At 67.0% G+C, this 56,876-nt stretch carries 49 protein-coding genes (1 of these 49 running past the window's edge); 19 read left to right on the top strand and 30 right to left on the bottom strand.

From position 1 onward, the window contains the following. Positions 1-629 carry the 3' portion of an acyl-CoA dehydrogenase family protein gene (locus AC1DQR_RS31160; protein ID WP_477134397.1) on the top strand. It extends 607 nt beyond the left edge of the window, so the window shows 629 of its 1,236 coding nt (coding positions 608-1,236); its start codon lies off the left edge, out of view; it ends in the stop codon at positions 627-629. Positions 630-635: 6 nt separating this feature from the next. Here the strand turns inward: AC1DQR_RS31160 and AC1DQR_RS31155 are convergent, their stop codons facing one another. The 6 genes from AC1DQR_RS31155 to AC1DQR_RS31130 form a co-directional block, all read right to left on the bottom strand. After that, positions 636-1,034, bottom strand: a complete 399-nt coding sequence (locus AC1DQR_RS31155) for a DUF7696 family protein (protein ID WP_416051440.1) — start codon at positions 1,032-1,034, stop codon at positions 636-638. 27 nt (positions 1,035-1,061) lie between these two features. Continuing rightward, positions 1,062-1,772, bottom strand: coding sequence for a helix-turn-helix transcriptional regulator (locus AC1DQR_RS31150; RefSeq protein WP_416051439.1), 711 nt, complete (start codon positions 1,770-1,772; stop codon positions 1,062-1,064). Positions 1,773-2,208: 436 nt separating this feature from the next. Next, on the bottom strand, positions 2,209-3,786 hold the full coding sequence (locus AC1DQR_RS31145) for a fatty acid--CoA ligase (protein ID WP_416053352.1): 1,578 nt from the start codon (positions 3,784-3,786) through the stop codon (positions 2,209-2,211). 64 nt (positions 3,787-3,850) lie between these two features. Continuing rightward, positions 3,851-4,633 (bottom strand): SDR family NAD(P)-dependent oxidoreductase, encoded by a 783-nt coding sequence (locus tag AC1DQR_RS31140; RefSeq protein WP_043357193.1) that lies wholly within the window; start codon positions 4,631-4,633, stop codon positions 3,851-3,853. Between the two features lie 321 nt (positions 4,634-4,954). Continuing rightward, on the bottom strand, positions 4,955-5,200 hold the full coding sequence (locus tag AC1DQR_RS31135) for a GlsB/YeaQ/YmgE family stress response membrane protein (RefSeq protein WP_477134396.1): 246 nt from the start codon (positions 5,198-5,200) through the stop codon (positions 4,955-4,957). 31 nt (positions 5,201-5,231) lie between these two features. Further along, positions 5,232-5,648 carry a signal protein gene (locus AC1DQR_RS31130; RefSeq protein WP_416051437.1) on the bottom strand — a complete coding sequence of 139 codons (417 nt, stop codon included), beginning with the start codon at positions 5,646-5,648 and terminating at the stop codon, positions 5,232-5,234. Between the two features lie 391 nt (positions 5,649-6,039). On the opposite strand from AC1DQR_RS31130, the gene AC1DQR_RS31125 reads away from it, so the two are divergent. Then, positions 6,040-8,313, top strand: a complete 2,274-nt coding sequence (locus tag AC1DQR_RS31125) for a mechanosensitive ion channel family protein (RefSeq protein ID WP_477134399.1) — start codon at positions 6,040-6,042, stop codon at positions 8,311-8,313. 322 nt (positions 8,314-8,635) lie between these two features. Continuing rightward, entirely contained in the window at positions 8,636-9,772 is a 1,137-nt protein-coding gene (locus AC1DQR_RS31120) for a helix-turn-helix transcriptional regulator (RefSeq protein WP_416051436.1), read from the top strand. A 9-nt stretch (positions 9,773-9,781) separates the two neighbouring features. Here AC1DQR_RS31120 and AC1DQR_RS31115 read toward each other — a convergent pair whose 3' ends face one another. Then, on the bottom strand, positions 9,782-10,672 hold the full coding sequence (locus AC1DQR_RS31115) for a LysR substrate-binding domain-containing protein (protein WP_416051435.1): 891 nt from the start codon (positions 10,670-10,672) through the stop codon (positions 9,782-9,784). A gap of 156 nt (positions 10,673-10,828) precedes the next feature. On the opposite strand from AC1DQR_RS31115, the gene AC1DQR_RS31110 reads away from it, so the two are divergent. The 4 genes from AC1DQR_RS31110 (at position 10,829) to AC1DQR_RS31095 (ending at position 14,763) form a co-directional block, all read left to right on the top strand. Then, positions 10,829-12,037 carry a CaiB/BaiF CoA transferase family protein gene (locus tag AC1DQR_RS31110; RefSeq protein ID WP_477134395.1) on the top strand — a complete coding sequence of 403 codons (1,209 nt, stop codon included), beginning with the start codon at positions 10,829-10,831 and terminating at the stop codon, positions 12,035-12,037. Positions 12,038-12,106: 69 nt separating this feature from the next. After that, a complete protein-coding gene (locus AC1DQR_RS31105) occupies positions 12,107-12,568 on the top strand; it encodes a MaoC family dehydratase (protein WP_150985236.1) in 462 nt (153 codons plus the stop codon). A 19-nt stretch (positions 12,569-12,587) separates the two neighbouring features. After that, positions 12,588-13,748 (top strand): acyl-CoA dehydrogenase family protein, encoded by a 1,161-nt coding sequence (locus AC1DQR_RS31100; protein ID WP_416051434.1) that lies wholly within the window; start codon positions 12,588-12,590, stop codon positions 13,746-13,748. Positions 13,749-13,761: 13 nt separating this feature from the next. Beyond that, a complete protein-coding gene (locus tag AC1DQR_RS31095) occupies positions 13,762-14,763 on the top strand; it encodes an acyl-CoA dehydrogenase family protein (RefSeq protein ID WP_477134394.1) in 1,002 nt (333 codons plus the stop codon). Between the two features lie 29 nt (positions 14,764-14,792). Here the strand turns inward: AC1DQR_RS31095 and AC1DQR_RS31090 are convergent, their stop codons facing one another. After that, positions 14,793-15,467, bottom strand: coding sequence for a TetR/AcrR family transcriptional regulator (locus AC1DQR_RS31090; protein ID WP_416051432.1), 675 nt, complete (start codon positions 15,465-15,467; stop codon positions 14,793-14,795). Between the two features lie 99 nt (positions 15,468-15,566). On the opposite strand from AC1DQR_RS31090, the gene AC1DQR_RS31085 reads away from it, so the two are divergent. Then, positions 15,567-17,009, top strand: a complete 1,443-nt coding sequence (locus AC1DQR_RS31085; protein WP_477134393.1) for a protoporphyrinogen/coproporphyrinogen oxidase — start codon at positions 15,567-15,569, stop codon at positions 17,007-17,009. 15 nt (positions 17,010-17,024) lie between these two features. Here the strand turns inward: AC1DQR_RS31085 and AC1DQR_RS31080 are convergent, their stop codons facing one another. The 9 genes from AC1DQR_RS31080 to AC1DQR_RS31040 all read right to left on the bottom strand — a co-directional run bounded on the left by AC1DQR_RS31080 (position 17,025) and on the right by AC1DQR_RS31040 (position 29,339). Next, positions 17,025-18,551: a SpoVR family protein gene (locus AC1DQR_RS31080; protein WP_043357207.1), complete on the bottom strand. Its 1,527-nt coding sequence runs from the start codon at positions 18,549-18,551 to the stop codon at positions 17,025-17,027. Positions 18,552-18,641: 90 nt separating this feature from the next. After that, positions 18,642-19,919 (bottom strand): YeaH/YhbH family protein, encoded by a 1,278-nt coding sequence (locus tag AC1DQR_RS31075; RefSeq protein ID WP_416051430.1) that lies wholly within the window; start codon positions 19,917-19,919, stop codon positions 18,642-18,644. A gap of 37 nt (positions 19,920-19,956) precedes the next feature. Beyond that, the gene (locus AC1DQR_RS31070; protein WP_150985224.1) at positions 19,957-21,879 is read right to left on the bottom strand and encodes a PrkA family serine protein kinase; all 1,923 of its coding nucleotides are present in this window, start codon (positions 21,877-21,879) and stop codon (positions 19,957-19,959) included. 432 nt (positions 21,880-22,311) lie between these two features. After that, a complete protein-coding gene (locus AC1DQR_RS31065) occupies positions 22,312-23,499 on the bottom strand; it encodes an acyl-CoA dehydrogenase family protein (protein WP_477134392.1) in 1,188 nt (395 codons plus the stop codon). A 93-nt stretch (positions 23,500-23,592) separates the two neighbouring features. Then, entirely contained in the window at positions 23,593-24,372 is a 780-nt protein-coding gene (locus AC1DQR_RS31060; protein WP_416051429.1) for an enoyl-CoA hydratase/isomerase family protein, read from the bottom strand. A gap of 60 nt (positions 24,373-24,432) precedes the next feature. Next, positions 24,433-25,419, bottom strand: a complete 987-nt coding sequence (locus AC1DQR_RS31055; protein WP_416051428.1) for a Bug family tripartite tricarboxylate transporter substrate binding protein — start codon at positions 25,417-25,419, stop codon at positions 24,433-24,435. Positions 25,420-25,467: 48 nt separating this feature from the next. Continuing rightward, complete coding sequence (locus AC1DQR_RS31050; RefSeq protein WP_416051427.1) at positions 25,468-27,210, bottom strand: long-chain fatty acid--CoA ligase; 1,743 nt, start codon at positions 27,208-27,210, stop codon at positions 25,468-25,470. A 75-nt stretch (positions 27,211-27,285) separates the two neighbouring features. Continuing rightward, positions 27,286-28,278, bottom strand: a complete 993-nt coding sequence (locus AC1DQR_RS31045) for a Bug family tripartite tricarboxylate transporter substrate binding protein (protein ID WP_416051426.1) — start codon at positions 28,276-28,278, stop codon at positions 27,286-27,288. A 56-nt stretch (positions 28,279-28,334) separates the two neighbouring features. After that, positions 28,335-29,339: a tripartite tricarboxylate transporter substrate binding protein gene (locus tag AC1DQR_RS31040; RefSeq protein WP_477134391.1), complete on the bottom strand. Its 1,005-nt coding sequence runs from the start codon at positions 29,337-29,339 to the stop codon at positions 28,335-28,337. Positions 29,340-29,654: 315 nt separating this feature from the next. Here AC1DQR_RS31040 and AC1DQR_RS31035 point away from each other — a divergent pair, with 315 nt between their 5' ends. After that, a complete protein-coding gene (locus tag AC1DQR_RS31035) occupies positions 29,655-30,791 on the top strand; it encodes an AraC family transcriptional regulator (RefSeq protein WP_416051424.1) in 1,137 nt (378 codons plus the stop codon). Positions 30,792-30,931: 140 nt separating this feature from the next. Here the strand turns inward: AC1DQR_RS31035 and AC1DQR_RS31030 are convergent, their stop codons facing one another. From AC1DQR_RS31030 to AC1DQR_RS31000, 7 genes are all read right to left on the bottom strand, one after another. After that, complete coding sequence (locus tag AC1DQR_RS31030) at positions 30,932-31,366, bottom strand: universal stress protein (protein WP_416051423.1); 435 nt, start codon at positions 31,364-31,366, stop codon at positions 30,932-30,934. 44 nt (positions 31,367-31,410) lie between these two features. Further along, positions 31,411-31,629, bottom strand: a complete 219-nt coding sequence (locus tag AC1DQR_RS31025) for an HP1242/YdcH family protein (RefSeq protein ID WP_043357222.1) — start codon at positions 31,627-31,629, stop codon at positions 31,411-31,413. A gap of 503 nt (positions 31,630-32,132) precedes the next feature. Next, the gene (locus AC1DQR_RS31020) at positions 32,133-33,377 is read right to left on the bottom strand and encodes a CaiB/BaiF CoA transferase family protein (RefSeq protein ID WP_416051422.1); all 1,245 of its coding nucleotides are present in this window, start codon (positions 33,375-33,377) and stop codon (positions 32,133-32,135) included. After that, the gene (locus AC1DQR_RS31015; RefSeq protein WP_416051421.1) at positions 33,374-34,237 is read right to left on the bottom strand and encodes a MaoC/PaaZ C-terminal domain-containing protein; all 864 of its coding nucleotides are present in this window, start codon (positions 34,235-34,237) and stop codon (positions 33,374-33,376) included. Before AC1DQR_RS31015 ends, AC1DQR_RS31020 begins: the two co-directional genes overlap by 4 nt. A 4-nt stretch (positions 34,238-34,241) precedes the next feature. After that, the gene (locus tag AC1DQR_RS31010; RefSeq protein ID WP_043357229.1) at positions 34,242-35,156 is read right to left on the bottom strand and encodes an SDR family NAD(P)-dependent oxidoreductase; all 915 of its coding nucleotides are present in this window, start codon (positions 35,154-35,156) and stop codon (positions 34,242-34,244) included. Between the two features lie 85 nt (positions 35,157-35,241). After that, a complete protein-coding gene (locus tag AC1DQR_RS31005; protein WP_416051420.1) occupies positions 35,242-36,243 on the bottom strand; it encodes a tripartite tricarboxylate transporter substrate binding protein in 1,002 nt (333 codons plus the stop codon). 78 nt (positions 36,244-36,321) lie between these two features. Next, entirely contained in the window at positions 36,322-37,314 is a 993-nt protein-coding gene (locus AC1DQR_RS31000; protein WP_416051419.1) for a Bug family tripartite tricarboxylate transporter substrate binding protein, read from the bottom strand. 193 nt (positions 37,315-37,507) lie between these two features. On the opposite strand from AC1DQR_RS31000, the gene AC1DQR_RS30995 reads away from it, so the two are divergent. Beyond that, entirely contained in the window at positions 37,508-38,410 is a 903-nt protein-coding gene (locus AC1DQR_RS30995) for a LysR family transcriptional regulator (protein ID WP_150985207.1), read from the top strand. 156 nt (positions 38,411-38,566) lie between these two features. Here AC1DQR_RS30995 and AC1DQR_RS30990 read toward each other — a convergent pair whose 3' ends face one another. The 3 genes from AC1DQR_RS30990 to AC1DQR_RS30980 all read right to left on the bottom strand — a co-directional run bounded on the left by AC1DQR_RS30990 (position 38,567) and on the right by AC1DQR_RS30980 (position 42,428). Further along, a complete protein-coding gene (locus tag AC1DQR_RS30990) occupies positions 38,567-39,895 on the bottom strand; it encodes a TldD/PmbA family protein (RefSeq protein ID WP_477134390.1) in 1,329 nt (442 codons plus the stop codon). Continuing rightward, complete coding sequence (locus AC1DQR_RS30985) at positions 39,895-41,328, bottom strand: TldD/PmbA family protein (protein WP_477134389.1); 1,434 nt, start codon at positions 41,326-41,328, stop codon at positions 39,895-39,897. Before AC1DQR_RS30985 ends, AC1DQR_RS30990 begins: the two co-directional genes overlap by 1 nt. Before the next feature lie 128 nt (positions 41,329-41,456). Continuing rightward, positions 41,457-42,428: a tripartite tricarboxylate transporter substrate-binding protein gene (locus tag AC1DQR_RS30980; protein WP_416053350.1), complete on the bottom strand. Its 972-nt coding sequence runs from the start codon at positions 42,426-42,428 to the stop codon at positions 41,457-41,459. 443 nt (positions 42,429-42,871) lie between these two features. On the opposite strand from AC1DQR_RS30980, the gene AC1DQR_RS30975 reads away from it, so the two are divergent. The 7 genes from AC1DQR_RS30975 (at position 42,872) to AC1DQR_RS30945 (ending at position 50,175) form a co-directional block, all read left to right on the top strand. Then, a complete protein-coding gene (locus AC1DQR_RS30975; protein ID WP_150985202.1) occupies positions 42,872-44,041 on the top strand; it encodes an acyl-CoA dehydrogenase family protein in 1,170 nt (389 codons plus the stop codon). 11 nt (positions 44,042-44,052) lie between these two features. Further along, complete coding sequence (locus tag AC1DQR_RS30970) at positions 44,053-45,252, top strand: CaiB/BaiF CoA transferase family protein (RefSeq protein ID WP_416051417.1); 1,200 nt, start codon at positions 44,053-44,055, stop codon at positions 45,250-45,252. A 127-nt stretch (positions 45,253-45,379) separates the two neighbouring features. Further along, complete coding sequence (locus AC1DQR_RS30965) at positions 45,380-46,762, top strand: MmgE/PrpD family protein (RefSeq protein ID WP_477134388.1); 1,383 nt, start codon at positions 45,380-45,382, stop codon at positions 46,760-46,762. Between the two features lie 28 nt (positions 46,763-46,790). Then, complete coding sequence (locus AC1DQR_RS30960; protein WP_477134387.1) at positions 46,791-47,660, top strand: HpcH/HpaI aldolase/citrate lyase family protein; 870 nt, start codon at positions 46,791-46,793, stop codon at positions 47,658-47,660. After that, a complete protein-coding gene (locus AC1DQR_RS30955; RefSeq protein WP_416051415.1) occupies positions 47,657-48,511 on the top strand; it encodes an HTD2 family dehydratase in 855 nt (284 codons plus the stop codon). Before AC1DQR_RS30960 ends, AC1DQR_RS30955 begins: the two co-directional genes overlap by 4 nt. Before the next feature lie 76 nt (positions 48,512-48,587). Continuing rightward, complete coding sequence (locus AC1DQR_RS30950; protein WP_416051414.1) at positions 48,588-49,562, top strand: tripartite tricarboxylate transporter substrate binding protein; 975 nt, start codon at positions 48,588-48,590, stop codon at positions 49,560-49,562. Positions 49,563-49,659: 97 nt separating this feature from the next. Beyond that, positions 49,660-50,175 carry a MaoC family dehydratase gene (locus AC1DQR_RS30945; protein WP_416051413.1) on the top strand — a complete coding sequence of 172 codons (516 nt, stop codon included), beginning with the start codon at positions 49,660-49,662 and terminating at the stop codon, positions 50,173-50,175. A 51-nt stretch (positions 50,176-50,226) separates the two neighbouring features. Here AC1DQR_RS30945 and AC1DQR_RS30940 read toward each other — a convergent pair whose 3' ends face one another. From AC1DQR_RS30940 to AC1DQR_RS30930, 3 genes are all read right to left on the bottom strand, one after another. After that, positions 50,227-51,189 (bottom strand): Bug family tripartite tricarboxylate transporter substrate binding protein, encoded by a 963-nt coding sequence (locus AC1DQR_RS30940; protein ID WP_477134386.1) that lies wholly within the window; start codon positions 51,187-51,189, stop codon positions 50,227-50,229. 125 nt (positions 51,190-51,314) lie between these two features. Further along, positions 51,315-52,859: a class I adenylate-forming enzyme family protein gene (locus AC1DQR_RS30935; RefSeq protein WP_416051411.1), complete on the bottom strand. Its 1,545-nt coding sequence runs from the start codon at positions 52,857-52,859 to the stop codon at positions 51,315-51,317. Between the two features lie 81 nt (positions 52,860-52,940). Continuing rightward, positions 52,941-53,921 (bottom strand): tripartite tricarboxylate transporter substrate binding protein, encoded by a 981-nt coding sequence (locus tag AC1DQR_RS30930; RefSeq protein ID WP_043357257.1) that lies wholly within the window; start codon positions 53,919-53,921, stop codon positions 52,941-52,943. Between the two features lie 279 nt (positions 53,922-54,200). Between AC1DQR_RS30930 and AC1DQR_RS30925 the strand changes: the two genes are divergently transcribed. Further along, the gene (locus AC1DQR_RS30925; RefSeq protein ID WP_253929632.1) at positions 54,201-55,409 is read left to right on the top strand and encodes an acyl-CoA dehydrogenase family protein; all 1,209 of its coding nucleotides are present in this window, start codon (positions 54,201-54,203) and stop codon (positions 55,407-55,409) included. 25 nt (positions 55,410-55,434) lie between these two features. Beyond that, entirely contained in the window at positions 55,435-56,562 is a 1,128-nt protein-coding gene (locus AC1DQR_RS30920; RefSeq protein WP_416051410.1) for an acyl-CoA dehydrogenase family protein, read from the top strand. Positions 56,563-56,876 lie beyond the last annotated feature (314 nt).

Below are 56,876 nucleotides of genomic sequence, written 5' to 3'. Positions count from 1 at the left end.
TCACGGTGGCGCCGCTGCCCACGCTGGATGGCCCGGTCGAGGGCCAGCAGGAAGTCAACCAGGTCTTCTTTGAAGATGTGCGCGTGCCAGTGGAGAACCGTATCGGCGAGGAGGGCCTGGGCTGGACCTACGCCAAATACCTGCTTGAGTTCGAGCGCGGCGGCAGCTACGGCCCGATGCTGCGCCAGCAACTGGCCAAGGTGGCGCGCATCGCGGAGAACGAGCCCGGCGAAGATGGCGGGCGCTTGCTCGACGACCCGGGTTTTCGCCGCAAGCTGGCCGAGCTGCACGTGCGCGCGGCCGCGCTGGAGGCGAGCGAGCTGCGGCTGTTTTCCAACGTGACGTCGGGCACCTCGATCGGCGCCGCCTCCAGCATGCTCAAGCTGGTGGGCACCGAGACCATCCAGTCCATCAGCGAGCTGGCGGTGGAAGCCGCCGGCCCGTACGCGCTGCCCTTCGTGCAGGACGGCTGGGGCGAATTGCAAGGACGTGCCACGGGGCCACAGGCGGGCCCCGACTATGCCGCGCCGCTGGCGCCGCGCTACTTCAACTACCGCAAGGCATCGATCTACGCCGGCTCCAACGAGATCCAGCGCAACATCATCGCCAAGCTGGTGCTAGGGCTGTAAGCCGCGTCAGTGCAGCAGCCCGCCCGCCGGGCTGCGTTCCTGCAAGGCAGCCACGCCGGCTGCCGGCCCATCGACATCCCCGCAATCCTCGCAGCCCACGCACTCGACAAAGGGCACGGCCGGCTGGCCGGCGCCCACCTCTTCGCCGGCTTCCAGCGCCGCGGTCACCGTGGCACGGATCGATTCCGCCTTGAGCAGCAGGCGCAGGGCGATGTCGGCGCCACGGCTGGCCGCCACGCGCGCGATGAAGGCCCGGCGCGCCGGTTCGCCCAGCGTGGCGACGTGGGCCGCTTCGCACAGCACATGCCATGCGGCTGGCTGGCCGTCGAACTGTTGCCGGCGGCGCAGCAGGGTGGCGTCGATGGCGGCGGCGATTTCCGCGTCCCTGACAGTGTGATTGCGCATGGTGCTCTCCTGAACGGGAAACTGGGGTTAGGGCCAGGCGCGGGCCGCGCCACGAGCATTGCTGCCGTGACTGTCGCCTGTCTGGAACCTGGCGCCGCGCTGGCGGGCGGCATGGATGGCTTCGCTCTTGTTGCTGACCTGCAGGCGCTGGTACAACAGCGCGACATGGCTCTTCACGGTCGCCATCGAGATATTGAGCAGGCGGCTCACGGTCTTGAGCGCGTAGCCGTGCGACAGCAGGACCAGCACCTCGTACTGGCGCGGCGTGAGCTTCAACATGCGCGCCTCGTCGCGCAGCTGGTCGATGCGGGCGCGTTCCGTCGCAAGTGCCTGCAAGGGCGCAGAGGGGTGCGGGGCCGGCTGGTGCCAGCGCGCGTCATCAGCCAGCACCAGCCGGATCGCCACCTCGATCGCCGCCAGCGATGACGCCTTCGGCAGCCATGTGCAGATGCCCCACGCCAGGTCCGGCGGCAACACGGGCGGTAACGTGCCATCGACCAGCAGCAGCAGGTACTGCGCCGATAGCACGGTGCGTGCGGTCTCCAGCAGCGCGCGCGCGCGATCCTGCGCTGGCGGCAAGCCGAGGATCACCAGCCCGATGTCGTTCATCTGCCCGTGCAGCATGGCGAGATCGGCCGGATCCACGCAGATCACGTGGCCCAGGCCCTCGACGCCAGCAAGCATGCGCAGCAGGCCGAGCCGCAGGAGCGGGTTGTCTTCAAGCAGGAGTGCATTCATGACGGCGTGCCTCCGTGCGAGCTGCTGCGTTCCGGTTCCATCTGCTCCCCCTTTGGCAACGACGTGCCCATCCGGCTTGGCTGGTATTCGCGGCAACGTTGTCACAGGCAATACCGCAAGCCGCGTGCCAGCGGCAAGGCGTTGAGCGCAGCGGATGCGAGGGGGATTGCGGCAGGGGTGGCGTCGGCCGGGAAGGCAGGCGCCATAACGGCTGGCGGGAGGGCGTGCCAGGCTGGGGGGACCTGGCGGCGCCCCTTGCCAGCCGCGAATGCGCAAGCGGCGGCCTGGTTGCGTGTTACGCGTTACGTAACGCGTTCCGTGGGGCAGGTGGAGGCGTTCAGGGAGAATGTGTCCTGATAATCACTGACTCGCTGCGCTCTCCCATGAAATAGGAGAGCGCAGCGTACCGAGCGTCTTGCATTGCTGTGCGCCAGCCTCAGTTGACACGCCGGTTGTACCCCTCCCAATACGGCTCGCGTAGCTTCCTGCGCAGCAGCTTGCCGGACGGGTTGCGCGGCAGCGCATCGGCAAACTCGATGCTCTTTGGGATCTTGTAGCCGGCCAGCCGCTCGCGCGCCCACGCCACGATGCTGTCGCGATCCGGCGCCTGCCCGGGACGGGGCACGACGATGGCCTTGACCGCCTCCCCCCATTTGTCGTCGGGCACACCGATCACGGCCACATCCGCCACCTGCGGGTGGCCATAGATCGCGCTCTCGACCTCGGCGGGATACACGTTCTCGCCGCCGCTGATGATCATGTCCTTGACCCGGTCGTGGATGTAGACATAGCCCTCGGCATCGAGAAAGCCGGCGTCGCCGGTGCGCAGCCAGCCGTCGGCGTCGATGGTGCGCGCGGTCTCGTCGGGCTGCTTCCAGTAGCCGGCCATGTTCTGCGGCGAGCGGATCATCAGCTCGCCGACTTCGCCCGGCGGCAGGCGCCGGCCTTCCCAGTCCACCACCACCACTTCCACGCCGGGCAACGGCTTGCCGGCGGCCCGCATGCGCGGCACGTCGTCGGTAGTGTGGTCTTCCGGCGGCAGCGCCACCACCGTGCCGGTGGTCTCGGTCATGCCATACTGCTGCGCAAACCCGCAGCCGAAGACTTCGATGCCTTCGCGCAGCAAGGCGGCCGGGATCGGCGCCGCGCCGTAGAGCAAGGTCTTCAGGCGAGAGTAGTCGATGCTGCGCGCGCGCGGATCGCGCAGCACGAACTGCATCGCCGCGGGCACCAGGAACAGCTTGCTGATGCGCTCGCGCTCAAAGAAGTCCAGCACCGCGCCGGGATCGAAATCGCGCGCCACCACGCCCTTGGCCCCCGCGAGCAAGCTGCGCAAGCCCCAGCCCGAGCCACCAATGTGCGCCACCGGCATGGCCACCAGCGAGACATCGTCGTCCGTCCAGCGCGACCACGAGATATCTTCGCGCTCGCTGGCCTCGGTGCCAGCGGTCAGGTTGCGGTGGGTCAGCATGGCGCCCTTGGGGCGGCCGGTGGTCCCCGACGTATAAAGCTGCAGCACCACGTCGTGCGCGGCGCTCTGGTGCGCCGGTGGCGTGGGCGCCTGCGCGTCGCGCCACGTCACATAGGCGGGCCAGTCCGGCTGGCCGCCTTCCATGGCGATCACCTCGCGCACCAGCGGCAGCGTGGGCAGCAGCTTGCGCACCAGGTCTGCCGATTCCGGCCCCACGAACAGCAGCGCGGCATCGGAGTGGCCAACGATATAGCCCACCTCCGGCGGCACCAGGCGCCAGCTCGCGGGCGCCATCACGGCACCCATCTTGGCTGCCCCCAGCAGCAGCTCGAAGTAGTGATCGCAGTTCTTGCCGATATAGCCGATGCGCTCGCCGGGCCCGACCCCCGCTGCCGCCAGCGCCTGGGCGACACGATCGCTCTGGCGGTCCAGCGCCAGATACGTGGTCAGCCTGCCTTCGAAGGCATAGGCCACCGCATCGGGCCGCCGCTGCGCGAAGTGGCGCAGCGCATGCGGCAGTGTGGTCAGGTAACTGAAATCCATCAGCGTCTCCTTCTCTCGGTCCTGCTGCATGCGCGCGTCCTTTTTATTGTTGTGAACTGCCGGATCAGCGCGGGGCCATGCGGATGGCGCCATCGAGCCGCACCGCTTCGCCGTTGAAATAGCTGTTGCGGCACATCTCCAACGCGAGCGAGGCAAACTCCTCCGGCGCGCCGAGCCGCTTGGGGAACGGCACCGAGGCGGCCAGCGCCGCCTTGACGTGTTCCTGCGCGCCTTGCAGGAGCGGCGTGTTGAAGATGCCGGGCATGATGGTGTTGACGCGAATGCCTTCGCCGGACAGATCGCGCGCAATCGGCAGGGTCATGCCGACCACGCCGGCCTTGGAGGCGGAGTACGCCGCCTGGCCCATCTGCCCGTCCTGTGCCGCCACCGAGGCGGTATTGATGATGACGCCGCGATCGCCGTCGCGCGCATCCAGCGTGAGCATGCCGGCGGCCGAGCGCGCCAGGCAGCGGAAGGAGCCGATCAGGTTGATCTGGATGATGCGCTCGAACGCGTCCGAGGCGAAGAAGCGGATCTGGTCCGGCGCTTCCTTGGCGCGCGATGCGGTCTTGATGGCGTTGCCAGTGCCGGCGCAATTCACCAGGATGCGTTCCTGCCCGAGCGCTGCGCGCGCCTTGGCGAAGCCAGCTTCGACCTCGGCTTCCGACGTCACGTTGACCTGGCAGAACACGCCCCCGAGTTCACGCGCCACGGCCTCGCCCTTTTCCGCATTCATGTCGAACAGCGCGACGCGCACGCCGTGCGCCGCCAGCGCCCGCGCGGTGGCTTCGCCCAGGCCCGACGCGCCGCCCGTGATCACTGCCGTTACCGATGCATTGAGTTCCATCTTGTCTCCGCGTTGTCTTGATGTGTGTTGATGATGTGTGTCGAATCTGTGCTGAACCATTCCCCGCATTCCCCGTTCCCCGTCGGCGCGCAGCGCTACGCCTGGGCGGAATGCCTGAGCCCGGCGAGCCGAATAAACGGACTTGCCAGCGTGGTATGGAGATTCAGGGATGACGGCGCGCAACGCATCGTCCGAAGCGACGAATGCATGAAAGCACATGAAGCACACCAAGCGCATGAGAGCGTGAGCACGCCTGCGCGCGGCGCGAATGCTGCTGCCCGCGGGCAGCAGCATTGGCCACTTGAAGTATCCGCGGCCTGTCTAGCGCCGCGTTGCCAGGTGATACAGCGCCAGCAGGATCACGGCGCCCAGCACGGCGCCGATAAAACCGGCGGACTGGCCAAGGCGGTACCAGCCCAACGCCTGCCCAAGGAAGGTCGCTGCGAGCGAGCCGACGATGCCCAGGCCGGCGGTCAGGAAAAAACCGCTTGGCCCGCGCCCGGGCGCGAGCAGGCGCGCCACCAAGCCGGCGAGAAAGCCGATGAGAATGATCCAGATCAGGTGCATGTCATTCCCTCCCGGCGGCGCTTCCCGCGGCTCACTTGCATGCCTTGCCGTGATCCGCGTGGAAACCTTGCGCGGTGGCGTCGGCTTCACTCATGTAAGCACCGTTCTTGGTCTTGCCGTAGTACTTCGTGCCCGGGCAGTGATAGACCTTGGAAGACTTGTTGGCCCATACCTGCCCAGGGCCGCCACCCGGAGCCGCGGCGGCGGCGGGCGCGGCCGGCTTGGCCATTGGCATGGAGGCTGAGGGCGCAGGCGCGGCCGGCTTGGCCATTGGCGCGGCAGCGGCGGGGGCGGCTGGCGTGGCTTGAGCGCGCGCCAGGTGCGGGACCGAGACGATGAGGGCTGCGGCCAGCAGCATGGGCAAGCCGATGCGCCGACCCAACGAGGCGGGCGAGGCAGGCAAAACGGTAACTGCGGTAACAGCGTTCATGGCTTTCATAGCATTCATGACAGGCTCCTGCGGTAACAATGCCATTGGGACAACGAAACGACAGGGCTGCATACAGCCGCAACCCGACCGACACGCAATACCTCACTCAACGGCCCGCACCGTCACTCCGTTGACCGCAACCAGCCAGCACGGGCTTGCTGCCATGGTACGCCTGCTGCACGCCACCCGCTGCTGCGGCCATGCGACACGCCTTGCCGGGTGCCCTGCGCGAGCGGCAACGCCGATTGCGGCGCCGCACGAATCCACGGCGTGTGCGGTATCCGCGATGCGCTACAGTGTCAGGCATCCCCCGGCGTTGCCCGGCACTCTCTACCCGCATGAGATGACGCTCGTGATCAGGTCCCAATTCACATTACCGGCCGCATGCCGGCCACGCGCCCTGCTGCCGATGCTGATGATCTGGCTGGCGCTGGCCACGCTTGCAGCGCAGCCAGCACTGGCGGCGCCGGGCGGACTGGCCTCGCTGGCGGCGGTCGTCAAGGCCGAGTCCGCGCCGGCCTCGCAGCCCGCGGCCAGCGAGCCGCTCGCGCAGTCGCTCGACCAGGTCATCACCACGCTGCAGAGCGACAAGGACCGCAAGGCCCTGGTCGACCAGTTGCAGGTGCTGCGCAAGAGCATAGGCGGGGCCAGTGCGGCGTCGGCGCCACAACCTGGCCTGCTCGGAGCGCTGGCCGAGGCGGTCGACCATCTCGATGCGTCGCTCGGCAAGGACAAGGGGCCGTGGCACTACTGGCGCTGGCGCATCGATTTCGCGGGCGAGGAGTGGCTGGCCGCACTGACCATGAACGGGACGCGCTCGCCCTGGCAATCGGCACGAGAGTTCTCCACCGTGCTCGCCGCTTGGTTCTTCGCCGGATGGCTGTTGCGGGAGGCGGTGAGACGCGTGCGCAACCGGCGCCTGCAGCCGGCGGTACGCCATGAGCTGCCCGCAGTGCCGTCCTGGATGGATGTCGGGCTTTACATGCTGCGCAGGGTGGCGCCGTGGGTGGTGGCCTTCGCCCTGGCGATGCTGCTTTCGAGCGGTATGTTCGGACGCTCACCCGCCAGCATGGCCGGCATGGTGATCGCCTATTCGGTGGTGGCCGGCGCCGTGATGGGCGCGGTGTGCCAGGTCATCTTCGCGCTGTTTACCTCGGCGCACCGCGCCCACGCGGTGCGCGACCTGCTGCTGCACTCCCGCAGGCTGCTGTTCACCACCGGCGCGCTGGCGGCGCTGGGCGACGTCACGACCGACGCGCGCGTGATCGCCTCGCTTGGCACCAACCTGTCGGCGCTGATCTCCACCGTGGCCAACATCGCCGCGGCGTTGCTGATCGGCGCCTTCACGCTGCGCTTTCGCCGGCAGATCGGCCAGATCATCAGCAGCCGGCCGCTGGTCTTCCGCCAGGAGCATCCCGCAATCATGGACCTGCTGCGCCTGGTGGGCGCGAGCTGGCACCTGCCGGTGCTGGCGGTGGTGGTGGCCTCCGTGGCCGGCACGCTACTGGCCACCGGCTACGCGGACATCTTCCTGCGGCGCACCGTGGCCTCGGTGGCGCTGTTCGTGGCCGCGCTGCTGCTAACGCTGATCACCGGCCGCTCGCCCAAGGCCACGCACCGCGCGCCGCGCTTTCGCGACCGCCAGCGCTCGGCCTACCTGGCGCGCTTCGGGCGCTTCGCCGTAGCGCTGGTGCGGGTAGTGATCTGGTTCGCCTACTTCGAGCTGGCCAGCCGGATCTGGGGCGTGTCGCTGCTCTCGGTGATTGAATCCACCTCGCTCGGCAAGCGCATCGGCGAAGCCGTGTTCAGCGTGACCTGCACCGTGCTGCTGTCGTGGCTGCTGTGGCTGCTGATCGATACGGCCATCACCCAGACGCTGACGCCCGCGCACGGCCGCGGGCAGGAGCCCAGCCTGCGCGCCAGGACCATCCTGCCGCTGGTGCGCAACGCGTTGTTCGTCACGCTGCTGGTCGTCACGCTGATCGTGGTGCTGGCCAACCTCGGCGTCAACGTGACGCCACTGCTCGCCGGCGCCGGCGTGGTCGGCCTGGCCATCGGCTTTGGCGCGCAAAGCCTGGTGCAGGACCTGATCACCGGCCTGTTCATCGTGGTGGAGGATTCGATCGCCATCGGCGACTCGGTGGAAGTGACCGACCATATCGGCACGGTGGAGGCCATGACCATCCGCACCGTCAAGCTGCGCGACGGCAAGGGCGCGCTTCATATACTGCCCTACAGCCAGATCAAGGCCATCAAGAACATGTCGCGCGGCTATGCCTTTGCCGTGTTCAACATCGGCGTGGCGTACGGCAGCGACCTCGACCAGGCCATCGAGCTGATCCGCGAGACCGGCGCCGAGGTGTCCCGCGATTTCCGCTACGCGCGCAACCTGCTTTCCGGGCTCGACATCCTGGGCCTCGATCGCTTCGACCCCAACGGCTCGGTGGTGCTGGCCCAGTTCAGGACCCGTCCGCTGACCCAGGCGGAAATCACGCGCGCGTTCAACGTGCGGCTCAAGCGCAAGTTCGACCAGCATGGCATCAGCATGGCCACGCAGCGGGTGACGGTGCAGGTCGAGGGCGGCCTGGGGCTCCCCCCGGCGCAGGAAGCGCAGGCCACGGAGCTGGCCGCCGGCGCCGGGGGCGCCGCTGCGCTTTCGAAGGGTGCGCCCGGGCCTGGCTGAGTCACTATGCTGCGCGCAAAGCGCACGCAGAAACGGGTACGCTTTGCGCGGCCGTGGCCCCTTTCGCAGGCATTTCGGCGTTGAAATAATTTTTAATAATTGCCCGGGCGACATTCCCTGTTTGCGAAGTTATGCTCGCATGCGCATAATGCCGCCACACGGTAACGCGCAGCGCTGACATACCCGGCATACCGGGCGCCTGACCCCGTCCGGTGGCACCTGCCACTTTGGAGCCGGCCACAGCGAGCCAGCCGTACCGCTTACCAGCGGGCCAATAAAAAGAGCAAAGCAGGATCAGGCGAGAGCCACCGGGGAAAACACTATGGGCGAACATCCGTCGGCGGATGAAGACTTCCATCGTCTGATCGATTCGATCTACGAGTCGGCGCTTGACGTCACCGCCATGCCAGCCGCGCTGGATCTCTTCTCCCGGTATACCGACATCGAAAGCCCGCACTACCTGGTCTGGGACAAGCTGTCCGGGCAAGCGCGCCTCGGCGTCACCCCGCATGGCTGCTTCCCGGCGCAGGGCACCTACGTGCCGGAAGGCCTGCATGCGCTGGCGAGCCTGCCCAGGCGCGCGCTCGCGGGCGATCACCATGGCGACCTGCAGGATGGCGCGCCTTGGCGCGCGCCGGCGCATGGCGCCGACCTGGCGCATGGCGTGCGCCTGCTCGATACCGCCGAGGTCTGCGTGCTGATGGGCGGCACGGACCGGGGCGGCCGCCTGGACACCGGCTTCGACGGGGCGCAGGGCTTGAGCCACCGCAGCAAGCGGCTCGCGCGCGTGCTGCCGCACTGGGCCCGCGCCGCGCGCATGCAACAGCGCAACTTCGAGTTGAGCGGCCTGGCGGCCCTTGGGTTGGCCGGGCTGGATACGCTCGACTTCGGCGTGATGGTGCTGCAGGCCGATATGCGCGTGCGCTACGCCAATATCTGGGCCGAGGCGCTGGTGCAGGCCGACAGCCAGCTCGCGCTGGAAAACGGCATGCTCAAGACCCACGACCAGACCCTGCACGCCACCCTGCACAAGCTACTCGACCGCGCCATGCAATCCCGTGGCGGCGAGGCGGCGGCCGGCTCGTGGATGCACATCACTTCGGGCGGCCAGCCGGTACCCATCATCGTGCTGCCGCTGGTAGCCCGCCAGCCGGTGGAAGGCCCATGGCAACTGCCGTTCGCGATGGTGCTGATGGGCAATTCGGAATCGCGCTCGGTGCTCGACAGTTCGGTGCTAACGTCGCTGTTCGGCCTGTCGCGCAAGGAAAGTCTGATTGCCATCCGCCTTGCCGCCGGCGAAACCCTGACCGAGATCGCCGACCACGAATTCGTCTCGCCGCACACGGTGCGCGTGCATATTCGCGACATCCTGCGCAAGACCGGCACCCATCGCCAGAGCGAGCTGGTGCGCCTGCTGCACCTGCTGCCGGGCGTGGCGCTGGAGCGCGCGCGCGCCTGATCCGCTGGCCTAGGCGACCACGGTGCAGGCCACCTCCAGCAAGCGCTGCACCTGCCGGTCATCGCTATCCGTGGACGTGGCCAGCGCGATGCCGATGCGCGCCGCCGGCCGCGGGCTGGCCAGCCGCAGGAAACGCACGCGCCGGTTGATGTAGCGCGCCGCCACGCTGGGCACCAGCGCCACCCCCAGGCCGCTTTCCACCAGGCTGACGATGGTCTGCACCTGCACTGCCTCTTGCGTCACACGCGGCACGAACCCGGCTTGCTGGCACAGCAGCATGGCGATGGCCTGCAAGTTGGGCACCTCGGCGCTGGGATGCATGATGAAGGGTTCCCCGGCGAGCGCCTTGAGCGCAATCGCATCGCGCTCGGCAAAGCGGCTATCGGCCGGCACCGCCGCCACGAACTCGTCGTTTTCCAGCGGCATCAGCGTGTAGCCGCCGCTATGCAAGATGGGAAAACGCACCAGCCCGGCATCGAGCTGATGGCGCTCCAGCCGGTCCAGGATCGACGCCGAGGTGGATTCATGCAGGATCAGCTCGATCCCCGGGTGCGCGGCCCGAAACGCCGGGATCAGCTTGGGCAGCAAGGCGTAGGTTGCCGAGCCCACAAAGCCCACGCGCAGTGCGCCGCGCTCGCCATGCGCCGCGGCCAGCGCCGCCGCGCGAGCCTGGCCGGCATGGAACAGCGCGCGCCGCGCGTCATGCAGCGCGGCTTCGCCAGCCTGGGTCAGCCGCACCCCGCGCGAGGTACGCACGAACAGCGGCGTGCCGAGCGCATCTTCGAGCTTGCGGATCGAGATGGAGAGCGGCGGCTGCGCCATGTGCAGGCGCTCGGCCGCGCGGTGGAAGTTGCCAGTTTCGGCCAGGGCGACGAACTGCTGAAGTTGACGAAGGTCCACGCTGATGTCCACATTGATATCTGGAAGATATCGAATCCTAAAAATCTAATATTAGACGCAAGCGACCCGCCTGATCTACCCTGTGGCATCCGGCGCGCGCCAGGGCACTCGGCCCGGCGCAAGCCAGGCACAAGAACAGACAGGAGACACCCAGGCATGTTGCCCCTCTCAGGCATCCGCGTCATCGACCTATCCACGGTCGTGATGGGCCCTTACGCCAGCCAGTGGCTGGCCGATCTCGGCGCCGAAGTCATCAAGGTGGAGCCCCCCGAGGGCGACTCCACGCGGCGCACCGGCCCGGCCGCCGAGGATGGCATGTCGGCCATCTTCCTGGGCGTGAACCGCAGCAAGAAAAGCGTGGTGCTCAACCTCAAGCTGCCCGCGGCGCAGGACGCGCTGGAGCGCCTGCTGGCCAGCGCCGATGTGTTCATGCACAGCATGCGCCCGCAGAAGCTGGCCGGCCTCGGGCTGGACCCCGCCGACGTGATGGCGCGCCACCCGCGCCTGGTCTACGTGAGCTTGCTGGGCTTTGCCGAGGATGGCCCCTATGGCGGCCGCCCGGCCTACGACGACATCATCCAGGGCCTGTCCGGTAATGCCGCGTTGATGGCCGCGCAGACCGGCACCATGCGCTACTTCCCCACCATCGCGGCCGACAAGACCAGCGCTCTGGTGGCGGCGCTGTCGATCTCGGCCGCCATTGCCGGGCGCGAGCGCCAGGGCGGCAAGGGCGCGCTGGTGGAAGTGCCGATGTTCGAATCGATGGTGGCCTTCAACCTGGTCGAGCATCTCTATGGCCAGCACTTCGAGCCGCCGCGCGGGCCCACCGGCTATCCGCGCGTGCTGGCGCCGCTGCGCCGGCCCTACCAGAGCGCCGACGGCCACGTCTGCATGATGCCGTACACCGATGCCCACTGGCGCGACTTCTTCACCGCCGCGGGCCGGCCCGACCTGGCCGCCGACCCGCGCTTTGCCGGCATCGCCGCGCGCACGCAGCATATCGAAACCCTCTACGAGCTGACCGGCGAGATCGTGCGCACGCGCACCACCGGCGCCTGGCTGGCGCTATGCGAAACGCTGCAGATCCCGGTGGCGCGGGTCAACCAGCTCGCTGAGCTGGTGGATGACCCGCACCTGCGCGCCACCGGCTTCTTCGACACGCTGGACGACCCGGCCATGGGCACGCTGCGCATGACCGGCGCGCCGGTGCGCTTTGATGGCCAGCGCGCGGCGAGCGCGCTGCCGCCACGCCTGGGTCAGCACACCCGCAGCCTGCTTGGCGAGGCGGGCCTGAGCGGCGAGCAGATCGATGAGCTGGGCCGCACCGGCGCGGCCTATTGTGCGTCGCCGGCCACTAATGCCTAACCCTGCCGCATTCCCGCTCCTAACATAAAGGAAGCCGGCCGCCGATGGCGGCCCTCAACAGGAGACGCCGTGCCCCATACCCAACTCCCCCGCCTCGGCCAGGGCTTTTATTGGCAAGACATCAAGGAAGGCCAGGCCTTCCAGACCTTCCGCCGCACCGTAACCGAGACCGACCTGATCAACTTCATTTCGGTCACCGGCATGCTGGAAGCGATCTTTATCGAGGCGGGCTATGAAGGCGGCGCCATCCATGGCCGGCCCGTGCCCGCCGCGCTGACCTACGCCATGATCGAAGGCTTCATCCTGCAGACCATGATCCAGGGCACGGGGCTGGCCATGCTGGAGCTGACACAGAAGATCCACGCCCCGGTGATGGTGGGCGACACCATCTGGGCCACGGTCACGGTGACCGGCATCCGCCCCACTTCGCGCAATGGCCGCGCCGTGGTGGACTCGGATATCGAGGTCTTCAACCAGCGCCATGAGCGTGTCATGACTTATTCCGCCCGGCGCTTGCTGGCCGGCCGCTAGCCACACGGAGACCCCTGTCTTGACTTCACTGCCCAGCACGTTCCAGCTGACTGCCTTGCCGCCGGCCGCCGCCGCCTTCCGGCGCGAAGTGAAGGCATTCCTGGCCGAACACCTGCCGGCCCTTGCGCCCGAGGTCCGCGCCCGTTCATGGATGGGCTTCAACGCCGATTTCAGCCGCGCGCTGGCGCGCCGCGGCTGGGTGGGCATCACCTTGCCCGCGCAATATGGCGGCGCCGGGCTCGATCCGTTCTCGCGTTTCGTGCTGGTCGAGGAGCTGCTGGCCTGCGGCGCGCCGGTCTCSGCCCACTGGATCGCCGACCGSCAGAGCGGGCCGCTGATCCTGCGCTACGGCAGCGACGCGCAGAAGGCSTTCTAYCTCCCGCGCATCTGCAAGGGCGAGGCCTTYTTCTGCATCGGCATGAGCGAGCCCAACGCCGGCTCTGACCTGGCCAGCGTCGCGACCCGCGCCACGCCGCAGCCGGACGGCGGCTGGCGCTTGAACGGCCGCAAGATCTGGACGACCAACGCCGATCGCTGCCACTACATGCTGGCGCTGGTGCGCACCTCCGGCACGGGCGAGGACCGTCAGCGCGGCTTGTCGCAGGTCATCATCGACCTGTCCGCGCCGGGCGTGACCGTGCGCCCGATCCGCGACCTGGCCGGCGACGCGCATTTCTCCGAAGTCAGCTTCGAGGACGTGATGCTGCCTGAAGCGGCGCTGGTGGGCCGCGAAGGCAGCGGCTGGGAGCAGGTCAACGCGGAGCTGGCTTTCGAGCGCAGCGGGCCGGAGCGGCTGTACTCCAGCGTGGTGCTGCTCGATACCTGGATTGCGGCGCTGCGGCGCGCGCCGGCTGCGCGGCGCGACACCGTCACCATCGGCCGGCTGGCTGGCCGGCTGGCGGTGCTGCGGGCCATGTCGCTGGCGGTGACCGCCCGGCTTGCCGCAGGCGAGAGCCCGGTGGTGGAAGCCGCGCTGGTCAAGGACCTGGGCACGGCGTTCGAGCAGTCCATTCCGGCGCTGGCGCAGGCCGCGCTGGGCGACGACCCGCACCTCGCCGCCGATCCCGACCTGTACCGCACCCTGGCCTACGTCAGCCAGGTCGCCCCGTCCTATTCGCTGCGTGGCGGCACGCGCGAGATCCTGCGCGGCATGATTGCCCGGGGCCTTGGCCTGCGCTGAACCGGAGTTCCCTATGCATAACGCTTACTCGGACGCGCTCGACAGCGTGCTGCGCGACTGCTGCACGCCCGCCGTCATCCGCGCCATCGAACGCGGCGACGACCACCTGCCCCTGTGGCAGTCACTACAAGACAGCGGCTTTGCCGATTGCCTGCTGCCCGAGGCGGCCGGCGGGGCGGGCTTGCCGCTGGACGAACTGGCACCGGTGCTGTTCGCGCTGGGCCGCCGCGCACTGCCTTTGCCGCTGGGCCAGACCTTGTTCGCGCGTGCGCTGCTGCACGCCGCCGGGCTGGCGGTGCCGGCCGAGCCCATCGCGCTGGCAACCTTCGATATGGATGAGGGCGCCACGGATGCAGTCCTCGTCGCAGGCGGCGCGCAAGCGGCCTGGTTCCTGGTGCAGGAAGGCACGCAATGCATGCTGCTGCCACGTGCCCGCGCGCAAGTCCGCCCGACCGGCGCCCATGCGGATCTGGCCGTGGTCCTGCCGCGCCCCGCATCGGACGGATTGCCACTGTTCACACTGCCCGCGGGCACGCTGCGCCAGATCGGGGCCTGCCTGCACGCTGTGCAGCTGGCCGGCGCCATGTCGCATGTGTTCGACATGACGCTGCAATATGCCAATGACCGCCAGCAGTTCGGCCGCGCCATCGGCAAGTTCCAGGCCATCCAGCACCAGATCAGCGTGATGGCGGAACATGTCACCGCCGCACGCATGGCCGCGCAGATCGCCTGCGCCGGCGGCGGCTGGCGGCCGGACCCGCTGCGCGCGGCCATCGGCAAGCTCAACGCCAGCGAAGCGGTCACGCCAGTGGCCGCCATCGCGCATGCCGTGCACGGCGCCATCGGCATCACCGAGGAGTACGACCTGCAGATCTACACCCGCCGCCTGCATGCCTGGCAACTGGCGGACGGGTCGCAGGCTTACTGGGCAAGGGTGGTGGGCGAGGCGGTGTGCGGCCAGCCTGGAACGGGCGTGGTCGATCTGGCCCGAAGCTGGAGCACCGACGCGGCCTGAGCCCCGGACGGGACCGGGGCCGGCCAGGATCAGCCGGCGTCGGGTTCGCGCTGCAGCAGGCTCCAGCACAGGCGAACCAGTTCGTCCTCCAGGGCCGGGCTGCCGAGCAAGGGCGAGCGCTCCAGCGCGGCCGAGCGCACTACCCCGAACAAGGCCCGTGTGAGCGCGAACATCTGGGCCGGGGCRGGCAAGCGCAGCGCGCTCATGCCCAGCGCCTGCAACTGCGCGCCGATCCGTTCGCTGGCCAGGCGCAGCGCCGCCACGGCATCCTCGTCGCGATCATGGCGCCAGGCCAGGCGGGCCAGCGCGCGGCTATGCGCGTCATAGCCACCAAAGCTGAGCACATAGGCCTGCACATAAGCCCGCAGCGCGGCGCGCGCGGCTTGCGGCTCCGCCGGTCCCGCCGCTGCCGGCATGGCGGCCAGGCGTTCAGCCAGCATCGTTTCCAGGGCCACCAACGCCGCCTCGCGCTGTTGCTCGATCAAGGTGCGGCCAATTGCCGCGCGGTCGGCAAAATACTGGTAGAGCGAGCCAACCGAAACCCCTGCCAGCGCAGCGATCTGCTCGGTGGTGGGCTCGGGCTGGGCGCGCATCTCGTGTTCGGCGAACAGCTGCGCCGCGGCTTGCAAGATGGCTTGGACGGTATGTTGCGCGCGCTGCTGCGAGGGCTGGCGGCGCTTCGGCGGTTCGGTGGCGGCGGGCATGATGGAATCTGAGGAGAAAGCGAATTGGCTGCGACGCGGCAAGCCGATAGATTGTCGCACGGTGCCCCAAGCACGGGCTAACCGGACAAGTCCCAGACCATGCACGCCACATCCTTGCCTTCACCCGTTCCGCCTGTTCCGCCCGTTCCACCCTTTCCGCCCGCATCGGCGCTGCCGGCGCATTCACCCGGCCCGCACGCCCCCGATGTGATCGTGGCCGGCGCCGGCATTGCCGGGCTGTGCGCGGCCGATGCGCTCGCCCGCGCCGGCGCGCGGGTGCGCGTGTTCGAGGCCGCCGGGGATGTCGGCGGCCGCATGCGCAGCGAAACCCTCGGGCCGCATGGCATCGAGTGCGGCGCACAATTCCTGTCGAGCGGCTACACGGTGCTGCCGGCGCTGGCGCGGCGGCTCGGCCTGGACGGCGGACTGCAAGGCGCCAGCGACCTCAACGCGGTGGTGCGCCAAGGCCGGCCGCGCCGCGTGCGCGCGCAGAGCCTGCTGGACCCGCTGCGCAGCGGCCTGCTCGGATTGCCGGCCTGGCTGGGCCTGGGGCTGGCGCTGGGCCGCGAAGGCCGCGCGCTGCGCACGCTGCCGCTCGACGACCTTGGCCAATGGGCGCGCTACGATGCGGATTCCGCCAGCGAATGGCTTGGCCAGCGTGGTTGCCGCGAAGCGCTCGCCTATGTCACGGAGCCGCTGTTGCAGGGGTTCTATTTCCTCAGGCCCGAATCGTCCTCCGCCGCGCTGATGCTGCTGGCCAGCGGCTTCGGCTGGCGCCGCTGCGCCAACACTTCGCTGGCCGGCGGCATGCAAAGCCTGCCACGCGCGCTGGCGCGCACGTTGCAGGTGGAGACCGGGCGGCGGGTCGCCTCGATCCGCCAGCAGGACACGCGCGTGGTGGTGAGCGGCGCGGGCTTCGAAGCCACGGCCGACTACGTGGTGTGCGCCCTGCCGGCACCCTTTGCCCGGCAAGCCTGGACGGGCGGGGATGCGCTGGAGCGCCGCCTGCTGGCGACGCCCTACAGCCGCACCATCAACCTGTCCTTGCTCACACGGCCGGGCTTTCATGTGCCGACGGCTTTGGCAGGCGTCTACGGCGTATTGGTGCCGCGCGCCGAGCGCCGTTACGTGGCCGCGCTGGCGCTGGACGCCGGCAAGCACCCGCTGGCGCGTCCCGCAGGCGGCCATGGGCAAGTCATCCAGGTCATGCTGGAAGACCGCGCCGCCGCGGATCGGCTGGGCGCGAGCGATGCGCAAATCCTCGCCGACGTGCTGCCCGAGGTCGAACATTACCTGCCGGGCATCTCGCGGCAAATGCAGGACTGCCTGGTCACGCGCTGGGCGCAGGCGATGCCCACGGTGCCGGTCGGCCGCGCCGCCGACGTGCTGGCGTACCGCAGCCGAGCGCCGGCATCGCGGCAACGGGTCTTCCTGGCGGGGGACTATGTGAATGCGCCCTTCACGGACGCTGCCGCGGCCACCGGCTTGTGGGCAGCGCAGGCCATCATGCGGGCGGTGTCATCCACCGCCCGCGCGGGCTGACGCCGCCATGCCCACTCAAGCCGCCTTGCGATGCCGGCGTTCCGGCTTGCATTCGTACTTGGATTCGCGCCGGCCATCTTCATAGGCCACTTCCAGGCGCACCGTAAAGCCCCACAGCCGCGTGACGTGGCGGATCACCTCGTCGAAGTTCTGCGCCAGCGGGCGGCGGTCGTTCTGCAGGTGGCGCAAGGTCAGGGAGCGGTCTCCGCCCACATCCACATTGGTGATCTGGATGTTGGGCTCCATGTTCGACAGGTCGTACTGGTTGGCCAGCAACTGGCGGATGTTCCGGTAGCCCTCGTCGTCATGGATGGCGGTCACGCGTAGCTTGCCTTCGCGGTCGTCGTCGAGCACGGAGAACAGCTTGAGCTCGCGGATCACGCGCGGCGACAGGAACTGCAGCAGGAAGCTCTCGTCCTTGAAGTTGCGCATGGCGAAGTCGAGCGTCTTGCGCCAGTCGCTGCCGGCGAATTCCGGCGCCCAGCGGTAGTCTTCTTCGGTCGGGTTCTCGCACATGCGGCGCAGGTCCTGGAACATCAGGAAGCCCACGGTGTACGGGTTGAGGCCGCTGTAGTAGGGGCTGTTGTACGGCGGCTGGTAAATCACATTGGTGTGCGCCTGCAGCAGCTCCATCATGAAGGCGTCGTTGACCAGGCCTTCTTCGTACAACTGGTGCAGGATGGTGTAGTGCCAGAACGTGGCCCAGCCTTCGTTCATGACCTTGGTCTGGCGCTGCGGGTAGAAGTACTGCGCGATCTTGCGCACGATGCGCACGATCTCGCGTTGCCACGGCGCCAGCTTGGGCGCGTTCTTCTCGATGAARTAGAGCAGGTTCTCCTGCGGCTCCGGCGGGAAGGCGGCGTCGCGCTCGAACCCTTCATCGTCTTCCAGCGCGTGCGCGCGGTGCTTGGGCAGGGTGCGCCACAGGTCGTTGACCTGTGTCTGCAGGTAGTTCTCCCGCTCGGTCTGGCGCGCCTGCTCCTCGGCAATGGAGAGCTTCTTGGGCCGCTTGTAGCGGTCCACGCCGTAGTTCTGCAGTGCGTGGCAGGAATCGAGCAGCGCCTCGACTTCCTGCTCCCCATAGCGCTGCTCGCATTCGGCTACGTAGTTTTTGGCGAACAGCAGGTAGTCGATGATGGCATCGGCGTTGGTCCAGGTGCGGAACAGGTAGTTGCCCTTGAAGAAGGAGTTGTGGCCGTAGCAGGCGTGCGCGATGGTCAGCGCCTGCATGGGCATGGTGTTCTCCTCCATCAGGTACGCGATGCAGGGATTCGAGTTGATGACGATCTCGTAGGCCAGTCCCATGTGCCCGCGCTGGTAGCTGCGCTCGGACGCGAGAAAATGCTTGCCGTATGACCAATGGCTGTAGCCCACCGGCAGGCCGGACGACGCATAGGCATCGAGCATCTGCTCCGCGGTAATGATCTCAACCTGGTTGGGATAGGTGTCCAGACCGAAATCCCCGGCAATGCGTGCGATTTCGCGGTCATAACGCTGGATCAGCTCAAAGGTCCACTCCGAGCCGGTAGAGAGATATGCCATTTACGACCCCCGTTGCGGGTGAAGCTAGGGTTGCTACGCTCTCCCGCACAGCGGGAGAGCGGAAAACACCTGCAAAAAACCAGGGCGACCTCAGCGGCTGGATGGCCATGCCGCCTTCTTCTGGAACAGGTCATGCAGCACGGGGTAGATCTCGTCCGCCCCGATGATGCGCTGCATGGCGAAGTTCTCATGCCGGTCCTTGACCGCCAGATACTCTTCCCACAGGTTCTGCGGCTCCTCCGAAGCCACTTCCACATAGGCGTAGTACTGCACCAGCGGCAGGATGGCCTCGCGCAGCAAGCGCCCGCACAACTCCGAGTCGCCCGCCCAGTTGTCGCCGTCCGAGGCCTGGGCGCAGTAAATATTCCACTGGCTGGCTGGATAGCGGTCGTGAATTACCTCGACCATCAGCTTGAGCGCGCTCGACACGACCGTACCACCGGATTCGCGCGAATGGAAGAAATCTTCCTCGTTCACTTCCTTCGCCACCGTGTGATGACGAATGAACACCACGTCGATGCGATCGTAGTTGCGCTTGAGAAAGAGGTACAAGAGCATGAAAAAGCGCTTGGCAAGATCCTTGCGGCTCTCATCCATGGACCCGGACACATCCATCAGGCAGAACATCACCGCCTGTGCCTGCGGGCGCTTTTTCAGCACGCGGTTGTTGTAGCGCAGGTCGAGCTTCTCGATAAAGGGCACGCGTTCCACGCAGGCGCGCAGGTGACGCATCTCCTTCATCAGTTCCAGCGCCCGTGCCGAGTAAGGCCCGTCCTGCTCCAGCACCTCGCCATACTCCTGCTCCAGCACTGCGAGCTTTTTCTGGTAAGGACTGGACAAAGCAATGCGCCGCCCGAGCGAGCTTCGCATCGTGCGCAGGATGGACAGGTTGGACGGGGTGCCGTCGATCGAGAAGCCAGCCCGGACCTTGCGGACCTCGGCGATCTTGGCAAGGTGGCGCTTGGCCATGTCCGGCAGCGCCATGTCCTCGAAAAAGAAATTGAGGAAATCCTCGCGCGACAGGCTGAAGACGAAATCGTCCTCGCCTTCACCCGAATCGCTCGCCTTGGAGCCGCCTCCACCCCCGCCTTGCTGCTGGCGGTCGAAGCTGTCCCCCCGGACAAATTTCTTGTTGCCCGGGTGGATCCACTCCCGCCGGCCGCCCTGGCCGTGGTGAAAGGCGGGCTCGGAGATGTCCTTGACCGGAATGGACACCTGCCCGCTTTGCTCGATGTCCATGATCTTCCGGCCGGACACCGCCTTCGCTACCGCCTGGCGTATCTGTTCGCGGTAGCGTTTGATGAAGCGTTGCTGGTTGACGGCACTCTTGTTGCCGCCGTTCTCGCGCCGATCGATGACCGTGGCCATATGCTTGCCCTCGCTTAGAGGCCTCGTTCAGGCGCCGTTACGATGATTTTCTTACGCGCAAATACCACTCCACAAGTAAGCGGACCTGCTTCGCGGTGTATCCCTTCTCAACCATGCGGTTGACAAAGTTCGCGTGCTTGTCCTGATCCTCGCGAGAGGATTTGGCGTTGAACGAGATCACGGGCAACAGGTCTTCGGTGGTGGAGAACATGCGCTTCTCAATCACCATGCGCAACTTCTCGTAGCTGGTCCACGCGGGGTTCTTGCCCGCGTTGTTGGCCCGCGCGCGCAGCACGAAGTTGACGATCTCGTTGCGGAAGTCCTTGGGGTTGGATATCCCCGCGGGCTTCTCGACTTTCTCAAGCTCGTCGTTCAACGCGTTGCGATCGAGAATCTCGCCGGTATTCGGGTCGCGATATTCCTGGTCCTGGATCCACAGGTCGGCAAACACCACGTAGCGATCGAAGATGTTCTGGCCGTATTCGGAGTACGACTCCAGGTAAGCGGTCTGGATCTCCTTGCCGATGAACTCCACGAACGGTGCGGTCAAATACTCCTTGATGTACGACCGCAGCTTGGCTTCCTGCTCCGGCGGGAACTGCTCGCGCTCGATCTGTTGCTCGAGCACATAGAGCAGGTGCACCGGATTGGCGGCCACCTCGGTATTGTCGAAGTTGAAGACCTTGGACAACACCTTGAAGGCGAAACGCGTGGACAAGCCGTTCATGCCTTCGTCGATGCCGGCGTAGTCGCGATACTCCTGGTACGACTTGGCCTTGGGGTCGACATCCTTCAGGCTCTCGCCGTCATAGACGCGCATCTTGGAGAAGATGTTTGAATTCTCCGGCTCCTTGATGCGGGTGAGCACGGCGAACTGTCCCATCATCTTCAAGGTGTTGGGCGCGCACGGCGCGGCCGACAGCGAACTGCTGCGCAACAGCTTGTCGTAGATCTTCACCTCCTCCGACACGCGCAGGCAGTACGGCACCTTGACGATGTAGATCCGGTCGAGGAAAGCCTCGTTGTTCTTGTCGGCCTTGAAGGTTGTCCACTCGGCTTCGTTCGAGTGCGCCAGGATGACGCCGTCGAAGGGGATCGCGCCGAAGCCTTCGGTGCCCTTGTAGTTGCCCTCCTGGGTGGCGGTCAGCAACGGGTGCAGGACCTTGATCGGGGCCTTGAACATTTCCACGAACTCGAGCAGCCCGCGGTTGGCCAGGCACAGCCCGCCGGAATACGAGTAAGCATCCGGATCGTCCTGCGGGAAATCCTCCAGCTTGCGGATATCGACCTTGCCCACCAGCGACGATATGTCCTGGTTGTTCTCGTCGCCCGGCTCCGTCTTGGAGATCGCGATCTGCGACAGCACCGAAGGGCGCAGCTTGACCACGCGGAAGCGCGTGATGTCGCCATTGAACTCGTGCAGGCGCTTGACCGCCCAGGGCGAGGCAATGGTGTTGAGATAGCGCACCGGGATGCCGTAGTCCTCTTCCAGGATCTTGCCGTCTTCCTCGGGGGAGAACAGCCCGAGCGGCGATTCATGGATGGGCGAACCCTTCAACGCGTAGATGGGAACCTGCTCCATCAGCGCCTTGAGTTTTTCCGCCAGCGAGGACTTGCCGCCTCCGGGAGGCCCGAGCAGGTAAAGGATCTGCTTGCGCTCCTCGAGCCCTTGCGCGGCGTGCTTGAAGAAGGCGACGATCTGCTCGATCGTGTCTTCCATGCCGTAGAACTCGCGGAAGGCCGGATAAATCCTGATGACCTTGTTGAAGAACAGGCGGGACAGCCGAGGGTCGTGGTGGGTGTCCACCAGTTCAGGCTGACCAATGGCGGCGAGCATGCGCTCGGCCGCAGTCGCATAGGCGGAAGGATCCTTCTTGCAGATATCCAGATACTCCTGGATGCTGTATTCCTCTTCCTTGCGAGCTTCGAAGCGTGTGGCGTAGTGGCCGAAAATGTCCATACCTCACTCCCGTCAGAGTCCCGTCCGAGGCGAAGGTAGATCTACTACAACCTAAGATCTCGCGGCAGCTTTTGCGGCTCCGCCACCCCGGCTTGGCGGTGCTGCCATGTTGCGAAATCTTTACTTCATCATAGTCAAATAACGGCGAAGGCTGAGAGTCGGTTGACGAACTTTTCAACTGCGTTTGCAACGGCGCAACGAATCAGCTCGGCTCACCGTACCACCACTCCAGGCCCCACTCGCGACGGGCATTTGAACCATGTCTTGTGACACACATTACACCTTTCCGATATTCCGTGCACAGCTGCTTTTGTAACGGAATACGCGCTCTTCCCCTCGCAACCCGCGCTGCGCGGGGCTTTGCGGCCAGCCTACTTCCAACGCACTACGACGTTGGCATGAGCGGCTAATCGCGTGGCCCCGCGCACGCCATCACAGCGTGCGAGCCACCAGCTCCTTCATGATTTCGTTGGAGCCGCCATAAATCTTGCTGACCCGCGCGTTCGCGTACATGCGCGCGATCGGGTATTCGAGCATATAGCCGTACCCGCCATGCAGTTGCAGGCATTCGTCGATGATTTCGCAGTTCTTCTGCGAGCACCACCACTTGGCCATGGCCGCGGTGGGCGCATCGAGCTCGCCCCTCAGCAAGCGCACCATGCAATCATCGACGAACGTGGCGGCGATGGTCGCCTCGGTCTTGCACTCCGCCAGCTTGAAGCGCGTGTTCTGCATATCGATCAGCGGTTTTCCAAACACCTGCCGCTCGCGCACGTAGTCGGTGGTGAGCTCGATCGCGCGCTGCATGCTCGCCACCGCACCAAGCGCGATGATCATGCGCTCCTGCGGCAGTTGCTGCATCAGTTGATAGAAGCCCTTGCCCTCCTCGTCGCCCAGCAGGTTCTCCACCGGCACGCACACGTCGTCGAAGAACAACTCGGCGGTGTCCTGGCCTTTCTGCCCGATTTTTTCCAGAATGCGACCGCGCCTGAAGCCAGGCTGGTCCCGGGTCTCGACCATGATGAGCGAGACCCCTTTCGTGCCGGCATCGAGATCGGTCTTGGCTACCACGCAAACGAGATCGGCATGGTAGCCATTGGTGATGAAGGTTTTTGCACCGTTGATGCGATAGATGTCTCCGTTCTGGGTCTTCTCACGCACCGCTCGGGTGCGTACCGACTTGAGATCCGAGCCCGCGCCGGGCTCCGACATGGCGATGGCGGCCACCATGGCGCCTGAAGCCATCTGCGGAAGCCACTTGCGCTTCTGCGCCTCGGTACCGTAGTTGAGCAAGTAATGGGCCACGATGCCACTGTGCACGCCATTGCCCAGGCTGGTGGCGATGGCGCGTGCCATTTCGTTACAGATTACAGCCTCGTGGGCAAAGTTCCCGCCGCCGCCGCCGTACTCCTCGGGAATGCTGGCGCACAGCAGGCCAACCTCGCCGGCGCGGTTCCAGACTTCGCGGTCGATGTAGCCGCGCTCGGCCCAGCGCGCCTCGTTCGGCACCAGCTCGCGCTCCACGAAGCGGCGTACGGTGTCCTGGAACATGACCAGGTCTTCGCTCATCCAGGGCACCTTGCGGGCGGCCATCGCCATGTTCTTGTCGGAATTTCCCATGTTGTTCTCCTTGATGGTTGCTGGTGTTGCGGGTGATACCGGTGTTGCGTTGCAGCATCACGCGCTCGTTGTTGTTGTGTGTTGTGTGGTTGTTCAGTCGGGCCAGCGATAGCGCGGCGGCTGCTTTTCCAGGAAGCGCGTGGCGGCCTCCTGGCGGTACGCGGTGGCGAAAGCGATACCCTGGCCGTCCGCCTCCATCTCCAGCATGCTGTGCAGGTCCTGGTTCAGCGAGGCATTGAGCGCCTTCTTGGTCAGCGCAACCGCCACCGGCGAGGCTTCGGTAAAGGCCGAGGCAAGCGCCAGCGCGCGCGCCTGCAGCGCCTCCGGCGGCACGATTTCCATCACGATGCCTTGCTCCAGCGCCGCCGCGGCGCTCAGTTCACGCATCGAGAACATCAGCGCCTTGGCACGCTGCAGGCCGATCATGCGCGGCAGCGTGTAGAACACGCCGCAATCCGGGATCAGGCCCAGGCGCAGGAAAGGCAGGCCAAAGCGCGCACGCGGCGTGGCCAGGATGATGTCGGCCACGAGCGCCAGGCTGAAGCCGGCGCCATAGGCCGCGCCGTCCACCGCCGCGATCACGGGACGGTCGAGGTGAATCAGGTCTTCCAGCCACGGATGGATCGCAGCCAGGCGCTGGCGGCCCTGCTCAGCGCTGATTTCGCCCTGCATCGAGCTGATGTCGCCGCCGGAACAGAAATCCGTGCCCGCGCCGGTGAGGATCAGCGCGCGCACGCTGGTGTCCTGGCGCAACTGGTGCACGACCTCGCCGATCTCGCGGCGCATGGTGCCGTTCAGGGCGTTCTTGCGTTTCGGGAAGTCGAGCGTGAGGGTGGCAACCCCGTCGGCAACGGCGTAGCGAATGGTCTCCATGGCGTACTCCTGTGGGTAGGCTCGGTGAATAAATGCAGTAGCAGTCATAAAATCGGCGCTTCAGTCAAGCTGGATGTTGGCGTCGCGGACGATGCGCGCCCACTTGGGCGTGTCCGTCGCGATCACCGCGGCCAGTTCTTCCGGAGACGAGCCCACCGGCTGCAGCCCCATCGCCACCAGCTTTTGCGAGATGTCCGGGAGCCGCACAATGCGGGCGATCTCGGTGGAGAGCCGGGTAACCACGTCGCGCGGCGTATTGGCGGGCAGGAACATCGAGAACCAGCCGCTCGGCTCAAACCCGGAGAAGCCGGCCTGCGCGAAAGTCGGCACCGAGGGAATCGATTTGTAGCGCTGGGTGCCCGTGATGGCGAGGATCTTGAACTTGCCGCTATTCAGGTAGCTATTGGCCGAGGTCACATCGACAAACGCCGAATCCACCTGTCCGCCCAACACGTCGCTCATCAGCGGCGCGGCGCCTTTGTATGGAATGTGTGCAAGGTCCACATGCGCCTGCATCTTGAGCAGCTCGCCATGCAAATGCGATGAGGTGCCGTTGCCGTAGGAGCCGTAGCTGAGCTTGCCGGCCTTGGCCAGGGCCACGAACTCGGCGAGCGTGGTGGCCGGCACCCGGTTGGGCACCACGAACAGGTCGGAGGACCTGGCCAGCAGTGAAACCGGCGCGAAGTCGCGGGCCACGTCGTACGGGATGCGCTTGTACAGGCTGGGCGACTGGATCATGGCAGTGATGCCGAGCAGCATCGCGTAGCCGTCGGGCGGGGCCTTGGCCACGATGTCGTTGCCGAGCATGCCGCTGGCGCCGGGCTTGTTGTCAACCACCACCGGCTGGCCCCAGGCCTCCGTCAGGCGCTGGCCGATCATGCGCGCGATGGTATCGGTGCCGCCGCCGGCGGGATACGGCACCACCATGCGGATGGGCCGCGCCGGATAGGTGCCCTGCGCCTGCGCGGGCCACTGCCATCCGCCCAGCAACGCACCGCCGCCCAGCACTGCCGCCTGGCCCAGCCAGTTTCGTCTCGATGTCTTCATGATGTCTCCCATCGTTCTCGTTGTTCTCGTTGCTCTCGCTGTTCTGGTTCAGGCCACGCTGCCGGCGGCGGCCGGTTGATCTCCGCCTTGGTCCTGCTCCAGCTCCTGCAGTGCCCGCCACTGGATCTTGCCGGTGGCCGATTTGGGCAAGGCATCGACAAAGCTGACAATGCGCGGCACCTTGTAAGCCGCCAGCCGCTCGCGGCACCACGCCATGATCTGCTCGGCGCTGGCCTCGGGCGTGCCGCGCGCGGCCGGCTTGAGCGCCACCACGGCCTTGACGGTCTCGCCGCGGCGCGCGTCGCGCGCGGCGATCACGCAGGCTTCATGGATGGCGGGATGGCCGTAGAGCAGGTTCTCCACCTCCGCCGGCCAGACCTTGAAGCCGGATGCGTTGATCATGCGTTTGAGCCGGTCGCGCATGAAGAAATAGCCTTCCTCATCCATGAAGCCGAGGTCGCCGGTGCGCAGGAAGCGCTTGCCATCGATCTCGATGAACGATTCCGCGTCGGCCTGCGGGTTGCGCCAGTAGCCGCGCATCACCTGCGCCCCATGGGTCACGATCTCGCCCAGCTCGCCCTGCGGCAGCTCGGCCAGCGTGTGCGGGTCGATCACGCGCGCGTCCACGCCGAACGTGGCGATGCCCAGGCATTCGCGCTTGGGCCGGTGGCGCGGATTGGACAGCAGGAAGGCGGCGGTCTCGGTCAGGCCGTACGCCTCCACGTAAGGCAGGCCAAAGCGCTCCTGCAGCATGGTGGCCACGGCGTCCGGCATGGCGGCCCCACCGCCGCCCAGGTAGGCAAGGCTGGAGAGGTTGCGCTCGCCGATGCCCGGCTGCGCGAAGAAATCCACCAGCATGGCGGGCGGCGCGCCCCAAGTGGAGACCTGGTAGCGCTCGATCAGGTCTGCTGCTGCCACGCGATCCCAGCGCGGCAGCAGCACGATGGTGGCACCCAGGTAAAGCGGCGCGTGGATGCCGTTCTGCATGCCCAGCAGGTGGAACATCGGTGCGACCGACAAGCACACGCTCTGCGGGCTGGCGCTGCGCCACAGCTGCGAGCCCACCGCCGCGCTCATCAGCGTGCCGTGCGTATGCATGCAGCCCTTGGGATGGCCCGTGGTGCCCGAGGTGTAGGCCAGCATGCACAGCGTGTCGTAGCCGGCCTCATGGGCGCGCGGGACATGGCCTGCGGCGTCGGCCTGCGCCCAGGTCGCCAGCGTGGCGCCTGCGGGTGCGCAGGCGGACAGCGGCGCACGCTCGCAAAGCCAGGCGGGCACGCCGTCGGTGCCGCCGGCCGCCTCGAGCATGTCCCCGTACTGATGCACGATGACATGCGCCAGGCTGGCGCCATGCAGCGGCGCGATCTGCGGATACAGCTCCGCCGCGACGAAGGCCGCTACCGCGCCGCTGTCCGCGGCCACGTGTTCGAGCTCCCCGGTCAGCCACATCGGGTTGGCTGGCACGACCACCGCCTCGGCACGCAGGATGGCGTAGTAGGCCACGATGAACTGCGGGCAGTTCTGGCTGAACAGCATCACGCGGTCGCCCGGCGCCACGCCGCAAGCCTGCTGCAGGTAGCCGGCCATGCGCTCGATCTGCGCATGCAGGCTGGCGTAGGAGATGGCCGTATGGAAATACTGGATCGCGGTCTTGTCCGGATAGCGCCGGGCGGCCACCTCGACGTTGTAGGCCAGGCTGGTGCGCGGCACGCACGCCTCGGCGGGCATGCCCGCAGGCCAGTGGGGAGAACGGTAGGCCGGGGCGCGGGAAGCAGAAGCAGCTTGATTCATAGGAAACACAAAGTGGGAAAATTGCAGGCCGCCACCGGCCCGGCGCGCATCAAGGCGGCGTGCATCAGGACGGCGTTAGTCAAGGCGGATGTTCCGGGTGCGGATGACCTTGCCCCAGCGCGCGTAATCGCTGCGCATGGTCTCGGCGAAGGCATCGGGCGTGCTGCCGGCAAGCACCACGCCCATGTCGTTCATGCGCGCGCGCACGGCTGGCATGGCCAGCACGCGGTTGACGTCCGAGGAGAACTTTTCGATCACCGGGCGCGGCGCGGCGGCCGGCAGCAACAGCCCGAACCAGCCCATCGAATCCATGCCCGCGATGCCAGACTCGCGAAAGGTCGGCACGTCTGGCAGCTGCGGCGCGCGCGCGGGGCCGGTCACCGCCAGCGCGCGCAGGCGGCCGGTTGCCACGTGCGGGCGCGCGCCCATCACCGAGATGATCGCCGCGGGGATCTGCCCGCCGAGCAGGTCGTTCAGTTCCGGCGCCTCGCCCTTGTACGACACGTGGGTCATGTCCAGCCCCGCCGCCTCGTTGAACACTTCGCAGTAGAGATGGCCGCTTGAGCCGGTGCCGTAGGAGCCATAGTTGAACTGCCTTGGCCTGGACTTCACCAGCGCGATGAATTCGGCCAGCGTCGTGGCGGGCACCGAGTTGTGCACCGCGAACACCAGGCTGGTGGTGCCAAGATTGGACACCGGGGCGAAATCGCGCACCGGGTCGAACGGCGCCTTGGCGTAGAGACTGGGGGCCTGGACCAGCGTGGTGATGGTAAGCAGCGCGGTATGGCCGTCGGCATCGGCCTTGGCCACGGCGTCGGCGCCGATCATGCCGCTGGCGCCCGGGCGGTTTTCCACCACGATGGGGCGCTGCCACATCTTGCCGAGCGGCTCGGCAATCGCGCGTGCCAGCACATCGGTGGCGCCGCCCGCGGGGTAAGGCACCACCAGCCGCACTGGCTTGGCCGGGAAAGCGCCGGCGCGCGCCGGACTCAGCCCCAGGCCCAGGCCGCCGGCGGCGAGTGCGCCGGCTCCAATCTGCTGCAATGCCTTGCGGCGCGTGTGCTGCATCGCTGCTCCTGAATCGGCCCCGAACGGGCACGAGAGAGTTGGGAAATGCTGCAGGCTCAGTCGAGCCGGATATTGAGCTTGCGGATCACGCCGTTCCAGTAAGCCTGGTCGGCGCGCGCCACCTCGGCGAACTCTATCGGCCGGGTGCCTTTGACGATCACGCCAAGGTCGGTCATGCGCTGCCGGATATCGGGCGTGGCCAGGATGGCGTTCACGTCCGCCGAAACCTTGTCCACAATCGGCCGCGGCGTGCCGGCCGGGGCAAACAGGCCGAACCAGCCAGGCCCGTCCAGGCCGCTGTAGCCCAGCTCCTGGAAGGTCGGCACCTCGGGCAGCATGGGCGCCCGGGTGTTGCCCACCACCGCCAGCGCGCGCAGGCGGCCGGTGCGCACATGCGGCTTGATGCCCATCACGGAGATGGTGCCCACCGACACCTGGCCGCCCAGCAGGTCATTGAGCAACGGCGCCTCACCTTTGTAGGGGACATGGATCATGTCGAGCCCGGCGGCGCCGGTAAACACTTCCATATAGAGGTGCGCGCCGCTGCCGGTGCCGTAGGTGCCGTAGGAATACCCTTTCGGCTTGCCCTTTGTCATTTGCACCACCTCGGCGAGGCTGCCCGGCATGGACGAATTGGCGGCCACCACCAGGTGCGAAGTCGCCAGCTCCGACAGCGCGACGAGGTCGCGCATCGGGTCGAAAGGCGGCTTTGCATACTGGCTGGGCAACTGCACCACGCTGGTCAGCGTGAGCAGCAAGGTGTAGCCATCCGCAGGCGCCTTGGCCACCGCATCGGCACCGATCATGCCGCTGGCGCCCGGGCGGTTTTCCACCACCACCGTGCGCTGCCATTGCTGGCCAAGCGGCGCGGCAATGGCGCGGGCGAGCACGTCGGTGGCGCCCCCCGCCGGATACGGCACCACCAGCCGCACCGGCTTGGCAGGGTATCCGGTGGGCACGGCGCCTTGCGCGAGCGCGCTGGCGATCCCGGAGATGCCGCCACCAGCGGCCAAAGAGGCCGCGCCAAGCCGTAACAGGGTCCTGCGACGTCCTATCTGCATCCTGCTTCTCCCCTCGTGAACCGCCACGCCGCGCCCTGCGGGTGCGCAGGCCGGCAAGGGATGAGATTGCGCGATGGTGCACTGCGTGGACAATGACCTTTCGGCCCAAAATGATTGGCCGAATCGTTCAGGGAAAAGCCTGCCTTTGGTAAATCCGGATTGTGCTGGGGCGCAGCATCGGGTTAACTGGCGCACATAGCCGGCACAGAACCGGCGGTGGTCCGGCAAGCCCGAGCATTGCGCTGCGGTGCAGCGAGATGCAGCCCACGGTAGATCCGGATCGGGACCAGGGAGTCCGTTGAGAACGAGGAGACAATGCAAATCGCCGCACTCAGGGCATCCGCGCCGTCATCGATGACGGTGCCGCTCAGTTCCCTCCCGCCAGGCACACCGCGCGCCGACGCCGCCCAGCCGCCCACGCGCCACACCATTTCCGTGCTGCAGCTGCACCAGATCGTGCAAGGCGCACGCCGGCTTGGCTGCGACATCGACGCCCTGCTGCGCCGCGCCGCCATTTCGCCCGCGTTGCTGCAGTCGCCCAACGCGCGCGTGAGCGAGGGCCAGTTTGCCGCGCTGATGCGCTCGATGCGGCGCGTCACGCGCGATGAGTTCTGGGGCTTGCTCAGCCGGCCGGTGGCGCCGGGTGTGTTCGCCCAGGCCTGCCAGGCGTTGATCCACTGCGCCACGCTGGAAGACGCCATGCGCGCCGGGCTGAACCTGTATCGCCTGCACCTGGTCGATTTCGTGCCTCGGCTGCAACAGCGCGACGGCCGCGCCACCCTGCTCCTGCTGCCTCGCGCGCCCGCCACGGCGTGCCGCCAGTACGCGCAGTCCACTTTCGCCTTCCAGGCTTACGGGGTGGCCAACTGGCTGGTGGCGCAGCGCATTCCCCTCGCCGGCGTCGACCTGGCCGCGCGCGGCCCGGAACCAGCGCGCGGGCCATTGCGGCTCACCGACACCGAACGGGTCTTCAACACCCAGGTCCGCTATGGCCAGCCGCACACCGCCCTGCACTTCGACGCCAGCTGGCTGCGCCTGCCCGTGGTCCAGGACGCCAGCAGCCTGCAAGCCTTCCTGAACGACACGCCGCGCAACCTGCTCACCCGCTACCGCGACGACTCCTGCCTCGCCGAGCGCATCCGGCGCCACCTGCGCTGTCACCTCGACGGCGAACTGCCCTCGCTGGAACAAATGGCCGAGACCCTGCGCCTGACGCCGCAAACCCTGCGCCGCCGCCTGCGCGACGAAGGGCGCGGCTACCAGAGCATCAAGGACAGTCTGCGCCGTGACGCGGCCATCGCCTTCCTGGAACACACGGACCTTGCACTGCAGCAGGTGGCGCTGCGCGTGGGGTTTTCAGAACCCAGCACGTTCCATCGCGCATTCAAGAAATGGACGGGAGTGGCGCCCGGGGAGTACCGGCAGCGGCAGATGATGGAGTCCGCGGCCTGAGTGCCTGGACGCGGCAGATGAAGATGAAGATCCCGCCGGGTCGGCGGTGAGCGCTCGGCTCGGCGGGATCCGTGTGACGCGGGGAGATTGCGCCGCTAGCGCGGCGCAACAAATCAAAAATCAAAAATCCCCTGGCATGCTCAGCGGAACACCAGCACCGGAATATCGCTATGCGTCAGCACCTTCTGGGTCTCGCTGCCAAGCAGCAGGCCGCTGATGCCGCGCCGCCCGTGCGACGCCATGAAGATCACGTCGCAGCCGAGCTCCTTCGCCATGCCGATGATGCCGCGATAGGGCGCGGACGCAATGGACGTGGCACCCGCACATGGCACGCCGGCCAGTGCCGCGGCCGATTCCACCTTGGCCAGCTCCCCGCGCGCCGCGGCCTCGATGCGATGCTCGAAGACCGACTTCTTCTCATGGCCCGCGTCGCTGGACATCAGGAACGGATACTCCTCGAGGCACATATACGGGGTCAGCTTGGCGCCGGTCGTCCGCGCGAACTCAACGGCCGCCGGGAAGGCCTTTTGCGAGAGCTCCGATCCGTCGATGGGTAGCAGGATATGTTTGAACATGGGATGGCCTTTCAATTGGCAGATTGGCGGATTTGAAATTGGCTTCAGGAAGCCGAGACCTTGCGCAGGATGACGTAGAGCTGGTCCTTCAGCAACAGCTTTTCCTTCTTGAGGATCTCGATGGCGGTGCCATCTGCGGGAACCGTGCCCGCCTCCATGTTCTTGATCTCATGGTCCAGTTCGTTGTGGCGGGTGAACAGCCGCGCAAAGTGGGCGTCCTGGGTCTTGAGGATGGATATCTGATCGCGGAATTCAGGAAACATGGGCCTCACCTTGGGTGGGAGTTGGAAGGCTGGAGCGTTCAGGAGCATTGTGCCGGGAACCAGGCACGCGAGGCTTGATATGGATCATGTCCGGTGGGCTGGGAACCCCGCGGGGGCATCGCTCTTGCCGGATGGCCTTATCCCGGGCGTCGCCATGCCTGATCGCAATTGACCGGCCGACCATAGCAACAAGAGTTTTCTGGACGTCACGGGAATAGCGCCTGATAGTTCGATCTAAAAAAAGAGCCCAGCCTCGATCCATGGGCAGAACGATGCACGCGATGCATTCGTGCTCCTTGACTCTGGCGGCGGGCCAAGCCGCCCGCCGGGCTCCCGCGGGGGCGCGGGCTGCATGCGTGGAGGCAAGTCCACGCCGAGCGCGATTCTATGCGAACCGGAGTACGTCAGGATTTGGAAATTTCGCAATATGCGCCGCCGTCCGCAGACAGACGGTACGCACCCCGGCGGCCGCACCTGGGCAACGCGTACCGCCGGAACCGGCCTCAGATCAAGCCTTGTTCGCGCAGGGCCGCGATCCGCGCTGCCGACATGCCCAGCACGCCCGAAAGCACCGCCTCGGTATGTTCGCCCAGCCGCGGCGGCGCCGCGTCGTAACGCACCGGCGTGGCCGAAAGCCGCAACGGACTCTTCACCGTGGGACAAACCCCGCCATCGCTGCGCACCATATCCACCTGCAGTTCACGGTACCTGACCTGCGGATCCTCCAGCACCTGCGCATAGTCGTTGATCGGCCCGCAAGGAATGCCCTCGCGTTCCAGCGCTTGCACCCAATGCGCGGTCGTGCCCGTGCGCATATGGGCTTCGAGCAGCGGCACCAGCACATCGCGATTGACGATGCGGCCAGTGCCGGTGGTGAAGCGTTCGTCCGTGGCAAGGTCCGGACGCGCCACGCCCCGGCAGTACCCTTGCCATTGCCCGTCGTTGCCAGCGGCCACGATCATGTAGCCATCCGCCGTGGCAAACACGTGGTACGGCACCATGTTCGCATGCGCGTTCCCGAAGCGCTGCGGCGTCTTTCCAGTGATCTTCTGCGCCAGGATTGGCGTCGCCCCGACCGCCACCACCGCATCGAGCAGCGCCATGTCGATGCGCTGCCCCTCGCCCGTACGCTCGGCATGGCGCAGCGCCGCCAGCACGGCCACGGTGGCGTACATGCCGGTAAGCATGTCGACCACGGCCACGCCGACCTTCTGCGGGCCGCCGCCGGGCAGGTCGTCGCGCTCGCCGGTGATGCTCATCAGCCCGCCGATGCCCTGGAAGATAAAATCGTAGCCGGGCTTGTGCGCGCTCGGGCCCTCCTGGCCGTAGCCGGTGATGGAGCAATAGACCAGCGCCGGGTTGATGGCCTTGAGGCTGTCATAGTCCAGGCCATAGCGCTTCAGGTCGCCGACCTTGTAGTTCTCCAGCACGATCTGCGATTTCGCCGCCAGCTCGCGCACGATGCTCTGCCCTTCGGGGCTGGCGATATCGAGCGTGACTGAGCGCTTGCCGCGATTGGCGCCGGCGTAGTAGCTCGCATCGCGCGAGGGCTTGCCGTCGCCGTCGGGCAGCCAGGGCGGGCCCCAGGAGCGGGTGTCGTCGCCCACGCCGGGTCGCTCTACCTTGATCACCTCGGCGCCGAGGTCGGCCAGGTTCTGGGCGCACCAGGGGCCGGCCAGGATGCGCGAAAGGTCCAGCACGCGTACGCCGTCGAGCGCGCTCTTCATGGTTGTTGCCGTTGTTGTCATGCACGGAACTCCGCTACGCCATTGCTGAGCACGGTGACGTCGCGCGCGGGCACGCGGGCGTCGAACAGCACGCGGCCGCCGCCTTCGCGCCACATGCGCACTTCGAGGGTTTCGCCGGGAAATACCGGGCGGGAAAAACGCACATTGAGTTCGAGCAGCTGATCGCCATCGCCGTTGGCGAAGGTGTCGACCAGCGCGCGCGCCGCCACCCCATAGGTGCACAGGCCGTGCAGGATGGGCGCGTCGAAGCCCGCCGCGCGCGCCACTTCCGGATCGGCATGCAACGGGTTGGGATCGGCATTGAGGCGGTACAACAACGCGGCCTGCGGCATGATCGCCAGGTTGCGAGCCGCATCCGGCGCGCGGGCCGGCGCTGCCGGCAGTGCTTCGGGCGCGGTATCGCCCTGGCCAAAGCCGCCATCGGCGCGGCAGAAGGTGGTGTGGTTCACGGTGGCCAGTTCGGCACCGGTGGCCGCATCCACCAGCGTGCGCTCCACGATCACGAGCGCGCCCTTGTCGGCCCCCTTGTCGATGACATGGGTCACCCGTGCACGTGCACGCACGGTGCCGGACACCGGCAGCGGACGGTGCAGGCGCAGACGCTGCTCGCCGTGGACGATGCGCACCCAGTCGATGCCGCTCTTCGGGTCCTGCATCCAGAAGCCGGGATAGGCCAGCACCACGGCCTGCGTTGGAAAGGCCTTGAGCTGCGCTTCATAAACGTATTGCAGCTGGCGCGGATCGGTGGGCTGCTCGCCCAGGCCAAGACCCAGCGCGTAGAGGATGGAATCCTTCTCGCCGTAGGTTTGCGTGACCTCCGGAAAGTCCCAGTTCTTGATGCGGTTGTAGTCGAGCGGCATGGTGTCAGATCGGGTCCCAGCTGATCACGTCGGGCGAGCGCTCGAGCTTGAAGAAGCTGTTGCGCATCGCGGGGATGGCGATCTCGGCAATGGACTCGGGGGTCCAGCCTTCGCTCATGTGGACCGAGCGCACCGGACGCGGCTGGCTCATCAGCATGATCTCGTTGGCGCGCACGGCAAAGATCTGCGCGTTGACTTCATGCGCGGCATCGCTGGCGAGGAAGGCGGCCATCGGCGCGACCTTGTTGGCTTCCATCTTTTGCAGCTTGGCGACACGTGCCTTTTCTTCCGGGGTCTCGGAGGGGATCGAGCTGGTCATGCGGCTCCAGGCGAACGGCGCGATGCAGTTCGAGCGCACATTGAAGCGGGCCATGTCCAGTGCGATCGACTTCGACAGCGCGGCAATGCCAAGCTTGGCGGCCGAGTAGTTGGCCTGGCCCAGGTTGCCGATCAGGCCGGAGGTGGAGGTCATGTGCACGTAGGCGCCGCTCTCCTGGTCCTTGAAGTGGTTGGCGGCGGCGCGGCTGACAAAGAACGTGCCGTTGAGGTGGACGTCGATCACCGAGCGCCATTCTTCTTCGTTCATCTTGAAGAACATGCGGTCACGCAGATTGCCGGCGTTATTGACCACGGCATCGATGCGGCCGAAGTTGTCGATCGCGCATTGCACGATTGCATTGGCACCCTGCCAGCTCGATACGCTGTCGGTGTTGGCTACCGCAATGCCGCCGGCGGCGACGATCTCGTCGACTACGCGCTGCGCGGGGCCGGCGTCGCCGCCTTCACCGGTGAGCGATACGCCGATGTCGTTGACCACCACCTTGGCGCCGGCCTTGGCCAGTTCCAGCGCTACGCCGCGCCCGATGCCACCACCCGCGCCAGTCACCAGCGCTACCTTGCCTGCCATCACTCCACTCATGCTCATACTCCTGTCTATACGTTTGTTTGCTCGGCGGCCTGGCACGCGCCAGGCCGGATATTGGTTGATCTCTTTGGTTGATCTCTTATTCCAGGCGTGCGCCCGAGTCCTTCACGACCTTGCTCCAGCGCGTGATCTCCGCATCGATATGCGCGCCCAGCGCGGCCGGCGTGGAACCCACCGGCTCATAGCCATTGGATGCCAGGTTCGCGCGCAGGTCCGGCTGGGTCAGCACAGCCGCGATCTCCTTGCTGAGCCGCTCGACAATGGCGCTCGGCGTGCCGGCCGGCGCCAGCACCGCATACCAGCCATTGATGTCGAAACCGGGCACGCCGGCCTCGGACAGCGTGGGCACGTCCGGCGCCAGCGTGGCGCGCCTGGCGCTGGTCACGGCCAGCGCCTTGAGGCGGCCGCTGCGGATATGCGGCATCGAGGTGGAAATGCTGTCGAAGGTCAGCTGCACCTCGCCAGCCAGCATGGCGTTGACCACCTGCGCGCTGCCCTTGTATGGCACGTGGGTCATCTTGACGCCGGCCAGGCTGTCGAACAGTTCGCCGGCCAGGTGGCCAGTGTTGCCGTTGCCCGCGGAGCCGAACGTGAGCTGCCCCGGCGCAGCCTTGGCCGCGGCGATCAACTCAGGCACTGTCCTGGCCTTCAGCGAGGGGCTGCCGGCCAGGATCAGCGGCAGGTTGGCCACCAGCGATACCGGCGCGAAATCCTTGCGGGTGTCATACGGCAGCTTGGGATAGAGGCTGGCATTGATAGCGTGCGCGGCCAGCACCACGATCAGCGTGTTGCCGTCCGGCTTGGCGCGCGCAAGTTGCTGCGAGGCAATGGTGCCGCCGGCGCCCGGCCGGTAGTCGAGCACCACGGGCTGGCCCAGCCGCTCCTGCAGCTTGGCCGCCACGGGGCGCGCCAGCAGGTCAGCGCTGCCACCCGGCGGATAGGGAATCAGCAACTGGATCGGCTTGTTGGGCCAGGTGTCGGCCAGCGCCGAAGCGCTCGCGCCCAGCAGCCCCGCCGCGAGCGGGGCAATCAGCACGGCCTGTAGCCATGACCTGCGGTGGCGCGCTTTCAGTGCTTGCATGCCTTGCCCTCTCGTTGCGTTGCGTTGTGATGTGATTTGATGTGGCGTGGTGTTGCGTGCCGTGCATCGGGCTCGCCCTCATTGCTGTGGAATGCCGGTGTCCTTCACCACCTTGGCCCAGCGCACGCGCTCCGCGTCGATGAACCTGGCGAAATGCTCGGGCGTGTCGCCGCCCGGCACGCCACCGAGATCGGCCAGGCGCGTTTTCACTTCGGGCTCGGCCAGGATGCCGGCCACCGTCTTTTGCAGGCGCGAGACCACTGCAGCCGGCGTGCCCGCCGGCGCCACCAGGCCGAACCATGCGGTCACCTGGAAGTCGTCGAGCCCGGCTTCCTTCATGGTGGGCACGTCGGGCAACTCGGCCACGCGCGTGGCGCTGGTCACCGCCAGCGCGCGCAGCTTGCCGGACTGGATATGCGGCAGCGAGCTGGGCAGGTTGTCCACCATCATCGTCACCTGCCCGGCGACCAGGTCGGCCACGGCCGGCGCGGCACCCTTGTATGGCACATGGATGATGTCGATGCCGGTGCGCTTCTTGAACAGCTCGCCGGACAGGTGCACCGATTGCCCGGTCCCCGACGAGGCAAACGAGAGCTTGCCCGGCTGGGACCTGGCCAGCGCGACCAGTTCCGCCACGTTGCGGGCAGGCACCTTGGCGTTGACCACCAGCACATTGGGCACCGAGACCACCATGGTGATCGGCGCGAAGTCCTCGGCACGGTAGGGAAGTTGCTTGTACAGGCCGTAGTTGATGGCATTGGGGCCGATATTGCCCATCATCAGCGTATGGCCGTCTGGCGCGGCCTGGCGCAGTGCCTGCACGCCGACGATGCCGGCCGCGCCGGCACGGTTTTCCACCACCACGGGCTGGCCCAGCAGCTCGGAGAGGCGCTTGCCGACCAGCCGCGAGGCGATATCGGTGGTGCCTCCCGCCGCCGCGGGCACAATCAGGCGCACCGGCTTGTCCGGATAGTCGGCTGCGGCAGCGCCGCCCATGGTGGCCAAGGTAGCCACGCCCAGCATGGTGGCCACGCCCGCCAGCCTGCTTGCGCTGTAGCGCCGAACTGTCATGTGTCGTCCTCCTGGGTGGCTGCGCGGCGGCTCGGGTTTCGCGCCGCCTTTGCGCAAGGCAAGCCGGTAACCGCCCGCGCAATACGGACGAGCCGGCCTTTATGGTTCTCTTGCCACGCCGAATACGATAAATTGACGGCGGGGACATTGCTATTCACGATTGACAAAAGAGGCCTTTGGCCCAGCGAAACACATGCATTACGACCTGACCGACCTGCGCCTGTTCCTCAACGTCGGCGAAACCGAAAACCTGACCCGCGCCGCCGAGCGCAGCTTCCTCTCCCTGCCCGCCGCCAGCACCCGCATCAAGCAACTGGAAGAGGCCTTCCAGACCCAGTTGCTGATCCGCCAGGTCAAGGGCGTACGCCTGACGCCCGCCGGCGACGCCCTCTTGCGCCACGCGCGCGAAGTGTTCCGCGAACTGGAGTGCCTGCACTCGGACCTGCGCCCTTACGCCAAAGGCGTCAAGGGCCGCGTGCGCCTGCTGGCCAACACTACCGCCACCAACTCCTTCCTCGCCACCGCGCTGTCGCGCTTCCTGGCCGAGAACCCGGACGTGGATATCGAACTGGAAGAGCAGCTTTCCCAGGCCATCGTCTCGTCCATCAGCGCCGGTGCGGCGGACCTCGGCATCGTCGCCGGCGAGGTCGCCACCAATGACCTGGAGGTCATGCAGCTCTGCAGCGACGAACTGATCGTGATCGCGCCGGTCAACCACCCGCTGCCGCAATTCACCAGCCTGCACTTTGCCGACCTGCTGGATACCTGCCGCTTCGTGGGCCTGAACCAGTTCAGCGCCATCCAGTCCTTCCTGGACCGCATCGCCAGCGGCATGGGCAAGCGCATCAGCCTGCGCATCCAGCTGGGCAGCTTCGACGCCGTGTGCCGAATGGTGGAGGCAGGCGCGGGCATCGCCATCGTGCCCAATAGCTGCGCGCGGCGTTATGCCAGCCGCAAGGTGCTGCGGTTTATTCCGCTTGAGGATGAATGGGCCAAGCGCGATCTGCGTCTGGTGCGCCGGCCGGGGCGGGAGTTGCCGCAGTTTGCGGAGACGTTGATTCAGTATCTGACGGATGCGGCGCGGGAGCCGGTTTGAGCGGGACTCCCGGCCAGCCCGCATCTGGTCATTGCGCGAAATGGACGCCAGACCGAATTCCGTCTGGATTCGGTCATGCTGGTGACGCCTGCATGCACTCACCGCGAGACGAGTTCGGGCAAAGCTGAGGAGCCAGTGCGCCAGCTCCTCATTCGCTCAGAGCGTCAACGTTAGTTTTCCGGTCAGCGCACCTGGCAACAGCGCCGAATCGGTCTGCCGCTCGCCATAGGTATTGCTCGACACCCGCAACTGCCGCTCGCTGGTCAGCGCCTCGAGGTGCTCGCCCAGGAAGCTGTAGATGCTGTCGTCAAAGCGCATCGTGCCAAGCGGTGCCTGGATGCGGCCATCTTCCACCCAGAACGTGGCGAAGCGCGTCATGCCCGTCATGCGGGCCGCCGGCGCATCGGACCAGTTGAGATACCAGAGGTTACCTATATAGAGGCCCGTGCCAAGCGCCGCAAGCACGTCGTCCTGCGCGAGCTTGCCGGCCGCCATGGCAAGGGACTCTGGCGCCTCACCGGCACTGGCGGAATTGGCGGCGAGATCGTACTCGCGCGCGCTGCGTGGGTAGACCAGGCGGCCAGCAGGCAGCCCCGCTTGGACGAGCGTCACGTCGCTGCGTGGAATGCCTTCCGGGCCGAAGGCCGGAGCCAGCGTGCCGCTCGCGCGTTCATCCAGGTCAAGCAAGTGGCTAAGCCGGGCGCCGCCATCGTACAGCCGCTGCAGCGGGCTTTCCTTCTGCGCCAGCGCGCGGGCCGAGAAGCCGCCCCAGGAACACATGCCGAGCACATCGTCGAGGGCGGCGGGGGCCAGGTAGGCCCGGTAGTCGCCGGGCGGCAACACGCGCTGCGGCTTGCCCAGGTGCTCCAGCTGCCGGCGCGCCTGTGCAAAGCGGCTGGCGAACTCGGCGGCGTCCCAGCGCGAGCCCGCGTAGTCGGCCTTCACGGCCTGGCCGTTCTCGTGGAACAGGCTCCAGTCGAAGTGGAAGCCCTGTGCGGCATGCCAGCCGAAAGCGCCGAAGCTGCTGGCGAAGCCACGGTAGAGCGGGCCGGCGGCATAAATGCCGACCAGGTCGAGCCCATGCGCGGCCTCATCTATCTGCGCGAGCACTTCTGCGGTGTCCGGCGGCGCGGCCGCATCGGCCAGCGTGCGCTGCCAGGGCGCGCGCTCCAGCATCAGGTAGGGGTCCGGCTGCAACTGGCCGATGGCCTCGCGCAACTGCAGCAAGCCGTCGGCGAGGCGCTGCCGATCGGTCGCGGGATCGCCCGACAGCGCGACGGCGATATTGGCGTGGCGCTCGTCGCGGATCAGCTGGAGCCGCGCCGTGGCCTGCCGCACCTGTCCGGCCTGGCGCACCCTTGCGCGGTTGAAGCGGATGAACTCGGACGCCTCCGCGCTGTACCACAGCGTGAAGGCTTCGCCCTCTCCCAGCGCCTTGCGCACATCCTCGGCCAGCGCCGCAAACAACGACTGCGCATCCGTCATCACGCGGCACCTCCAAAGACTTCCACTTGCTTGAACACACAGGCCGGCGAAGCATGGCCGACGCGCACCACCTGGTTAGGCTCGCCCTTGCCGCAGTACGGCGTGCCGTGCACCTCGAAGGTACTGGCATCGCCAACGGCAGCCAGACTGCGCCAGAAATTCGCGGAAACGCCGCGATAGTTCGGGTTCTTGACCACGCCCTTGAGCTCGCCGTCCTTGATCAGGCGCCCCCATTCGCAGCCGAACTGGAACTTGTTGCGCGCATCGTCGATGGACCACGAACGGTTGGACGACATCAGGATGCCGCGTTCGATGCCGCCGATAAGTTGCGCCATGGTGCGGTCGCCCGGCTCCAGGTTGAGGTTGGCCATGCGATCGATGGGCGGGCGGTTCCAGTTGCAGGCTCGGCTGTTTGCCACGCCCGGCAGCCCGCTGCGCCATTGCGACAGCGCGCCGCCCAGCGGGCGCAGCAACAGGCCATCCCGGATCAGGAAGGCCTTCTGCGCGGGCTGGCCTTCGTCATCGTGGCCATAGCTGGCCAGTTCCTCGGGAATGCCCGGGTCGAAACTGATATTGAGCAGGTCCGAGCCGTACTGGTAGCGGCCGAAGTCCTCCAGCCCGATAAAGCTGGTGCCAGCGTAATTGCGCTCATCGCCGAGGATGCGATCCAGTTCCAGCGGATGGCCGATGGATTCGTGGATCTGCAGCATCATCTGGTCCGGCATCAGCAGCAAGTCGGTAGGGCCGCTCGGCGCGTTGGGCGCCAGCAGCAACTGCAAGGCTTCGTCCGCCACCCGCGATGCGGCGCCAGCGAAGCCGAGCCGCGCGATGACCTCCGCCCCGCCCTGCTGGCCGCTGCCGAAGCCGCCAAAGCTGCGGGTCTGGCTGTCGCTGCCGTCGAAGGCGGTCGCGCTGATGCCGGGATAGACGAAGCGCAGAGCCTGCCATTGTTCGGCGCCTGCGCTATTCAGGTAGAGCTGCTCATGGCGCTGGTGATCGAGATAAACCAGCCAGTTCACCAGCCGCGGATCGGCGGGCACGCTGGCGGACACCGCCGCCAGCAGGGCGAATCGTTCGGCCAGCCCGGGGAACGCGCCATGCCAGCCAGGGGATTCGTAGCGGGCCTGGCCTTGCGGCGGCTCCAGCCCGCGCAGGTCGACCAGGCCACGCCCGGCGATCCGCCGGGCGAGTGCCTCGGCGCTGTCGAGCGCGCGCTGCAAGCCGGCCACGCTGAGATCGCTGGTGGCGGCGTAGGCCTCCACGCCATCCAGCCGCACGCTGAGCATGGCGCCCATGTCCTGCATGAAGGACGGCGGCTCGGCGACGCCGCGCCGCATCACGCAGTGCTCGCCGGTCTGGCGCACGAGGCGCAGCGAGTGAAACCCGGCGCGGGTGGTTAGCGCAGCGAAGTGCTGTCTGGCGCGATCGAACAAGGGGGGCTCCCGGATCCGTAGTGGAAGAGCCAGTGCTGGCGCGATCAGCTTCAGCCGATGGGCCAGCACTGGCGCATGGATCCGGAAATCTTACTATCTTTGCGCTGCGGCGATCCCGCGCCCGGCGCTCAATCCGCCTTCACCCCCGCTGCCTTGATGATCGGCGACCATTTCTCGATCTCCGACTTCAGCCAGGTGCGCAGCCCTTCCGGCGTCTGCTTGTCCTCCGGCACGATCTCCGCGCCCAGGTCCGCCAGCCGCGCCGCTACCGCCGGGTCCTTCAACGCGGTGCGCAAGGCACCGTTGAGCCGGTCGATGACCGCGGGCGGCGTGCCATGCGGGGCATAGATGCCGTGCCAGACCTTGACCTCAAAGCCCTTGAGCCCACTCTCGGCTAACGTGGCAGTGTCAGGCAAGGCCTTGATGCGCGTGCTGGTGGTGACGCCGTAGAGCTTGACCTTGTCGGCCTTGATATGCGGCAGGGTCTGGGTGGTCTGGTCGCACAGGATATCGACCTGGCTGCCCAGCAGGGCGGTCATCGCGGGCGCGGTGCCCTGGTAGGGAATGGCTGTGAGCTCCACGCCGATGGCTTTCTGGAACAGCATGCCGCACAGCTGCGAGACCGCGCCCAGCCCGGCATTGGCCAGGTTGACCTTGCCCTGGTTCTGGCGGATGTAGGCAATCAGCTCAGGCAATGTCCTGGCTGGCAAGTCATGACGGCCGAGCAGGGTCATGGGCACGTCGGCCACCTGGCCGACAAAGCTGAAATCCGTCAGCGGCTTGTAAGGGAGCTTGCTGTACAGCGCCGGCGCGGTGGCCATGCCATTGTGGTGGATCAAGATGGTGTAGCCGTCCGGCGCGGCCTTGGCCACGTAGGCGGCGGAGACGGTGCCGCCGGCGCCGAGCCGGTTTTCCACCACCACGCTCTGGCCCAGGGTCTTGGACATGGCCGCGGCCATGGTGCGCGCCACCACGTCGGTGGGGCCGCCCGCGGCAAAGGGGACCACCATGGTGATCGGCTTGGTGGGGTAGGCATCGGCGGCGCGCGCCGGGGCAGGTGCGGTGAGTGCGGCTGCCGCGGCCAGCGCGGCGAGCGCCATCCAGCGCCATGGTGCCTGGGCCCGCCTCGTCTGCGCTACGTGTTCGCTGCCGCCCTGCCCGTGCCGCTGCTGTTTGCTGCCTGCCATGTCTTTTGTCTCCATCGTGGTGGATTGGCCGGGTTATGCCGGCTAGTGCCCGCCCGCGTCGGCCTGTGCGGCCGCGCGGCGTTATCGCGTTATTGTTTCCGGCAAGCGTGGCGATAAAGCGACGTATATGCAATACGGATTTCCCTAAGGGTGGGCAACGCCCGCCAGAAGCCCCGGGTCGCGGGCAAGTGCGTGCGGCGCCGCCCACACCCGTGCCTTGCCCGCCCGGCCTGCTTCCGGGGGCGCTAAGCCGCTCTTTCGCAAATCCGAATTACCGCACGGCAGGCCCTCGGGAATAATGGCCGCAAGCTAAATCCCATCAAGTCCATATAACGTCCATACCGGGGCCCCTTTTCATGTTCGCAGAACCATCGCACGACCAGCCGTATCCCGACATCCGCGAAGCCGTGCGTGCCCTGTGCACCGGCTTCGATTCCGCCTACTGGCAACGCGTGGAAGAGCAGAACGCCTTCCCCGAAGAGTTCGTGCAGGCGCTGACCAAGGCCGGCTGGCTGTCCGCCCTGATCCCGGAGGAGTACGGCGGCTCGGGCCTGCCGCTGACCGCCGCGTCCGTCATCATGGAGGAGATCAACCGCACCGGCGGCAACTCCGGCGCCTGCCACGGCCAGATGTATGTGATGGGCTGCCTGCTGCGCCACGGCTCGGCCGAGCAAAAGCAGCGCTGGCTGCCGGGCATCGCCTCGGGCGAGCTGCGCATGCAGTCGATGGCGGTGACCGAGCCCACCACCGGCACCGATACCACCAAGCTCAAGACCACCGCCGTGAAGAAGGGCGACCGCTACGTCATCAACGGCCAGAAGGTGTGGATCTCGCGCGTGCAGCACTCGGACCTCATGCTGCTGCTGGCACGCACCACGCCGCTGGACCAGGTCAAGCGCAAGTCGGAGGGGCTGTCGGTGTTCGTGGTGGACCTGCGCGAGGCCATCGGCAAGGGCCTGACGGTGCGGCCGATCCGCAATATGGTCAACCACGAGACCAACGAACTGTTCTTCGACAACCTGGAAATCCCCGCCGAGAACCTGATCGGCGAGGAAGGCAAAGGCCTCAAGTACATCCTGGACGGCCTGAACGCCGAGCGCATCCTGATCGCCTCCGAATGCGTCGGCGACGGCTACTGGTTTATCGAGCGCGCCAGCAACTATGCGCGCGAGCGCATCGTGTTCGACCGCCCGATCGGCCAGAACCAGGGCATCCAGTTCCCCATCGCGCGTGCCTATGTGAACGTGGAAGCGGCCAGCCTGATGCGCTACAAGGCCGCCGCGCTGTTCGATGCCGGCAAGCCCTGCGGCAAGGAAGCCAACATCTCCAAGCTGCTCGCGGCCGATGCGTCGTGGGAAGCGGCCAACGTCTGCCTGCAGACGCACGGCGGCTTTGGCTTCGCCGCCGAATACGACATCGAGCGCAAGTTCCGCGAGACGCGCCTGTATCAGGTCGCGCCGATCTCCACCAACCTGATCCTGTCGTATGTGGCCGAGCACGTGCTCGAGCTGCCACGTTCGTTCTGAGGGCCGCCCCCATGCTTGCTACGCACCAGGGCATCCGCCCGCTCGATGGCGTCCGCGTCGTCTCCCTCGAACACGCCGTGGCCGCGCCGTTCGCAACCCGCCAGCTGGCCGACCTCGGCGCCCGCGTGGTCAAGGTGGAACGCCCCGGCGTGGGCGATTTCGCGCGTGGCTACGATGAGACCGTCCATGGCCAGGCCTCGCACTTCGTCTGGCTCAATCGCGGCAAGGAAAGCCTGACGCTCGATCTCAAGCAGGACGAGGCGCAAGCCGTGCTGCACCGCCTGCTGGCCGACGCGGACGTGCTGGTGCAGAACCTCGCGCCCGGCGCGGCTGCACGCATGGGGCTGGATTTCGACACGCTGCACCCGCGCTACGGCAAGCTGATCGTCTGCGATATTTCCGGCTACGGAGACGCCGGCCCCTATCGCGACAAGAAGGCGTACGACCTGCTGATCCAGGCGGCCGCCGGCCTGATCGGCATCACAGGCAGCGCCGATGAGCCATCCCGCGCGGGGATCTCCATCGCCGACATCGCGGCTGGCATGTACGCCTATAGCGGCATCCTCTGCGCGCTGCTGCAGCGCGGACGCACCGGCCAGGGCCTGCGCGTGGAGGTGACCATGCTGGAGGCGCTGACCGAGTGGATGAACTACGCGCTGTACTTCGGCCACTACGGCGGCAACGCGCCGGCGCGATTTGGCGCGTCGCACCCGGCCATCGCGCCGTATGGCGTGCACCGTACCGGCGACGGCGGCAGCGTGATCTTCGGGCTGCAGAACGAGCGTGAATGGCAAGCCTTCTGCAACAAGGTGCTGGCGCAGCCGGAGCTGCTCAAGGACGAGCGCTTCGCCTCCAACTCGGGGCGCGTCAAGAACCGCACCGAGCTGACCGCGCTGATCGAAGCGCGTTTCGCGCCGATGACGGTGACGCAGGTCGAAGCGCTGCTGGACGACGCGCAGATCGCCAACGCGCCCATGAACGATATCGAGGCCGTGTGGAACCACCCGCAACTGGCCGCACGTGGACGCTGGCGCGAAGTAGCCAGCCCCGGCGGCCCCATCGGGGCGTTGCTGCCGCCGGCCAACCTGTCGGGCGTGGAACCGGTGATGGGCGACGTCCCGGCGCTGGGCGCGCATAGCGCGGCCATCCTGGCGGAGCTGGGTTACGGCGCGGGCGAGATTGCCAGGATGACGGACAGCAAGACGATTTGAATGACAGCACAAAGCCATGACGCCGACGCGCAGCCTCGCGCAGGCATGGCCCCCCTCTTCCACCGGCGTGGGAGAGGGGAGGAACAGAAAGACAGACCACCACCCCAGAACACCGCCCGGAGCCGGCATGAGCCAAGCCACTGACCACACCTACCCTACCCGCCAGCTGTGCGAATTCCTGGCCCGCTTCACGCTGGCCGACGTGCCCGCCGACGTTGTTGCGCGCACCAAGGACCTGTTCCTCGACTGGATTGCCTCCGCCATCGCCGGCAAGGATGCACCGGCGGTGCGCAAGCTGCAGGAGTTCGTCGCCGCCATGGGCCCGCAGCAGGGCCCGGCCGAGGTGCTGGTGGATCGCCGCCGCACCTCGCCGTACTTTGCCGCCCTGATCAATGGCGCTTCCTCCCACGTGGTGGAGCAGGACGACGTGCATAACGGCTCGGTGCTGCATCCCGCCGCCGTGGTGTTCCCCGCCGTGATCGCTGCCGCGCAGGCCGAAGGCAAGAGCGGCGCCGAAGTGCTGCTGGCGTCCATCGCCGGCTACGAGGCGGGCATCCGCATCGGCGAATTCATGGGCCGCTCGCACTATCGTGTGTTCCACACCACAGGCACCGTCGGCACGCTGGCGGCAGCCGCCGCTGTCGCCAAGCTCTATGGCATGGACGCTGAGGGCATCAACCAGGCGCTCGGCTCGGCCGGCACGCAGGCCGCCGGCCTGTGGGAATTCCTGCGCGACGCCGCGGACTCCAAGCAACTGCACACCGCCAAGGCAGCTGCCGACGGCCTGATGTCCGCCTGGATCGCACGCGCGGGCTTTACCGGCGCGAAGCGCATCCTGGAAGGCCCGCAGGGCATGGCCGCCGGCATGTCCAGCGACGCCAACCCCGCCGCCCTGACCGACGGCCTGGGCGAGCGCTGGGCCACCGCCGAGACCTCGTTCAAGTTCTTCGCCTCGTGCCGCCACACGCACCCGGCGGCCGATGCGCTCAAGGACCTGATGCTGCGCGAGAAGATCAGCGCGGACCAGATCGCCAGCGTGACCGCGCACGTACACCAGGGCGCCATCGATGTGCTCGGCCCCGTGACCGACCCCAAGACCATCCACCAGGCCAAGTTCTCCATGGGCACGGTGCTGGGCCTGGTCGCCGTGCACGCGCACGCCGGCCTGGGCGAGTTCGAGGACCATGCGCTGCAGGATGCCAAGGTGGCTGCCTTCCGCGACAAGGTGGAAATGGAACTCGACGACGAGATCAATGCCGCTTATCCGCGCCAGTGGATTGGCCGCGTCACCGTCAAGACCACCGACGGCCGCACGCTGGCGGGCCGCGTGGACGTGCCCAAGGGCGATCCGGGCAATACGCTGTCGCGCCCTGAACTCGAAGCCAAGGCGCTGCAGTTGGGCGCGTTCCGCCACGGCGCGTGCGAGGCCGAGATGCGCACCATCATTGCCCGCGTGTGGGCGCTGGAGAAGCAGGCGAACGTCAACGACTGGCTGCCCGCCGCGAAATAACGTGGCCAATCCTACCGAGACTCGCTTCATGTCCGCCGTCACCATCGCCATGACTTATCTGTTCGTGCCGGGCGACCGGCCCGAACGCTTCGACAAAGCCGCGGCCGCCGCGCCCGATGCGCTGATCCTCGATCTCGAGGACGCCGTGCATCCGGACGCCAAGCCCGCCGCGCGCGCGGCCATTGCCGCGTGGCTGCTGGAACGCGGCTCGCCGGCGCAGGCCTATGTGCGCATCAACGACGCCAGCTCGGCGGCCTTTGCCGCCGACATGGCATGGCTGCGCGCCCTGCCGCCCGGCGCGCCGCTGGCCGGCTTGCTGGTGCCCAAGGCAGAAGACCCGGCCGCGCTTGGCGAGATCGCCCGGGCACTGGCGCAGGTCAACCCGCAGGGCCGCCTGGTGGCGATCATCGAGAGCGCGTGCGGCCTGCACGGCATCGATGCGGTCGCCACCGCGCAAGGCGTGTCGCGGCTGGCCTTTGGCTCGCTGGACTTCGCCGTGGACCTGGGTTGCGCCCATGCCCGCGAAGCGTTGCTGATGGCGCGCTCGCGCATTGTGCTGGCTTCACGCGTGGCCGGCCTGCCGCCGCCCGTGGATGGCGTCACCACCGCGCTCAAGGACGAAGCCGTGCTCGCCGACGATGTAGCCCACGCGCGCGCCCTCGGCTTTGCCGCCAAGCTGTGCATTCATCCGGCCCAGCTTGCCGCGGTGCGCGCGGGCTTCCTGCCCACGCCCGAGCAACTGGACTGGGCGCAGCGCGTGCTGGACGCCACCGCCAGCGGCAGCCACGCCGTGCAGGTCGACGGCAAGATGGTCGACCGCCCCGTCATCGAACAGGCCCGGCGCATGCTCGCGCTGGCCGCGCTAACCGGCACCGAACCCGCGATCCCCCAGCCATGACCCAACTCGAAACCCTGCGCACCTGGATCGGCCGCAGTGAAAGCCGCACCGAGACGCTCGCCCCGGAACCCGTGATCGGCCTCGCGGCCACGCTCGACCTCGACGGCGACGCGCTGGTGCGCGGCCCGCTGCCGCCGCTGTGGCACTGGCTCTACTTCCTGCCGCGCGCCCCGCAGCGCGAGCTCGGCCAGGACGGCCACCCGGCGCTGGGCGGCTTCATGCCGCCGGTGCCGCTGCCGCGCCGCATGTGGGCCGGCGGCGAACTGGATTTCCGCAAGCCGCTGCGCGTGGGCGATACGGTGACGCGCACCTCCACCATCCGCAATGTCGAGCACAAGAGCGGGCGCAGCGGAGAGCTGTGGTTTGTCACCGTGGAGCATGTGCTCACCGTCAGGGGCGAGGTCGCGCTGACCGAGCGCCAGGACCTGGTCTATCGCGCCATGCCGGAGCCGGGGCAGCCACTGCCCGCGCGGCCGCGCCTGGCGCACCAGGCGCAATGGCAGCGCCAGTTGCGCGCCGACCCGGTGATGCTGTTCCGTTTCTCCGCGCTCACCTTCAATGGCCACCGCATCCACTACGACCACGACTACGTGCGCGACGTGGAAGGCTACCCCGGCCTGGTCGTGCACGGCCCGCTGCAGGCGATGCTCACGCTGGACCTGCTGGCGCGCGAGATGCCCGGCGCCACGGTGCGCCGTTTCGGCTTCCGCGGGCTGGCCCCGATATTCGATCACGACACGGTGACGGTGGGCGGCGCAGCCGATGCCGGCACGCCAGGCAAGGTCACCTTGTGGACCGGTGACGATGCCGGGGGCCAGGCGATGGACGCATGGGCCGTGGTGGAGCACTGACCCGCGCAAGGACAGCAACAACGATAACAACGACAACATCGGGATCGAAGGGAACAACAACAAGAGGAGACTTCCGATGCACGCAGTCCGCAATCCATGGCGCGTAGCTAGCGCCGCTATCGTTCTAGGCTGCGCCACGCTGGTCCAGGCGCAGCCCGCTCCCACCTATCCCACCCGCCCGGTGACACTGATCGTGCCCTATGCGCCGGGCGGCACCACCGACGTGGTAGTCCGTCAGTTTGCCGTGGCCTTGCAGAAGTCCCTCGGGCAGACCGTGGTGGTGGACAACAAGCCGGGCGTGGCCGGCACCATGGGCGCGCTTGCCCTGCGGCAAGCGAAACCCGATGGCTACACGCTGTCGATGATGCCGGTCACCGTCTTCCGTCAGCCCTTCATCCAGAAGACCGCCTTTGACCCGGTACGCGATTTCACCTACCTCTCGCGCATCACTGGCTATACCTTTGGCGTCGTGGTGCCGGCCAATTCCCCGTGGAAGAACTGGAGCGATTTCCTGCGCGATGCGCGCGCCAGGCCGGGTACCGTGAGCTACGGCTCGCCGGGCCAGTACAGCTCGCCGCACATCACCATGATCGAGCTGGTGACCAAGGAGAACCTCACCGTCAACCACGTGCCCTTCAAGGGCGATGCCGACTGCCTGAACTCGCTGATGGGCAACCATGTGCAGCTCTGCGCCGCCGGCAGCGCAGCCGGCACGCTGGTCGATGCGGGCAAGTTGCGCTGGCTGAATCTATGGACGGCGCAGCGTTCCCCGCGCTGGCCCGACGCGCCCACGCTGCGCGAGCTCGGTTATGACATCGTCTCGAACTCGCCCTACGGCGTGGCCGGGCCAAAGGGCATGGACCCCAAGGTGGTCAACATCCTGCAGGATGCGCTGCGGCGCGCCGCGGAAGATCCCCAGCATCTGGCCGCGCTCAAGCAGCAGGACCAGGACCTGATGTACCTGGACAGCGCCGGCTACACCCGCTTTGCCCTGCAGCAGATCGCGCAGGAGAAGGCGCTGGTGGAGCGGCTGGGCATCAAGCCGGATTGACCGGATTGACCCTGCGCCCGCGCTGCGCCAGGCCATGGCGCAGCGTGGTTTCTTCTGCAGGCGCGCTGCTTCGCGCCACCAACCCTGACACCGACCGATGACCATCAAGCCATCCACAGCGAACCCCGAAGCGACCCGCTTCGACCCACGCGGCCACCGCATGTGCGAACAACGTTATTTCGAAGATTTTGTGCCCGGTGAACGCTTTGTGCTGCCCTCGCGCACCATGACCGAAGCACTGTTCGCCGCCTTCCAGCTGGCGAGCGGCGACAACCATCCGGTGCATTACGACGCAGAGTATTGCCGCGCCCACGGCATGCCGCACATGCTGGCGCACGGCTACCAGGTGCTGATCCAGACGGCGGCGGGTGCCGGCCTGTTCCCGCATATGGTGGAAGAATCGCTGAAGGGGTTTCTCGACCAGAGCAGCCGTTTCCTGCATCCGGTCTATGTGGGCGATACGCTGTACAGCGCGCTGGAAGTCAGCGAGCTCGCACCGAACCGCACCACCGGCGTGCTGACCTTGCGCTCGACGGTGCATAACCAGCACGGCACGCTGGTGCTCGACGGCGTGCAGCGCTACCTGCTGCGCAAGCGCGCACCGGGCGCCTGAACGGCGCCGCGCTCCCCTCTCCCGCAAGCTGGTGAGGGGAGCCATCCGGCCTCAATCCACCTGGATGTTCGCCGTCTTCACTACCCCTCCCCACAGCTTCAGTTCGCGCTGAATGCGGTCGGCCAGCGGCTTCGGCCCGGTGATATTGAGATCGTAGCCGCCCTGCGTCATGCGCTGCTTGAAGGCAGGATCGTCGCCGATCGACTTCTGCGCCTTGACCAGCTTGTCCACCACATCGGCGGGCAGTTTCTGCGGGCCGATCAGCGCGTACCAGCCGGTCAGGTCATAGTTCTTCATGCCGGACTCGATCATGGTCGGCACGGTCGGCAGCGCCGCGTTGCGCGTCTTCGACGTCACCGCGAGCGCGCGCACCTTGCCCCCCTGGATATGGCCGATGGCAGTGCCGGTGATGTCGAACATGAAGGTCACCTTGCCACCGATCACATCGGCCATCGCCGGCGAGTTGCCCTTGTACGGCACGTGCAGCATCTTCACCCCACCCATCTGCGCGAGTAGCTCGGCGGACAAGTGGTTGGACGCGCCCACGCCGGCCGAGCCGAAGCTGACGCCTTCCGGATGCTTGCGCGCGTACTCGACCAGCTCGGTGACATCCTTGGCGGGGAAATCCTTGTTGATCAGCAGCACGTTGGTGTAATCGTTGATCAGGCCGATGTAGGTGAAATCCTTGGTGGGATTGAAGTTCACCGACTTCTGGATCAGCGGCGTCATGGTCATGGTGGGGCTGGCCACGAAGTACAGCGTGTAGCCGTCCGGCGTTGCCTTTGCCGTCAGGTCCGCGGCAATGGCGCCGCTGGCGCCGGCGCGGTTGTCCACCACCACCGGCTGCTTGAGCGTGCGGCCCAGGTAGTCGGCATAGATGCGCGCGGCGGTATCGACCGGGCCGCCCGGGGCGTAGCCCACAATCAGCTTCACCGGGCGCGCCGGATAGTTGTCCGCCATTGCGGTGCCTTGCACCAAGGCCAGCAGCATGCCAGCCATCATCCATCGTTTCATCAGTCTCCTCCTTATTGTGCGTCTTGCCAGTGCCCGGGCGTGCGGGGGCGCTGGCTGCGAGAACGCTTCGGCCCGCGGCGAAGCGCTGGCGGCGGCGAGTTCATCGAATCAGCCGCCGCCGGGGGTCATGCCGCTACGGCGGTGCCGTCCAGCATGGCGCGCAGCGGCTGCTTCAAAAGCTTGCCGCTGGCGGTGGTGGGAATGGTCTCGATCACGCGGATCTGCGCGGGGCGCTTGTACGGCGCCAGGCTTTCCCGCAGGTAGGCCTCCAGGGCGGCGGTGTCCAGCTTCGCGCCCGGCTGCGTTTCGATAAAGGCCACGACTTCTTCATTGCCATCGGCGGCAGCGCGCCCGACCACGGCGGACTGGCGCACGCCGGGGAAGGCGTTGATGACGGATTCCACCTCGATCGGGTAGACGTTGAAACCCGAGCGGATGATCAGGTCCTTGGAGCGGCCGACGATAAACAACGCGCCGTCTTCACCGAGGAAGCCGAGATCGCCCGTGTTGAGCCAGCCGCCCGGCAGCAGCGCCTCGGCGGTCTGCTCCGCGTTGCGGAAATAGCCGCGCATCACGCCGGGACCGCGCACGCGGATCTGGCCGCGTTCACCCGCGGGCATCGGCTCGCCCTGTTCGCTGGTGATGTTGATCTCCACGCCTTCGACGATGTAGCCGGCGGAGCAATCGGCGCGCGGCGCGTCCATGCGGGTGATGAACAGCGAACCGGCGTATTCGGTGATGCCGTAGCCGTGATGCAGCGGCTGGCCGAACCATGCCTCGGTGTCGCGCTTGAGGGTCGGGTCCAGCGGCGCGCCGCCGGTATAGAGATAGCGCAGGCGAGGAAACGCGGCGGCGCCGCTCTCCAGTGCCGACTCCCGCGCCACCGCCATGATGCGCGTGAACATGGTGGGCACGCCTTGCAGCATGGTGACGCCGGGGGACTCCAGCGCGGCGAACACGTCCGCCGCATCGAAGCGCGGCCGCATCACCAGGCTGGCGCCCGCGTACAGCGTGGCCATCAGCACGGTGGCGATGCCGAAGATATGCGACAGCGGCAGCGCGCCGTAGGCGATGTCGTTGGGACCAAGATGGCGCGAGGTGGCCGAGATCCGCGCGAAGATGGTCAGGCCGGCGTGCGGCACCATCACGCCCTTGGGCGCGCCGGTGGTGCCGGAGGTATAGATCAGCGTGGCCACGTCTCGCGCCTGGGCGGCGCTCACGCGCGGCGGCACCTCCGGGGCACGCAGGCTGGCGAGGCCGGGATCGAGCGCCACGCAATCGGTGGGCTGTGCGCCGAGCCGCCTGGCATGCGCCGCGGCTACGTCGGAGACATGGCTGGTAAAGAACGTCAACAACGGCTCCGCATGCGCGCGGATGCCGTCGATCTCGCGCGGCGAGAGCCGTGCGTTGACCTGGATCGGCCACGCGTGCAGCGCACTGCAGGCAAACAGCATCACCACCATCTCGGCGCAGTTCTCGCCCACCACCATCACGCGGTCGCCCTGCCCTACGCCCTGCGCGGCAAGCCAGTCGCGAGTGGCGGTGATGCGCTGCCACAGCGTGCCGTAGCTAAGCACCCCGCTGGCCTCATGCAGGCAAGGCGCCTGGGGCGATTGCTCGGCCCAGTGCCGGGGGATGTCGTGGATGAACTCGGGGCGGAAAGAGGACATGATGCAAGCGATGATTAGGTTGAAACCGGACTGGCTGTTGCAACGGCTGGGAATGGCTGGGAATGGTTGGGAGTGGCGAACTCACTGATCCAGATGGATGTTCGCTGACTTGATCAGGCCGTCCCACTTCTGGTACTGGGTGCGCATATAGGTGCCGAACTGCGCCGGCGTCGAAGGAAAGGGCACCGTGCCCTGGCTGGCCAGCCGCGCCGCCAGCTCGGGCTGCGCGAGCGACGCCACGATCTCGGCGTTGAGGCGATCGACAATGGCGGCCGGAGTATTGGCCGGCGCCACTACGCCGAACCACGCGGTGAGTTCATAGCCGGGCACACCGGCAGCGGCCAGCGTCGGCACGCCGGGCAACTGCTCGGACGGCTTGGCAGTGGTCACCGCCAGCGCGCGCACGCGGCCATCCCGCACGTATGGCAACGCGGTGGAGATGCTGTCGAACATCATGGTCAGGCGCCCGCCGATCAGGTCCGTCATGGCCGGGGCGCTGCCCTTGTACGGCACGTGGTCGATGCGCACGCCCGCCATGTGGGTGAAGAGCTCGCCGGCCAGGTGCGACGACGAGCCGTTGCCAAAGGAGCCGTAGGTCAGCTTGCCGGGCTCGCGCCGTGCAAGCGCCAGCAGCTCGGCCACGTTACGGGCCGGGACGGAGGGATGGACCACCAGCACGTTGGGCAGGTAGGCCACGGAGGCCACCGGCGCGAAATCCTTGAGCGGGTCGTAGCCCGGCTTGTCGTACAGGCTCTTGTTGACGGCCAGCGAGCCGAAGGTGCCGAACAGCAAGGTATAGCCATCGGCCGGCGCACGCGCCACCGCCACGGCGGCAATGTTGCCGCCCGCGCCGGGCCGGTTCTCGATTACGACCGACTGGCCGAGCCGCACGGACAGTGCATGGCTGACTTCACGCGCGAGCAGGTCGGTGGCGCCGCCCGGCGGGAAAGGCACCACCAGCCGGACGGGCTTGTCCGGATAAGCGGCGAATGCGCTCGCCGTGGCCGCCAGCCAGCCGCATAGGGCAAGCCATCGGGTGCAACGTATGGTCCAGCGGTGCATCGCCTGTCTCCTCGGCGTGAATTGTTTTTGTGCTGCGACGGCACTGCGCCAGTGTGCGGCAGGCGTCAGCCGCGTGCCATTTGGATTTGGCTAAGGCCGTGTTCTGCTTGGCATGTGCGCTTGCAGGCGGCTGGCTTGCGCTGTCCATCGGTTCGCAAGCGCGAAAGGACGGCTTTGCCATTGCGGAAGAACCGAATGCCCTGCCACCCATAAAATCCCGGCAACGACTCAAATCGGCGGCCGGTGGCGGCCCGCCTTCCCAACCGAGGGGACAGACAGATGGACCTGCGTTTCAGCGCGGCGGAACAAGCGTTCCGCGAAGAAGTTCGGAGTTTCGTGCAGGCCAGCCTGCCCGCGGATATCCGCGACAAGGTGCTGGCTCACCAGCGCGTGGAGAAGGATGACTATGTGCGCTGGCACCGTATCCTGCACGCGCGGGGCTGGGGTGCGCCGACCTGGCCCAAGGAATGGGGCGGCACGGGCTGGAACGCGCTGCAGCGCCTGATCTTCGAAATCGAAGCATTCCGTGCGGGCGCGCCGCGCCTGCTGCCCTTCGGCCTGACCATGATCGGCCCGGTGCTGATGAAGTACGCCAGCCAGGAGCACAAGGAGCGTTTCCTGCCGCGCATCCCCACGGTGGAGGACTTCTGGTGCCAGGGCTACTCCGAGCCCGGCTCCGGCTCCGACCTGGCCTCGCTCAAGACCCGCGCCGTGCGCCAGGGCGACCGCTATATCGTCAACGGCCAGAAGACCTGGACGACGATGGCGCACTTCGCGGACTGGATCTTCTGCCTGGTGCGCACCGACAGCGAGTCCAAGCCGCAGGAAGGCATCTCGATGCTGCTGATCGACATGAAGACGCCGGGCGTGACCGTGCGCCCCATCGTCACGCTGGACGGCGGCCACGACGTCAACGAGGTGTGGTTCGAGGATGTGGAAGTGCCGGCGGGCAACCTGCTGGGGGAAGAAAACCGCGGCTGGACCTATGCCAAGTACCTGCTCGGCCACGAGCGCACCGGCATTGCCGGCATCGGCCACTGCAACCGCGAGCTGCGCCAGCTCAAGCACTACGCCGCGCAAGCCACCGACGGCGCGGGCCGCCCGCTGATCGACGACGTGCGCATGCGCGACAAGATCGCGCGCATCGAGATGGACATCATGGCGCTGGAAATGCTGCTGCTGCGCGTAGCCACGCAAGACGCCGGCCGCGGCCCCGGCCCGGAAGCCTCCATCGTCAAGATCCGTGGCTCCGAGATCCAGCAGGACCTCGCCATGCTGCAGATGGAAGTGGCCGGCCCCAATGCCTGGCCCTACTCCCCGCGCTGGCTCGAAGCCGGCGAAGCACCGCCCGCCGACGCACCGCTGCACGCCCCGGCCTGGGCCGCGCCCGCCGCGTCCACGTACTTCGACATGCGCAAGACATCGATCTACGGCGGCACTACCGAAGTACAGAAGAACATCATCTCCAAGATGATCCTCGGTTTCTGAGAGCACAGACGGAACAAGCACAGTCATGGACTTCAACTACAGCGAAGAACAGCAGATGCTGGCGGACAGCCTGCGCCGCTTCATCGATACCGAATACACCTTCGATAAACGCCGCAAGAGCGCCCGCGGCGGCGGCAGCCTCAACCGCGCCACCTGGGCACAGCTAGCCGAAATGGGCGTGCTCGGCCTGACCGTGCCCGGCGAATACGGCGGCTTCGGCGAAAGCGCCGCCAGCCAGCTGGTGGTGCAGCGCGAACTGGGCCGTGGCCTGGTGCTGGAACCGGTCACGCCCACCGCGGTGATGGCCACCGCCGTGCTCAGCGCCTACGGCAGCGCCGCCCAGAAAAGCGATTGGCTGCCCGCCATCGCCGCCGGCGAACGCGTGGTCACCCTCGCCTACCTGGAACCCACCACGCGCTACCGCCCCGAGACCGCGCGCGCCAGCGCCGAGCGCAAGGGCGACGGCTACGTCCTTAACGGCAACAAGAGCCTGGCCTGGCACGGCGAGGCCGCCGACGCCTTCCTGCTCACCGCACGCGTCTGCGGCAGCAACGAGCTAGCCCTGTTCCTGGTACCCGGCAATGCCGCCGGCCTCACCGTGCGCGGCTATCCCACCATGGACAGCCTGCGCGCCGCCGACCTCGCCCTGCAGAACGTCACCGTGGACGCCAGCGCCATGATCGGTAACGCAGCCGACGGCCTGCCCGCCCTGCTCCACGGCATCGACCACGGCATTGCCGCGCTATGCGCCGAAGCCGCCGGCACCATGGAAAAACTGATCGAGATCACCGCCGAGTACCTGCGCACGCGGCAGCAGTTCGGCAAGCCGCTAGCCGTGTTCCAGGCGCTGCAGCACCGCATGGCCGACATGCTTGTACAAAAGGAACTAGCGTTGTCGATGGCCTACGTGGCAGCGCAAGCCCTGGACGAAACCGACCCCGCCCAACGCCGCCGCATGCTCAGCGCCGCCAAGGTCACGGTCGCCAAGGCCGGCCGCCTCGTCGGCCAGCAAGCCGTGCAACTGCACGGCGGCATGGGGATGACAGACGAACTGGAGGTTGGGGATTACTTCAAGCGGCTGACGATGATCGACCCGTTGCTGGGCGACAGCGATTTCCATGTGCAGCGGTATGGCGAGGTGATGGCGGCGTAAAGCCCGGACCGGGCATACGAGCGCAGCGCGACACTGCGAGCGCCCGCCCTCTCCCCAGCGGGAGACTCAGAACATCGATTCGGTGTAGCCGTGTCTCCCGCCAGTCAGGCGGGAGACACCCACACGCGATGCGAAGCGAGCCGTGTAGGTGTTCAGAGGCCGTATGGTGTACGAATCAACCACATGGGTAACAAACGAGTTCACTCACATGGGTAACACTTTGATTGTCAGGTAGTGCTGCTTCGCCTGGCGTTCATCAATCAATCCTATGGCAATGGGGCCGAAGTGCACACGCCATATCCCATCGGCAACTG

This window comes from Cupriavidus sp. 05L411 (assembly GCF_056398045.1).
The sequence above is the reverse complement of the archived record's forward strand: the minus strand, read 5'-3'. Positions and strand labels throughout refer to the sequence as shown.

Bases quoted from the DNA above. Each gene is read 5' to 3' on its own strand.
- AC1DQR_RS31155 (WP_416051440.1), bottom strand. From the start codon at position 1,034: ATGCGCAATCACACTGTCAGGGACGCGGAAATCGCCGCCGCCATCGAC.
- AC1DQR_RS31150 (WP_416051439.1), bottom strand. From the start codon at position 1,772: ATGAATGCACTCCTGCTTGAAGACAACCCGCTCCTGCGGCTCGGCCTG.
- AC1DQR_RS31145 (WP_416053352.1), bottom strand. From the start codon at position 3,786: ATGGATTTCAGTTACCTGACCACACTGCCGCATGCGCTGCGCCACTTC.
- AC1DQR_RS31140 (WP_043357193.1), bottom strand. From the start codon at position 4,633: ATGGAACTCAATGCATCGGTAACGGCAGTGATCACGGGCGGCGCGTCG.
- AC1DQR_RS31135 (WP_477134396.1), bottom strand. From the start codon at position 5,200: ATGCACCTGATCTGGATCATTCTCATCGGCTTTCTCGCCGGCTTGGTG.
- AC1DQR_RS31130 (WP_416051437.1), bottom strand. From the start codon at position 5,648: ATGAATGCTATGAAAGCCATGAACGCTGTTACCGCAGTTACCGTTTTG.
- AC1DQR_RS31125 (WP_477134399.1), top strand. From the start codon at position 6,040: ATGCTGATGATCTGGCTGGCGCTGGCCACGCTTGCAGCGCAGCCAGCA.
- AC1DQR_RS31120 (WP_416051436.1), top strand. From the start codon at position 8,636: ATGGGCGAACATCCGTCGGCGGATGAAGACTTCCATCGTCTGATCGAT.
- AC1DQR_RS31110 (WP_477134395.1), top strand. From the start codon at position 10,829: ATGTTGCCCCTCTCAGGCATCCGCGTCATCGACCTATCCACGGTCGTG.
- AC1DQR_RS31095 (WP_477134394.1), top strand. From the start codon at position 13,762: ATGCATAACGCTTACTCGGACGCGCTCGACAGCGTGCTGCGCGACTGC.
- AC1DQR_RS31085 (WP_477134393.1), top strand. From the start codon at position 15,567: ATGCACGCCACATCCTTGCCTTCACCCGTTCCGCCTGTTCCGCCCGTT.
- AC1DQR_RS31075 (WP_416051430.1), bottom strand. From the start codon at position 19,919: ATGGCCACGGTCATCGATCGGCGCGAGAACGGCGGCAACAAGAGTGCC.
- AC1DQR_RS31070 (WP_150985224.1), bottom strand. From the start codon at position 21,879: ATGGACATTTTCGGCCACTACGCCACACGCTTCGAAGCTCGCAAGGAA.
- AC1DQR_RS31065 (WP_477134392.1), bottom strand. From the start codon at position 23,499: ATGGGAAATTCCGACAAGAACATGGCGATGGCCGCCCGCAAGGTGCCC.
- AC1DQR_RS31060 (WP_416051429.1), bottom strand. From the start codon at position 24,372: ATGGAGACCATTCGCTACGCCGTTGCCGACGGGGTTGCCACCCTCACG.
- AC1DQR_RS31055 (WP_416051428.1), bottom strand. From the start codon at position 25,419: ATGAAGACATCGAGACGAAACTGGCTGGGCCAGGCGGCAGTGCTGGGC.
- AC1DQR_RS31050 (WP_416051427.1), bottom strand. From the start codon at position 27,210: ATGAATCAAGCTGCTTCTGCTTCCCGCGCCCCGGCCTACCGTTCTCCC.
- AC1DQR_RS31045 (WP_416051426.1), bottom strand. From the start codon at position 28,278: ATGCAGCACACGCGCCGCAAGGCATTGCAGCAGATTGGAGCCGGCGCA.
- AC1DQR_RS31040 (WP_477134391.1), bottom strand. From the start codon at position 29,339: ATGCAGATAGGACGTCGCAGGACCCTGTTACGGCTTGGCGCGGCCTCT.
- AC1DQR_RS31035 (WP_416051424.1), top strand. From the start codon at position 29,655: ATGCAAATCGCCGCACTCAGGGCATCCGCGCCGTCATCGATGACGGTG.
- AC1DQR_RS31030 (WP_416051423.1), bottom strand. From the start codon at position 31,366: ATGTTCAAACATATCCTGCTACCCATCGACGGATCGGAGCTCTCGCAA.
- AC1DQR_RS31025 (WP_043357222.1), bottom strand. From the start codon at position 31,629: ATGTTTCCTGAATTCCGCGATCAGATATCCATCCTCAAGACCCAGGAC.
- AC1DQR_RS31020 (WP_416051422.1), bottom strand. From the start codon at position 33,377: ATGACAACAACGGCAACAACCATGAAGAGCGCGCTCGACGGCGTACGC.
- AC1DQR_RS31015 (WP_416051421.1), bottom strand. From the start codon at position 34,237: ATGCCGCTCGACTACAACCGCATCAAGAACTGGGACTTTCCGGAGGTC.
- AC1DQR_RS31010 (WP_043357229.1), bottom strand. From the start codon at position 35,156: ATGAGTGGAGTGATGGCAGGCAAGGTAGCGCTGGTGACTGGCGCGGGT.
- AC1DQR_RS31005 (WP_416051420.1), bottom strand. From the start codon at position 36,243: ATGCAAGCACTGAAAGCGCGCCACCGCAGGTCATGGCTACAGGCCGTG.
- AC1DQR_RS31000 (WP_416051419.1), bottom strand. From the start codon at position 37,314: ATGACAGTTCGGCGCTACAGCGCAAGCAGGCTGGCGGGCGTGGCCACC.
- AC1DQR_RS30995 (WP_150985207.1), top strand. From the start codon at position 37,508: ATGCATTACGACCTGACCGACCTGCGCCTGTTCCTCAACGTCGGCGAA.
- AC1DQR_RS30990 (WP_477134390.1), bottom strand. From the start codon at position 39,895: ATGACGGATGCGCAGTCGTTGTTTGCGGCGCTGGCCGAGGATGTGCGC.
- AC1DQR_RS30980 (WP_416053350.1), bottom strand. From the start codon at position 42,428: ATGGCGCTCGCCGCGCTGGCCGCGGCAGCCGCACTCACCGCACCTGCC.
- AC1DQR_RS30975 (WP_150985202.1), top strand. From the start codon at position 42,872: ATGTTCGCAGAACCATCGCACGACCAGCCGTATCCCGACATCCGCGAA.
- AC1DQR_RS30970 (WP_416051417.1), top strand. From the start codon at position 44,053: ATGCTTGCTACGCACCAGGGCATCCGCCCGCTCGATGGCGTCCGCGTC.
- AC1DQR_RS30965 (WP_477134388.1), top strand. From the start codon at position 45,380: ATGAGCCAAGCCACTGACCACACCTACCCTACCCGCCAGCTGTGCGAA.
- AC1DQR_RS30960 (WP_477134387.1), top strand. From the start codon at position 46,791: ATGTCCGCCGTCACCATCGCCATGACTTATCTGTTCGTGCCGGGCGAC.
- AC1DQR_RS30955 (WP_416051415.1), top strand. From the start codon at position 47,657: ATGACCCAACTCGAAACCCTGCGCACCTGGATCGGCCGCAGTGAAAGC.
- AC1DQR_RS30950 (WP_416051414.1), top strand. From the start codon at position 48,588: ATGCACGCAGTCCGCAATCCATGGCGCGTAGCTAGCGCCGCTATCGTT.
- AC1DQR_RS30945 (WP_416051413.1), top strand. From the start codon at position 49,660: ATGACCATCAAGCCATCCACAGCGAACCCCGAAGCGACCCGCTTCGAC.
- AC1DQR_RS30940 (WP_477134386.1), bottom strand. From the start codon at position 51,189: ATGAAACGATGGATGATGGCTGGCATGCTGCTGGCCTTGGTGCAAGGC.
- AC1DQR_RS30935 (WP_416051411.1), bottom strand. From the start codon at position 52,859: ATGTCCTCTTTCCGCCCCGAGTTCATCCACGACATCCCCCGGCACTGG.
- AC1DQR_RS30930 (WP_043357257.1), bottom strand. From the start codon at position 53,921: ATGCACCGCTGGACCATACGTTGCACCCGATGGCTTGCCCTATGCGGC.
- AC1DQR_RS30925 (WP_253929632.1), top strand. From the start codon at position 54,201: ATGGACCTGCGTTTCAGCGCGGCGGAACAAGCGTTCCGCGAAGAAGTT.
- AC1DQR_RS30920 (WP_416051410.1), top strand. From the start codon at position 55,435: ATGGACTTCAACTACAGCGAAGAACAGCAGATGCTGGCGGACAGCCTG.